The organism is Sphingomonas sp. 320_CC (genome assembly GCF_059691795.1).
This window is the reverse complement of the sequence record NZ_JCAWAE010000001.1, coordinates 914,533-971,413: the sequence shown is the minus strand read 5'-3', so window position 1 is coordinate 971,413 and position 56,881 is coordinate 914,533. Positions and strand designations below refer to the sequence as shown.

Genomic DNA, 56,881 nt, shown 5'->3' with positions numbered 1-56,881 from the left:
TCGAGACTGCGACCGGCCTATCCGTGGCCCGAGACGTCCGTGCCATGCTCCGACCGGTCATACGACATGCCGCGTGATGCGGATGTGACGGCCCCGCCCCTACTTGGCCTGGGGGCGGAACCGTCGCCATCGTATCATGCGGGCAGAGGAGCCTCGGGCGAGACCAGCCCGGCCAACCGCAGTTCGTTCCAGAATGCGGAAGGGATCGGCGCTTCGGCCAAGGCGAGGTTCTGGGCGCTTCGGCCCGGGCGGCTGGCGCCCGGAATGATCGCGGCGACCGCCGGGTGGGCCAGACAGAACTGCAGGGCCGCAGCACGCAGATCCACCCCATGCCGTTCGGCCATCGCCTTGAGGCCGTCGACGCGCTCCTGCATCTCCGGAGTAGCCTTCTGGTACTCGTAGTGCTCGCCGCCCGCCAGGATACCGGAGTTGTACGGTCCCCCGACCACGATACCCGCTCCGCGGCGTTCGGCCTCGGGCATGAGCTTGGCGAGCGCGTCAGCGTGATCGAGAAGAGTGTATCGTCCAGCCAGGAGGAAGCCGTCCGGATCCGCCCGTTCGAGTGCGATCACGCACGGCTCGACGCGGTTCACTCCGAGGCCCCAGCCTCCGATCACCCCTTCGTCCCGCAGTCGGGTCAAAGCAGCGCCCGCACCTTCGAGTGCACCGTCCAGAACCTCGACCCAACGATCACCGTGGAAGTCCTTGGCTGCGTCGTGGATCCAGACGTAGTCGATGCGATCGGTCCGGAGCCGTTCGAGGCTTTCTTCGATCCCGCGAAGAGCGCCGTCGTACGAATAGTCGTACACCACCTTGTTCTTCCGTCCGAACTCGAACAGGCCTCCCTTCTCGCCGAGATCCGCCTTGCCGACCTCCATTTCGTCCAGGATGCGCCGTCCGACCTTGGTGCTCAGGAGATACTCGTGGCGGGGACGCCCCTCGAGAGCGATCCCGGTCCGGATCTCGGAAAGCCCTGCACCGTACATCGGAGCGGTATCGAAATAACGGATGCCTGCGTCCCAGGCGTCGGCGACGGTCGCGATCGCCTCCTCCTCGGGGATGGCACGGAACATGTTGCCGAGCGGTGCGCCGCCGAAACCTTGTCGCAGCGGGATGGAGATCGTCATCGGTCATACCTTTCGTGGATGGGGACGAGGCAGGAAGACCTCATCGCGGCCAATTCGCCGGCTCGGTAGTCATATGCATCGCCCCAGGCGTCGTGATTAGAGCATGCGCACTCCCATCACCTGCGACGCCGGTTCACAGATCGTCTAGCGGCGTTCGCTGCAGCGGTTTTGTACGATCCCGCTGCAAATACGCGAAAACGGCTCTGACCTCCTGCGACGAGAGAGATGTCGCGAGGGTTCGATCAGCATCCGTTCGTACGGACGAGCAAGAGTAGCGCGGCCGCCCAGGGCAAGGACCCGTGGTTCGGCCGATCTCAGAAGACGCTGCCTGCGTTCGACCCACGACCTCGTTCGCCGGGCGCTGCGGCGATCGCCAAGACGTAGGTGTCTCGGCCGAGCCGCGGTCAGATGTCGCTTAGTCCGGGTAGTTCTACATCCGAGCGACCGAGTTCGACGAACTGGTCCAGCAGCCAGGATGCGGCAGGTCCCGGGGGAGCGTCGCGGCGCCACACCCCGGCGAAACGGTAGGTCCCGCCGAGATGATCCGGCATGCGCAGCCGGACCAGGGTTCCCGCCATAAGGTCGGCTTCGACCATGCCCAGCGGCATGTTGCCCCAACCGATCCCTTCGCGGAGCAGAGAGTGCTTCGCGCCGAGATCTGCGAGCCGCCAGGTCCGTGCGCTCAGTACCGAGAAGTCCCTCCCCTGGGTAAGGGGAGACCGGTCCGTCAGTACGAGCTGTATGTGACCTCGGCCGCTGCCCAATTGAGGAGTCGTCATTCGGGCAAGCGGATGGTCGGGAGCAGCCACCGGTACCATGGTGACGGAACCGGCTGGAAGCCGGTCCAGTTCGTCCACCCCTGCTGCCAGGGGTCCGGAGATGCCGAGGACCGCGCTGCGATCGAGAACCAGGGAAGCCACCGCGCCCAGTGCTTCGACGTGAAGGCGCAGGCTGACGGTCGGGAATTCCACGTTGAATGCTCGGAGCACCGAACCGAGCCGCGACGCCGGCAGCATCACGTCGACGGCGAGGTTCACCTCGGCTTCGAGTCCGTCGAGCAGTCCCTTGACCTTCGCCCGCAGCCCGTCGAAGCCCTGACCGATCGTTCGAGCCTCCGCCAGAACGGCACGCCCCGCGTCCGTCAGCTTCGGCTTGCGTGTGCCTTCGCGATCGAAGAGCAGCACGCCCAGTTGCGCCTCAAGGTTCGCTATGCCGTAGCTGACCACCGACACGGCTCGGTTCAGATGCCGCGCAGCCCCCGCGAAGCTACCCTGATCGACGACCGCCAGAAACGTACGAAGCTGCTCGTAGGTAGGGTTGCCAGGGTTCGACATATCAACTTTCCTGTATGATCCGTGCGACATTATCGCCCTGATCAGAAAAGTCGATGCTCCCTATCTCCGGTTCTCAGCGCGGATCGATCGTCCTCGCTACACAAGGAGACATTCGATGATCGACGTTCGACCATTTGCGAAACTCGGCGGCGCCAACCACGGCTGGCTGGACGCCAAGCATCACTTCAGCTTCGCGAGCTATTACGATCCCGACCGCATGGACTGGGGTTCGCTGCGGGTTTGGAACGATGACGCGATCGCGCCGAAGGCGGGGTTTCCACCTCATCCGCACCGCGACATGGAGATCATCACCTACGTCCGCGAAGGCGCTATCACGCACGAGGACAACCTCGGGAACAAGGGAAGGACCGAAGCGGGCGACGTCCAGGTCATGTCTGCAGGGACGGGCATCGCCCATTCAGAATACAACGACGAGGACGTGACGACGAAGATCTTCCAGATCTGGATCGAACCCAGCCGTAGAGGCGAGAAGCCCGCCTGGGGAGCCAAGCCATTTCCGAAGGGCGCCCGCTCCGGCCAGTTCGTCGTCCTTGCAAGCGGCTTCGACAACGACGCGGACGTACTGCCCATCCGTACCGACGCCAGGGTCGTGGGCGCTACGCTGAAGGCCGGCGAAACGGCCGAATATACGCTCGGTGCGAACCGCCGCGGCTACCTCGTTCCTGCATCCGGCGCGGTCGAGGTAAACGGCCAGCGGGTCAACGAACGCGACGGCGCAGCGATCAAGGACGAGGAAACGCTTCGCGTCATGGCGATCATGGACAGCGAAGTCGTCCTGGTCGACGCGGCGTGAACCGTCGCCGCCGATCGGAAACGATCGGCGGCGCTCCGTTGCGCAATCTGGCCGACGCCAGCTTCAGGTCCAGAATACCGCGGTAGGGGTGGTGCCAGCCGTGAGACATCGGATCGCGGGCGCCACGGCCCTACCGGCATCGACCGGCTCAGCCGCTTGGCGTCACCAAGATCGCGGCGGTCAGCATCCGGCGTGCGTATCATGGCGCTGCGGTCCCTCTGGATGGCAAGCCGGCGGGATGGCTTCGACAGAGGCGGGCAACGCGCGCTTCGGCCAACTCGTCCGTCGATTCGACAATCACGGCGCGACGGTCCGGTCCATTTCCCCTGAGGTCATACAAGCCTGAAGGAAAAACGAGATGAAGTCCCTACTAGCCGCATCGACGATGCTCATCGGTACCCTGCTGCCGTTGTCAGCGGCGGTAGCCGAACCGGCCCGCCCGGCCGCATCCGCAGAAGCCACTCCCGCCGCGTCGGAGGTCACCGTGGTACTCGTGCACGGTGCATGGGCAGATGGATCGAGCTGGTCGAAGGTCATTCCCCTTCTGCAAGCCAAGGGCATCAAGGTGCTCGGCGTTCAGAACCCGCTGACGTCGCTCGCCGACGACGTCATCGCCACGAAGCGCGTCCTGGCCGATGCGACTGGCCCCGTCGTCCTCGTCGGACACAGCTGGGCCGGCACGGTCATCACTGAGGCGGGCACCGACCCCAAGGTCAAGGCTCTGGTCTACGTGGCGGCCTTCGCCAACAAGGAAGGCCAGTCCGGCGGCGATCTCGTGGCCGCCTATCCGAAGACGCCCGCTCTCGGGACCGTCTGGGACGACGGTCACGGCTTCCTGCGTCAGACCGAGCAGGGCATGCTCGACAACTTTGCCGCAGATCTGCCGCGGGCCGAAGCGCGGACGATGTTCGTTACCCAAGGCGCGCTCGCGGCCAGCACCTTCGGGGACAAGGTCACCGTTCCCGCGTGGCGCACGGTCCCGTCGTGGTTCGTCGTCTCGGCGAACGACCGGGTCATCGCGCCTCAGATGGAGCGTGATCTCGCCGCCGAGATGAAGGCCAAGACGACCGTGCTTCAGTCGAGCCACGTCTCGCTTCTCTCGCATCCGAAGGAAGTCGCCGCCGTCATCGAGGACGCGGTCGCATTCGTGACGAAGGGCACAGCGAAGTGATTGCCCGGGTGTCTGACCGCACGATCGGGATCATCCCGCTCCTTGCGGCGCTCCTAACGCCGGCGATGGTGGTCACGCCGGTCACCCCCGCCTTCGCGTCCGCCGCGGCCGTGGGCGGACAGGCACCCGGCTACTACAGGATGCACATCGGCCGCTTCGAGGTGACCGCCCTTCTCGACGGGACGCATCCGTTCCCGGCTGAGAAGCTGGCGGTCGGTGCGAAGCCCGGACAGGTCAACCAGCTGCTCGGCAGACAGGACCTCAGTTCGCCGTTCGAAGGGATGATCAACGCGTTCCTGGTCAACATGGGCGACAAGCTCGTCCTGATCGATACAGGCGCCGGCAATCTCTACGGCAAGGACGGCGGCGGCCTCGTTGCTGCCATCAGGGCGGCCGGCTACACGCCCGACGAGGTCGACGACATCTTCATCACCCATCTGCACGAGGACCACGCTGGGGGCCTCATGATCGACGGCAAGCCGGTCTTCGCCAACGCGATCGTCCACGTGTCGAAGCTCGACTCGGACTTCTGGCTCGACAACGCCAACCAAGCCAAGGTCGGCGCACTTCTCAAGCCGTTTTTCCCGGCCATCCAGAAGGTCGTCGCGCCGTACATCGCCGCCGGCCGCTTCAAGCCATACGCCGACGAGACGGCGCTGCTTCCCGGCCTAACGCCCATCGCGGCGCCGGGACATACTCCGGGGCACCATTACTATCTTCTCGAAGACGGTGGTCAGGCGATGCTGTTCTGGGGCGACACCGTCCACATGCTGCCGGTCCAGGTTCCCGATCCGAAGATCGCGATCGAGTACGACTGGAACGTCCCGCTTGCGATCAAGGCTCGCGAGCACGCGCTTGCACTAGCGTCCAGCAAGGGTTGGTGGGTGGCCGGCGCGCACATATCCTTCCCTGGGATCGGCCATGTCCGGACAGCAGGCGGAAGCGCGGGCGAATACCGGTGGATACCGGCCAACTACACCTTGAACCGCTGAGAAGCGTTGCCGGCGTCCGTGTCCGAGGCAGGACCAACAGCCGGCTGGCGGCCGAGAGAGGATCCCGATGAACACGGAAACCATCAGACTGCTTGAGACGATTCGCCAGTTGTTGGCGGACACGCTGACCCAGGCGGACGCGATCGGCGAGCACGTTATCGCGGCCAATGTCTCGATGGCTCTCGAACTCACGGCGGCGCGTCTCGGTGGCAAGCCCTTCTGATGCGGACGCGGGCATCCGCTTCCTACGTGGGATCGGACGCTCCGAACCGAAGATAGATAAGGACGTGACATGAAGAAGATCGGATTCCTATCGTTCGGCCACTGGTCGCCCTCGCTGCAGTCCGCGACGCGCTCGGCGGGCGACACGCTTCTCCAGTCCATCGATCTCGCGGTGGCTGCCGAGGATCTCGGCGCCGACGGTGCCTACTTCAGGGTCCATCATTTCGCCCAACAGCTCGCCTCGCCCTTTCCCCTGCTGGCGGCGGTCGGCGCTAGGACGAAGAGTATCGAGATCGGCACCGGCGTGATCGACATGCGGTACGAGAACCCCTTCTATATGATCGAGGACGCCGGCGCGGCCGATCTCATCAGCGGTGGCCGGCTGCAGATTGGTATCAGCCGGGGATCGCCGGAGCAGGTCGTCGAGGGCTGGCGCCACTTCGGCTATGCTCCCACGGAAGGACAGACCGATGCGGACATGGGCCGCGCTCATGCGGAGGTTTTCCTCGATCTCCTGAAGGGCGAGGGCTTCGCGCAGCCGAACCCTCGTCCAATGTTTCCCAATCCGCCGGGTCTGCTTCGTCTTGAGCCGCACGCCGACGGTCTGCGCAGGCGCATCTGGTGGGGCTCGGCCTCGAACGCGACCGCGCTTTGGGCAGCGGAGCAGGGAATGAACCTCCAGAGCTCCACGCTCAAGGCCGACGAGACCGGAGAGCCGTTCCATGTCCAACAGGCCGATCAAATCCGCCGCTACCGACGCGCATGGGACGAAGCCGGACATGCATGGCAGCCGCGCGTCTCGGTATCGCGGTCCATCTTCCCCCTCATGGACGACAGGGACCGGTCTTACTTTGGACAGGGGGACGCCGGCGACCAGAGAGGCGTCATCGACGACATGCGCGCCATCTTCGGGCGCTCCTACGCGGCGGCTCCCGACGCGCTCATCGAGGAGTTGCGCGCGGACGAGGCGATCGCCGAGGCCGACACGCTCTTGCTGACTGTGCCCAATCAACTGGGCGTGGACTACTGCGCCCACGTGATCGAGGCGGTCCTGCACGACGTCGCGCCAGCGCTCGGATGGCGTTGAGCGAGGCCGGAACCGCCGGCACCAGTTCGAACCGATAGAGACGTTAGGATCATCCGTGGCAAAGCTATTCCAACCCCTGTCCGTCGGCGGACTTCGTCTGCCGAACAGGATCGTGATCGCACCGATGTGCCAGTATTCGGCGGTAGATGGCCAGATGACCGATTGGCACACCATCCATCTCGGAGGGCTCGCCCTTTCGGGCGCGGGCCTGCTCACGATCGAAGCCACGGCCATCGAGCCTGCGGGACGGATAAGCTACGCCGACGTCGGACTTTGGGACGATGCCACCGAGGCCGCTATGGCGCGCACGCTTGAGAGCGTTCGCAAGTGGTCGGACATGCCCATCTCAATCCAGTTGTCCCACGCCGGGCGGAAGGCTTCGACGGAAGTGCCCTGGAAGGGCGGCGGGCAGATTCCGGCCGACCGGATCAATGGCTGGCAGACGCTGGCGCCGTCGCCGTTGCCTCTGGATGATCGGAGGGATGCTCCGGTCGAACTTGATCACAGGGCCATGAGGCGAATCCTCGGCGGGTTCGTCGACGCGGCACGGCGGGCTGCGAGGCTGGGACTGGACGCGGTCCAGCTCCATGCGGCGCACGGCTACCTGCTGCATCAGTTCCTCTCTCCGTTGTCCAACCACCGCACTGATGAATACGGTGGCGACCTAGCCAACCGGATGAAATTCCCCCTCGACGTCTTCGATGCCGTGCGAGACGCGTTTCCGAGCGACAGGCCGGTAACCGTGCGCATCTCCGGCTCGGACTGGGTCGAAGGGGGTTGGGACATCGAGCAGACCGTCGCTTTCGCCAAGGCGCTGGAGAGGCGGGGATGCGACGCAGTCCACATATCGAGCGGCGGGCTCGATCCTGGCCAGCAGATCCCCCTCGGACCGAACTACCAGGTGCCGTTCGCACGAGCCGTTAAGGAAGCCGTCGTATCGATGCCCGTGGTCGCCGTGGGTCTGATCACCGAGTTCGAACAAGCGGAAGCGATCATCGGAACCGGTGACGCGGACATGGTCGCGCTGGCACGTGCGATGCTCTACGATCCGCGCTGGCCATGGCACGCGGCGGCCCATCTGGGCGCGAGCGTGAAGGCGCCCGATCAGTATCTTCGGTGCCAGCCGCGCCGATACCGCGATCTCTTCCAGACGGCGGGGGAGGCCGACCCGAAACCCTGAAGCCGGCGGCTCGCATCTGAAGCGACTGCGCGCCTGAGGTACGCACTTTTGGAGCCGCCGATCTCGAAGGCGCCACGGAGTAGGCAGGTTCGTCAGCCGTATCGTTCCTCGGCCCAAGGATCGCCACGGTTGTGATAGCCCCTCGTCTCCCAATACCCGGGCTCATCCTCGGTCACGTAGCGTATGGAACGAAGCCATTTGGCGCTCTTCCAGAGATAGAGATGGGGAACGACCGCGCGAACCGGCCCGCCGTGTTCACGCGTGAGCAGGTCACCGGCCCAGGAATGCGCGAGCATCGCCTGATGGTGAGCGAAGTCGGCTAGCGCGAGGTTCGTCGTGTAGCCGTCACTCGAGCCGAGCACGACGTGGGTGCGGTCCGAAAGCGGCGGGTAGGCTGCAAGCAGGTCGGTGGTCGCGATGCCGTCCCAATCGTTGTCGTACCGCGACCATGCCGTGACGCAATGGATGTCCGAACGGATGGCGGTCTGGGGAAGGTCCAGGAAGTCGTGCCACGTCAGGCTCACCCCGCCCTTCGAACTGCCCTCGATGCTGAGCGTCCATTCCTCATGTCGGATGGCGGGTTCCACGCCGAGATCGAGCACGGGCCATTTCGTCGTCAGGTGCTGCCCCGGCGGCAGTCGTTCGACGCGCTGCGCCGGCGTCGGCGGCTTCGAAGACGTATGCGCCTTCGCGCGATCGATCTTGCGAAGGGTGAACCCGCTTTCCGGCGGCGTGGCTTCGGGTTCGTCTTCCATGCAACCTCCGTGCTGCCGGCAGGTAGCCTCCGCTTGCACGAAACCGACGCCGTATGTGCAGACCTGACGCAATGCGACCCCCGCGGGTTGCCGTGTCCGGTCGTGGTCCTAAGTCTCGACCCGACCTGCATGAGGAGTCAACAATGCGTCTGCCCCCAATAGCTCCGTCGGATCTCACCGATGCGCAACGGCCCCTGTTCGATCAGATGGCCGCTGGCGTGTCGGCGAAGTTCCAAGACTTCACGACGACGCGCGACGACGGCGCCATGCTCGGCCCATGGAACGCTTGGCTTCACGATCCCGAACTCGGCGCTGCATTCTGGGGATCGACGCAGGCCTTGACCAAGGCGAAGCGCATTCCCGACGCCGCGCGGCAGGTGGCGATCATCGCGACAGGCGCGCATTTCGGCGCCGCGTATGAGATCTACGCCCATTCCGCCGTCGCGCGGGCCAAGCATGCGATGACGGATCGCCGCATCGCGGCGCTTGCTGCAGGCGAACGTCCAGACGATCTCGACGACGACGAGGCGACCGCGCACGACGTTGCGAAGGGGTTGCTCCGCGGCGGCCCCCTTCCCGCTCCACTCTACGAACGCGCCCTCGCCCGCTTCGGTCAAGCCGGAACGAACGAGTTGATCTACCTGGTCGGTCACTACTGCTTCGTATCGATGACCTTGAACGGCTTCGACGTCCCGGTGCCGCAGGACTAGGGCCGGCCGCAGCTAAGAATGCCCACGGTGGAACGGATCGGATGCCGCTTTCGGGACCCGGGCAAAGATTAGGTTCGGATCATCCAAGCCTCCGGTAGGCTGACGCCGTACCCTCATTGCACGCCTCCCCGAAGGCCGCCGTGGGATCGTTGCATCGCGCAGCGGGCGTCGGCCGTTGATGTTGAAGGCTAGGCCGCGCTGTCGAGCGTGGCTTGGATCATCCTGATCAATTAAGGCGTGCGTCCTGCTCAGCCGCAATTGATCGCGGTGTCGGCAACTTTACGGGTCGCGTTACGAGCGAGGTGGGGAACCCGCACCTCGCTCGTGCACGACCTGCCGCGTCAACCGGTGCGGAGGAGGTACTTGTGCATCCCGGACAGGACGAGCGCCCCGTCCTGATTGTGGATCGTGACGTTCGTCGTCACCTCGCCCTTGCCGTCCAGCGGCTTGAGATCGACGATCTCGAGTGCTGAGTAGAGGGTGTCCCCGGCGTGGACCTCGACGAGGAACTTCGCCGAAAGCTCGGTGAAGGCGATGAATATCGCGCCGAAGTTGTGGGGCAGAAGCGTCGCTCCGGGTGCCGTGAACGCGAGGACCTGCAGACCGTGCACGACGGGTGCGGGATGACCGTAGCGTTTCGCGTAGCCGACGTCGTAATGGATCGGATGGTTGTCGCAGGAGACCGCCTGGAAGGCGGACGCATGCGCGTCCGTCAAAGTCCGGCTCGGTGCGCGGAATATCTCGCCTACCTTCAGGTCGTCGAAGGAGCGGGCCGGAACGATCTGCCAGTCGGTGGCGTCGAATGTGAAGCTCATTGTCTATCCTCAGCTTGGCTTGATCATGTCGCGAGCGTAGTCGAGGCCGATGCCGTACCCGCCGCCGTGATCGACGACGATCGAACGGGCGGTCTCGTAGGTCTCGTGCCGCGTCCAGTCCCGTTGCATCTCCAGCAGGAACTGCAGCCAGGACGTCATGATCGCCCCCGCCTGCTGCATCCGGACAAGCGCCGCCTCGTGGCTCGCAGTGGTCAGTCCGCCGCACGCATCCGCAACCACGTGGACGCGGCGTCCTTCCGCCAAGGCTGAAAGGACCGGAAAGCTCACGCATGCCTCGGTCAGAAGACCGGCGACTACGAGGACCTTACGGCCTGTCGCCTCGATCGCCGATCGTACTGCCTGGTCCTCCCAGAGGTTCATGTTCCGTCGCTCGATCGGCGTGACGTCGGGCAGCACGGCGCGCAGCGGCGGCATGAGCGGCCCGCTGTACACTTTCGACGCCGACGTGCTCGCAACGACGGGAATGTCGAATGCTACGGCAGTCCGGGCGAGTGCGACGGCGTTGCTCCGAAGAACCTGTCGGTCCGCCGAACCTGCGGCGAAGGCGAGCCCGGCCTGTTCGTCTACCAAGACCACCGCGCAGTCCGCGGGGGTCAGGAGTGCATTGTCCGCCATGATCCGTCTCCATGTTGATGACGAGACAATGGCCGATCAGGAACCGGCGTTCTTGGCGTTGCTCCGCGCGATTTGGACCTGGCGGACATCGGCTGCATCGAACGGCGCCGAAGCGACCGGCTCTGTTGAAAATGATCTTCCGCCGGCAGCAGGAGCGCAGGTAACCGATCGACCGTCATGATGAAACGCCCGCCCTGCCGGCGAATGCTCCTGCACCAATGCGCTGCCACCCCCCTTTCGGGGGTACCGACTTCACCCCGTCCGGGGCTGATGCTCCTGTCGCGAAGCGCGTATAATTACGCAATGGCAACGAACGCATCTGATCTCGCGTCGGTTCGATCGTCGGGCGATGGTCCACCCGTCCGCTGGTCGCACCTTGCGCGCGCCGGACTGCCGGTTGCTCTGACCGCCGTCATCTTCGCGCTGGACGCGCTCACGACCCTGCCCGGCGCGATTGCAACGCTCTACGTGATGACGCTCTTGATGGTGGGCACGGAAGCCGTCGGTCGCCGCACCATCATCACATGGTCCGTGGCATGCGCGGTGCTGACGCTGCTCGCCTTCGCGATCGTCCACGGGCGCGCGCCGGAGATGACGGCAGCGTCCAGGCTCGTCATCAGCCTGCTGGCCAACGCAGTGACCACGATCCTGCTGCTCAGAGGCAAAGCTGTCTATGCCGCAATGGAGATCAGCGAGTCACGCTACAGGTCAATCTTCAACGAGCTCGCCATCGGGATCTGGGAACACGACTTCACGACCGTGCAGGCCACGCTTTCGGAACTGCGCTCGCGTGGCGTCGTCGATCTTCGCCGCTACATCGCCGACAACCCGTCGTTCGTCGCCGAAGCGCGCCGGATGGTGCGGATAACCGACGTGAACGCAACCGCCATGACGATGATGGGGGTGCAGTCCCCAACCGAGTTCTTCTCGCATCTGAGCGACTTCCTGCCGGAGACGGACGATACGTTCGCGGAGTGCCTGATCGCGATCGATGAGCGCCGCGCGCTGTTCATAGCCGAGACGATGGTTCAGCCGCGACGCGGCGATCCGATTGACGTGATCGTGATGTTCAGCCTGTCGGGCACTGGGCCTCTTGCCCGCGTTCCCGGCAGCGTTCTTGACGTCAGCCAACGGAAGCGGCTGGAGACGCAGATGGCCCGGACCCGTGCCGATCTCGCCCGGGTCCAGCGGGCGAGCGCACTCGGCGCGATGACTGCGTCCATCGCTCACGAGATCAATCAGCCGCTCGCCGCCATCAGCGGATATACCGATGCAGCGTGCCGTTGGCTCCGTCGCGACCCGCCCGCCATCGACGAGGTCGATGCCGCGTTGAAGGGCTTGGTTGCAGCGGTCGATCATGCGGGACAGGTCGTTCAGCGGGTCCGTGCGCTGGTCGGGAACGCGCGGACGGAGACTCAGCCCGTCGATCTGAACGACGTAATCCGCGAGGCCGCCTCGTTGTTCGAACGGGGCGCGACCGAGGGTTCCGCCAGGATCGTCCTGGAACCCGAAGCTGATCCGGCGGTCTGTGAGGCGGACCCCATCCTGCTCAAGCAGCTGCTCGTGAACCTCGTCACCAACGCCATACAGGCGATGCATCTGATGCGTGCCGCCGACCGCGTGGTGACGCTCTGCGTGCGGCGTACGGCGACGCACGCGATCATTGCGGTAGAGGACAACGGGCCGGGCTGGGACATCGACCGGGACAGCGCGTTCCAGACCTTCTACACGACTAAGGCCGAGGGAATGGGCCTGGGTCTTTCGATCTGCAAGGCGACCATGGAGAGCCTCGACGGGGCGATCGAACTCGGTACCACCGATCAGGGCGGGGCATCCGTGCTGCTGAAATTTCCGATAGGTCGAAGCGCTAGCGGCGGATCGCCTTTTCCACCGCGGCTATCAGTAGTTTCGAGTCCAGAGGTTTCTCGAGAAGAGCCGCAAATCCGAGTTTCTCGCATCTAGACGCAAGGGTGGGATCCGCATGGGCCGTCATCAGGATGATCCTGGGAGGACGATCGTGGCTCGCCAGTTCGGCAGCGACGGCAAGGCCCGAACGGCCCGGCATCTGCAGGTCGGTGAGCACGCAATCGACCACGACGCCCGAGGATAGAAAGGCGTCGCCGCAATCGAACACGTGGGTCCGATGGCCCATCGATCTAAGAAGGCTCGAGACGGCTCCTCGGACCAGATCGTTGTCATCCACGACCGCAATATTGGCATGGTGCAACGGCGTACCTCTCATGCGCCCGAATGGGGCGACGATGCCTACTAACCAGTGGTCCGGCAAAAGTAAGCCTATACAAGCGTCTATGTCAGGATAGCTTACCTAGCCGCGCCGTAGGAACTGGCACCGCTCTCGACCCCTGTCTTCGAAAGGACTTCGGCTAGCCGAACAAGATCCGCGACGGTCCGGACGCCCATCTTCTTCATGACGTTCGCCCTGTGCATCTTCACCGTGATCTCGGCTATGCCCAGCTCACCCCCGACCTGCTTGTTGAGCAGACCGCGAACCACGCCGGCCATGACTTCGGTCTCCCTCGGGGTCAGTGAATCGTGCCGGGTTCTCACGGCTGCCGTATCCTCCGCAGCGGAAATCTGATCGCGGCCTCGCGCCAGGGCGGCGTTCACCGCATCGAGGATGTCCTGGTCCCGCACGGGTTTGGCCAGGAAGTCGACGGCTCCCGCCTTCATCGCCTTGACGCTCATGGGGATGTCCCCGTGCCCCGTCATGAAGATGATCGGAATGTCGGCGCCCCTCGACGCAAGCGTCTCCTGGAACTCGAACCCGCCGATGCCCGGCATTCTGACGTCCACCACCAGACAGCAGAGCGTTTTTGGAAGCGGTGCGTTGAGGACCTCCGCTGCACTGCCGTAGCAGATGGTCTTCAATCCCACCGATCGGAACAGGCTGTCCAAGGCTCCGCGGACGAGCTCGTCGTCATCGACGATGATGACCAGTGCTTCGGTCGTGTCGTACATCTCGCGGGCTCCTTTCCTATGTGATGAGAACGGGTGCGGATAACGCAAAATCGGGACCAATCCTACAAGCCCCGCCTCGCGTGCCCTGCGAAGAGAGGACGGAACGGGGCGCAATGGTCGCGCGTCGCGAGGAGCGCTTCATGCCGTACGTAACCGCCAAGGATGGTACCGAACTCTATTACAAGGACTGGGGCACTGGTCCAGCAATCTTCTTCAGCCATGGCTGGCCCCTGAGCGCCGACATGTGGGAGCAGCAGATGATGTACTTCGCATCGAACGGCTTCCGTGTCCTGGCCCACGACCGTCGCGGATTCGGACGGTCAAGCCAGCCTTGGACAGGATACGACTACGACACGTTCGCCGACGACATCGCCCTGATCCTGCAGACCACGGTCGTCCAGGACGTCACGATGGTCGGCTTCTCGATGGGTGGCGGCGACGTTGCGCGCTACATCTCGAAGTACCGCGGCGCCCGCGTCGCTAAGGCATGCCTTACGTCCTCGGTCACTCCCTACTTCATAAAGGCCGACGACAACCCGGACGGCGCGCCCAAGGCCATCTTCGACGGCATCCGCGAAGGCCTGATCAAGGACCGTCCGCAGTTCATCGACGACTTCTCGACGCTGTTCTACGGAACCAACAAGCATCCGGATGCCGTGTCGGAAGGCATTCTCAAGCAGACGCTTCAGATCGCGCTCACCGCATCGATCAAGGCGACATACGACTGCGTAACGGCGTTTTCCGAAACCGACTTCCGTGCCGACATGGCGGCTTTCACGATGCCGACCCTGATCATACACGGCGAGGAGGACCAGACCGTTCCCATCGGGATGTCGGGGGAGGCGGCGCACAAGCTGATCCCGCATTCGGAGTTCAAGCGGTACGCGGGCGCACCTCACGCCCTCACTATGACCCATCGAGACCAGTACAATGCCGATCTGATGGCTTTTCTGAAGAGCTGACGGTTCAGAAAACCTGACCGTGCGGTGGGTGACTCGATCGCTCACCGCTTCGGACGCGGGTGACTCGAGCCGTAGTCTCGTCGATCAGCCTAGCGCGTTCCCCCACGCCACCTGTCCTGACCCATCCAATGCCCTCCTACCTCCGCGCGCAGCCTGCGAAATCAAGGAGCGGCGGGCCCGCCTCGTTCCGAGCCCCGCATATCGTTTCCGTCGAGGAGGCAGAGGTATCGACCCTGTTCATGGTCAGGCTCATCTCGACCTCGTGCTGCGCGAGAGCCCGTTCGGCATGCTCCCGAAGAACCCGACCCTTCCGAAGGTATTGCGCGGGAATCGCCAAGAAACGGCGCATGATTCCATGATCCATGTGCGCGAAGGCGGAATGGCTGATCCTGTCGAGGCCTTCCGAAGTCGAAGCGTTCACCCGGAGTTGTCGAAGTATGGCGAAATCGAAAAACGAGCCTCCTGTGCCGATCAACCGTTCCATCGGATCCTGGCGGGGGACGCGGATCGAAATCGTTGGGGATCACGTAGCCAACATCCCGGCGATGCTCTCCATTGCGGGGATGTTCGCTCGTGAGGCGGACGGTATGTCGATCACGGGAGGGCTGGCGCATTTGGACGACGCGTTGGGCGGCGCCGTGCGCCGTATGCGGTCCGACGGCATCTTCGAAGGCCGGCTCGGCGAAACCATGGTGTTGTCCACACCGCCCCTCCCCGTCAGAGCGGACGCGATACTGATGATCGGGTTGGGCGACCCGGCCGATTGGACGCCGGAGGTAATGCGATCCGTCGTTGCCGTGGCGGCACGAAGAGCCATGCAGCTTGCCGTGTCCAGCGTCGCTTTTGCGCCGAGTCTTCATGACAGCGGGCTGCGCGGCCGTATCGTGGTGGGGGCCGAACCGGCCATGATGACGGGGCTGTGCGGCGAAATCGAGGTCGCGGGAGGCAAGCCACCCGAACAATGGGTCTTCTGTGCCCACCCTGCTCACTTCGAGGTCACGGCGCGCGATTTCGCGCTGGCGTTCAACGACCTGTCGGCGCCATGCTGACGACCGTGACGACATCCAAGATAATCCGCGTCCTGGTCGTCGACGACCATCCCTTTCTTCGTGAGGGCGTGCATGCGGTCGTCTCGACGCAGGCGGACCTGTGCGTCGTGGCCGAGGCCTGCAACGGAACTGGGGCGGTCGAGCAATACCGCGCACACCTTCCCGACGTCGTGCTCATGGACCTGCAGATGCCCGGTATGAGCGGACTCGAAGCGATCGTCGCGATCAGGTCCGAGTGGCCTGACGCGCGAATAGTAGTTCTCACCACCTATTCGGGCGATGCGCAGGCGTTGCGTGCTTTGAGGGCTGGCGCCTCCGGCTACATCCTCAAGAGCAGCCTGCGGAAGGAACTGCTGGATACCATCCGCTCGGTATACGCTGGCGGCAAGCACCTCGACACGGCCGTGGCGACCGACATAGCCATGCACGTCATCGCGGACGCGCTGACCGATCGGGAAATTAGCGTTTTGGAGTTGGCTGCCGCAGGTAACTCGAATCGATCCATAGGGAATCGGCTCAACCTCGCGGAGGAGACGGTGAAGGGGCACATGAAGGCAATCTTCATGAAGCTCTCGGCAGCGGATCGCACGCATGCCGTCGCCATCGCAGCCCGCCGGGGAATAATCGACCTCTGACGGGGGTTTTCCCGCTGGACCACCTATATCTTGGTCTAGTCTTCACCGACCTTGGTGGTGGGGGACCGAACCTCACGTCCGATACCGTCGGCACGCCCCCTCCCCGTACGATGCAGCATCAACAATCGGGGACCACCGATCATGCTGCAACAATCGATGCTCAACCATTCCTCGCTGCCCCCTCGGGTTTCGCCGCCCATGCTGACGGATCTGATCGCCGGGGCTCGGCGGTCCCTCGAGGCCGATCCGATCCTGGCTCGCGACTATCTGGACCGCATCGCGGCCCTGTTCTCGAAGACCGTCGACCCCTTCGAGGCCGTGCTGATACCCGCGCTGCCGGTCGTCGCCGGCGTCGAGGCGGCCAAGGGCGGCCTCACTCCTTGGCAGATCGCCCGAGTTCGGGAGCACATCGACGAGAAGCTGGAACAGACCGTTCTTGTCGAAGCCCTGGCTTCGGTGGCTCGCCTGAGCTCGGGACACTTCTGTCGTGCGTTCAAGGTCAGCATAGGCGAGACGCCGCACGCGTTCCTGATCCGCCAGCGCATCCGCCGTGCCCAGACGCTGATGCTGCGGACGACCGACAACCTCAGCCAGATCGCCTGTGCGTGCGGCCTGACCGATCAGGCTCACCTCACCAGGTTGTTTCGACGGATCGTCGGGGAGACGCCACTCGTGTGGCGTCGCTCATGGCGCGAGGGCTGAATTCCACATATGGTTTGCAGAGGAACTGCGCGAGCGCTGTTCCTTGGCGGCCGTAGCCCACCAGAGGACATCGTCGGCGAAGCCTGCGAAGTTGTGATCCAGGGCGTCACCGGCCTGGCCCACCGGATCGGCCTCCGGATCAAGCGTCGAGGCGATCGGTCCCACGGCTACGCTGCGTGGCACGACGACCATCCCCAGTTCGGCCAGCGTCGGATGCCAGGCGCATCCGGCCCGCACCCCGCCGAAGCGTCCGGTCGAGTATGTCGCGAGCGCAGCCGGTTTCCGGAGCCACTCGTCCTGGAAGTGGTCGACCAGGTTCTTCAGTCCCGCCTGCATTCCCCAGTTGTATTCGCCCGCCACGAAGAGGAACGCGTCGGCCGCTGCGAGCTTCTTCGACAGCGCCTCCATCGCCGGAGGGGCGGCGCCTGGAGCGAACTCGTCATACGTCCTGTCGAGCATCGGAAGCCCCACTTCGCGGGCGTCCACGAGTTCGGCGTCGACGCCCCGCTTGCGGAACTGCCGGATGCTGTAGTCTGCCAGCCTTATGCCCATGCGATCGGCTCGATAGGAGCCATAGAGGACGAGTAGCCGGAGCGTCACGACGGTCGCCATCCGTGCGGTGCCGATGTCGAGGCGCAGAAGTCGACGCGGTCTGAGAGGACGGGTTCGAAGCGGTGGCGGGTCGGCATCATTCGAACCTGAAGCTGGCCGGCGGATCGCTTGCCGGAAAAGTTTCGAGTTCCGCCTCTTCGATTGCGTCCTCCACGGGATCGATGTCGGACGGGGGTGCGTTCGCTTCGGGCTCGCAAGGGTTCATGGGGATTTCCTTTCGGTATCACCATGTTCCGTCTCTCCAGACCGGTATTGCATCCTCTGCGCGTGGTTTGCACGGAATGGCCGAAGGCGGGCGCGGTGCCCAGTCTGCACCGGCCGCAGATCCGAGGTGGAAGCGCAAGTGCTTCCCTCGGTTCCGGTCACGTGAAAAGACTTCGAGGACCATCTTACCGCACGTTCGACCAAATTGGTTCGCCGGGTGCAAGCGGCGCAACGAACCCGGAGCTATCAGACGGTCAGCGCCAATCCCTGCCCAGTCCGAGATCGAGGCCCGGTTCGACGGCGCGCACGCACTGCCGCGAAGGAGATTGAGATGCGAGGGTTTCAGGCCGTTCCACAACTCGACGACCACGAGTGGTCGGCGGTCGCGTACGCCTTGGACGACGCCTACGGCATTGGTCTGCCGCGAGCGCTTTCGAGCGAGAGAGCCGGACTGCTAGGTCGGATCGCATCGATGCTGTTTGGATGGCGGGAACGTCCAGCAATCTCCGATCCGCGCAGCGACGCGGTGAGGCGTTTCGTATGGGCGAGCCGGCTCCGCAGTCCGGAGGCAGCGCAGTTCATGCCCGCGCTTTCAGACCTGGGCTTCAGCCTTGCACAGATCGACGCTCTCGCGCTGCTTTCGCACTGACGTGGAGGCCGCGGTCTCGGGTAAGCAGCGCGTCGCCCGTCGGTCATGACGACTGGCCGCTATCCTGGACATCTTCGTAGTACGACCAACAATGAATGAGACGAAGGCCGGACCGGTGCGTGCAAACTGTACCGTTCGAGCGCGGGATGTGCCTAGCCCTCTCGGGCTGGTCTGCGAAGTTCTTGAAGCGAAGATGTCCGGTATCGTTTCGTCAGATGAACAATGAACAGCGGTTCGTCATTTCGATGCGATCGTTCGAACAGCGCATGTTTCCTACAAGATGTCACGGTCATTATCGAGCAACCTGCGTCGGACTGCATCACTACCGCGAGTGACGAACATGCGCACCATCCTCGCTTTCCAACCGACTGCGACCTCCAGCCATTCGGGGCCGCCAAGATCGCGCACTCGAGAGGACAGCGCCGTGCTGACGGAGAACCTTAGACTGACGATGGCGACGGCCGGCCACGATCTCAGACAGCCGCTCCAGATCATCCTGGGGGCCGTTGAGAGGCTCGGCAAGTTGGCGAGCGACGACACCGACCGGATGTGGCTGAATGCCGCCCGCCATCAAGTCTCGCGACTGTCCGACGGACTGGAGGATCTCACCGACGCTGCCCGCCGGCCGCGGGACGATCGCCCGAGCCCTGAACTGCAGACCGTCAGGGTGGGAAGTCTGCTTTCCAAGGTCGCGGCCGAGTTCGCTCCGGCCGCTGCCGATCGAGGCCTCAGGCTGTGCTTCGTCGACTGTGCGGCGATCATCACGACCGACCCTGAACTGCTCGTCTGCGCGCTCCGGAATCTCGTGTCGAACGGCTTGAAGTATACCCGCCGCGGAGGCGTGGTCATCGGGTGCAGGCGCCGACGCGGACTTCTGTTCATCGACGTCGTCGACAGCGGAATGGGCATCTCGTCGGACGACTGCCGCCACATCTTCGACGCATACCGCCAAGTCGATGCGCGGGCGGACGGCATCGGGCTGGGTCTCTACCTGGTGCACACCAACTGCATTGCGCTCGGCCATCACCTCGACTGCGAGTCCGTCCCCGGTCGAGGATCCCGGTTCAGCATCCGGGTCGGTGCGGTTTCCGCATCGAACGAATAGCGATCGACGTCCAACCGTCCTTATCGCGTCAGGATCATCCAAGACCGTCGCGGTCAGCCGCGGCAAACCCCTCTCACGGATCTCGATGACGTCACTTGTCAGATCCATCGAACGAAAACGCTCAGATTATACAGATGCCGGCGATGACGTGGGCGAAGTAGATCGGGGTTCACCAGCCAGATCCATCGGGAGACAATCATGACAATCACCGCAACGGCAACTCCGGGCAAGTCGCTCATCTCGCCGACCGATCACGTCCTCGTCCTGATCGACTTCCAGTCGCAGATGGCATTCGCGACCAAGTCGATCTCGACCGAGCTTCTGCGCAACAACGCAGCGCTGATCAGCCGCGGAGCGAAGTCGTTCGACGTGCCGACGATCCTGACGACGGTCGCCGTCGACAGCTTCTCGGGGCCGATGTTCGATGAGATCAAGGAGGCGTTTCCAGGCCAGGCGATGCTCGACCGCACCTCGATGAACACCTGGGAGGACCAGGGCGTGATCGACGAGGTCAACCGCATCGGCAAGGAGCGGATCGTTTTCGCAGGCCTCTGGACGAGCGTCTGCATCGTCGGCCCCATCGCCTCCGCGATCGATCAGGGCTTCGACTGCTACTTCATCGCCGATGCCTGCGGCGACATCTCGGTCGAAGCGCATGACCGCGCGGTGCAGCGCATGATCCAGCTCGGCGCCAAGCCGATGACCTCGCTCCAGTACCTGCTCGAACTGCAGCGCGACTGGGCTCGGACGGAGACCTACGACTCCACGACCGGCATCGCGAAGAAGTGGGGCGGCGCCTACGGGCTCGGCGTCACCTACGCGAAGACGATGTTCGGTGCGTCAGAAGGCGCCCACGCCTGAGGTCTTTCCCGGCCTTCAACCCAAATCCACGGAGACGCTTCATGACCTACGTAACCACCCAGGACGGCGCCGAGATCTTCTACAAGGATTGGGGTCCGAAGGATGCCCAGCCGATCATGTTCCATCACGGCTGGCCGCTGTCATCGGACGACTGGGACACGCAGATGCTGTTCTTCCTCGACAACGGCTTCCGCGTCGTCGCTCATGACCGCCGCGGTCATGGCCGCTCGAGCCAGATCGGTACGGGCCACGACATGGACCACTACGCCGCGGACGCGGCCGCCGTGGTCGAGCACCTCGATCTGACCAACATCGTGCACATCGGTCACTCGACGGGCGGCGGCGAAGTTGCGCGCTACGTCGCCAAGTATGGCCAGCCCCAGGGGCGCGTCGCGAAGATGGTGCTGGTGAGTTCCGTCCCGCCGATCATGGTCAAGACCGACAGCAACCCGGACGGTCTGCCAATCGAAGTGCTCGACGGCATTCGCGCCGGCCTGGCCGCCAGCCGCACCAAGCTGTTCCTCGATTTCGCGAGTGGCCCGTTCTACGGCTTCAACCGTCCGGCCGCGAAGGTCGAGCAGTCGGTGATCGACAACTGGTGGCGTCAGGGCATGATGGGCAGCACTCAGGCTCACTATCTCGGCATCAAGGCGTTTTCCGAGACGGACCAGACCGAGGACCTCAAGGCGATCACCGTACCTTCGCTGGTGCTGCAGGGCGATGACGACCAGGTCGTTCCCTACAAGAACGCCTCGGTGAAGCAGGCCGAACTGCTGCCGAACGCGACGCTCAAGATCTATCCGGGCTTCAGTCACGGCATGCTGACCGTCGATGCCGATACGATCAACCCAGACCTGCTCGCCTTCGTGCGCAGCTGACTCCACGACGTCGAGGAGACCCTTCATGAAGCCCTATCTCATTTCGCTCGCCGCGGGCCTGCTGATCGGCGCCATCTACAGCCTCCTCGACGTCAAGTCGCCGGCACCGCCGATGATCGCCCTGGTCGGTCTGCTCGGCATCCTGCTCGGTGAGCAGGTGATGCCGATCGCCCGGCGGGTGATCGACGGACAGCCGATCAGGACGGCGATCGCCCGCACCTGTTCGGGCACCGTGCTCGGACGGTTGCCGGGCGATCCGGCCGCACCGCCCCCACGCGACGTCGCATGACGCCCACGCGCCGCGAGACGCTGGCAGGCGGCGCTGCGGCGATGGCACTGCTCGCGACACCTGCCGCCGCCATTAACCGGAGAAAATCCATGTCCGACATGATCATCGTCAATGCCAAGGTGACGACCCTCGACCGCGAGAACCCGGAGGCTCAGGCGATCGCCATCCGCGACGGCAAGTTCCTGATGGTAGGCAGTGAACAGGAGGTGCGCGCCGCCGCACCGGGCGCTGACGTCATCGACGCAAAGGGCCGCCGCATCATTCCCGGGCTGATCGACAGCCACATGCACGTCATCCGCGGTGGCCTCAACTACAACATGGAACTCCGCTGGGACGGTGTGCCAAGCCTCGCCGACGCGATGGCGATGCTCAAGCGCCAGGTCGACAACACGCCCGCCCCGCAATGGGTGCGCGTCGTCGGCGGCTTCACCGAGCACCAGTTCGCCGAGAAGCGTCTGCCGACGATCGCCGAACTGAACGCGGTCGCGCCCGATACGCCGGTGTTCATCCTCCACCTCTACGATCGTGCGTTGCTGAACGCAGCGGCGCTGCGCGTCGTCGGCTACGGCAAGGACACGCCCAACCCTCCAGGTGGCGAGATCGTCCGCGATGCGGCGGGCAACCCGACCGGCCTGCTGCTCGCGCACCCCAATGCGACGATCCTGTATTCGACGCTCGCCAAGGGGCCGAAGCTGCCACCGGAGTATCAGCTCAACTCCACCCGCCACTTCATGCGCGAGATGAACTCGCTCGGCGTCACCGGCGTGATCGATGCAGGCGGTGGCTTCCAGAACTATCCCGACGACTATGAGATCATCGAAAAGCTGCACGCTGACGACCAGCTGACGCTGCGGATCAGCTACAACCTCTTCACCCAGAAGCCGAAGGAAGAGCTCTCCGACTTCCAGGGCTGGGTGAAGCAGGTCACGCCCGGCCAGGGCGACGACAAGTACCGGCACAACGGCGCCGGCGAGATGCTCGTGTATTCCGCTGCCGACTTCGAGGACTTCCGCGTCGAGCGTCCCGACATGCCGGCGAACATGGAAGGCGATCTCGAACCCGTCATCCGCCTGCTTGCCGAGCACAAGTGGCCGTGGCGCCTGCATGCGACCTACGACCAGACGATCGGCCGAGCACTCGACGTGTACGAGAAGGTGGCGAAGGACATCCCGTTCGACGGGATCAACTGGTTCTTCGACCATGCCGAGACGATCACCGACCGCAACATCGATCGGATCGCAGCGCTCGGCGGCGGCATCGCGGTCCAGCACCGCATGGCGTATCAGGGCGAGTATTTCGTCGAACGCTATGGCGCGAAGGCTGCCGAGCGGACGCCGCCGATCGCCAAGATGCTCGCCGCCGGGATCCATGTCGGCGCTGGCACCGACGCCACGCGCGTCGCGAGCTACAATCCTTGGGTATCGCTGAACTGGCTGGTGACCGGCAGGACCGTCGGCGGCCTCGGCCTCTACCCCGGTGCCAACCGCGTCAGCCGCGAGAAGGCGCTGGCGATGTGGACGCACGAGAACACCTGGTTCTCGAACGAGGTCGGCAAGAAGGGCCGGATCAAGGCCGGACAACTCGCCGATCTCGCGGTGCTGTCGGACGACTATCTGACCGTTCCTGAGACCGACATCCCGCATCTGCGGTCCGTCCTGACGCTGCTCGGCGGCAGGGTGGTGTTCGGCGAAGGCGACTACGCCCCGCTTGCGCCCTCGCTGCCGAAACCGATGCCCGACTGGTCGCCGGTCGCAACGTTCGGTGGCTACCACCGCACGCCCGAAGCCTCCGCGAAGCTGGCCGCTGCGTGCGGTTGCGCAAGCGGATGCTCGGTCCACGGCCACGACCATGCCGCTGCCCTCGGCCGCGACGTCCCCGTGGCGGACGTCCAGAGTTTCTGGGGTTCGTTTGGCTGTGGCTGCTGGGCGGTCTGATCACGAGAATAGGAGAAGAATAATGAAGCGTCTGAACCTGTTCATTGCCATCGCCCTGCTGGGATCGGTGCCATCGGCGCCAGTCCTGGCAAGGGAAGCGGCACCGTCAGCCGACTATTCGGTCGGGCCTCAATACGACACCACGCACATCTACGTGGCACCGGAGGATTTCGACCGCTTCGTTGCCAGCGTAATCGCGACCTTCGGCGGCACGGCCACCAAGCAGGGCGTGTTCAAGGTTACGCCGACCGCAAGCGAGACCATGTCGCAGCTGGTGCTGACGCCCGCGGGATCGCTTTCGGTCTTCGGGTTCAAGACGCCCATCCCCTACCCGTTCGGCGCGGAGCGGAACGGGTATCTCGTCAACAACATGGACGCGGCAGTCGCGGCGGCTACAAAGCACGGCGCGGTGAGGATGGTCACGACCTTCCCCGACCCCATCGGCCGTGACGCGGTCGTGCAGTGGCCGGGCGGCGTCGCTATGCAGATCTACTGGCACACCGCGAAACCGAACTATCCGGCGCTGACCACGGTCCCCGAGAACCGCGTCTATCTGACGGCCGACGTCGCGGACACCTTCGTCAAGCATTGGCTAGCCTTCTCGAAGGGCCGGATCACCACCGACACGAAGGCAGCGCCTGGGGTCGAGATCGGACAGCCGGGAAAGACCTACCGTCGCATCGCGATCACGTCCGGCTATGGCCGGATGACGGTTGCGGTGTCCGACGGGCAGATCGGCTGGCCCTATGGTCGCGAGACGACCGGCTACGAGGTGTCCGATATTCAGGCGACTCTCGCGAAGGCCACGGCAGCAGGCGTCGAGACGCTGGTAGCTCCCCAGACCTCCGGTGGCCGGCAGTCGGCCATGGTGCGCTTTCCAGGCGGATACATCGCCGAGATCCACGCGCCGGCGGGTCAGTGAGATCATGACCCCGTCCGCTGAACCCCGCTTCGTCGATGCGATACTCGAGTGGCGCTGGACGGGCTTCGTCGCCCGGCTGGCATTGGTCGGGGCCTATCTCCTGGGCGGGGTGGTCAAGGCGACCGACTGGTCCGCCGCGGTCGCCGAGCAGGCGCATTTTGGAATGGTGCCGCCCGCCTTCTGGGCGGCGTTGACGATCGTCGTCGAGATCATAGGCCCGCTTCTCATCCTGTCGGGGCGCTTCGTCTGGCTCGGCGCCGGAATGCTGGGTGCCTTTACGCTGTTCGCCGCATTCACGGCGAACGCCTTCTGGTCGATGCCGATGGGTCAGGAGCGCTTCATGGCGACCAACGCGTTCTTCGAGCATCTCGGACTCATCGGGGGGTTCGTGCTCGCGGCCATCGTGGCAGAGCGCGACAACCGTCGTGCGTAGGCTCGCCCTCCTCGCACTTGCGCTCGCCGGTCGAGCGGAGGCGCAATCGACGGAGGCCTGGCAGCCACCGACGCTCACGATCACCCGGTATGACGAGGACTGGAGCGCGGATGCGGACGCAAATGAACGGGCCAAGAGCTGGACGGGTCGGTTCAAGTACATCCCGATCTCAACCGACACGTATCTGACGACGGGCATCGAACTGCGCGCGCGTGACGAAGCGTATCGCGACAACCTCTGGGGAGGCGGTCCCGCACCCGACGACGGCTACCTGTGGCTCCGCGCGATGCCGTACGCCGATCTCCATGTCGGTCGCGTACGCGGCTTCGTGCAGCCGATCGCCGCCTATGCGGTGGGTGTATCGCCGTCCGCCAGCCCGATCGACCAGACACGCGTCGACCTCCTGCAGGGCTTCGTCGACGTTCGACTGGGCGCCGCTGCGACCAATGCGATGGACGAGACCGGCGTGACGCTGCGCGCTGGTCGCCAGATGATCTCACTCGGCACCGAGCGTCTGATCGGGACGCGCTACGGACCGAACGTCCCGCTCGCGTTCGACGGGCTCCGATCGCTCATATCCCTGAACGGCGCGACCGTCAGCCTGCTGGCAGTTCGTCCCGTTCAGCCCGGCAGCGGAACGCTCGATGATCGGCGGTCGCGGACCAAGTCGCTATGGGCGGCCTATGCCACCATAGGCGGCGGCGACACCGGGCTCGACCTCTACTACATCGGCTATCGCAACACGGCCGCGGTCTTCGGTCCCCGTGCAGGACGCGAGGTGCGCCACAGCATCGGCGCTCGGTCGTTCGGCAAGGCCGCGGACTGGCACTGGAACATCGAGGGCATCGCCCAGTTCGGCCGGTTCGCCGGGGGACCGATCGCGGCGTGGACGCTCGGCACCGAGGTCGGACATAGCTTCCCGGACGCGCCGCTGGCCCCCGACGCGGTCCTGCGGTTCAACGTGGTGAGCGGCGACCGTCACCGCGGCGACGATAGCCTCGGCACGTTCAACGCGCTGTTCCCCAAGGGCAAGTATTTCGGCGAGCTGTCCCCGGTCGGCCCCACCAACATCGTCAGCGTCAATCCGCGTGTCGGAATGACGCTGACGAAGACGGTTTCGGCCAGCCTCGCCGGCGCGGCGTACTGGCGCTACTCGCTCAGCGACGGCGTGTACGACATCCCCGGCAACCTAATCCGCGCACCAGGCACGTCGCGCGCCCGGTTCATCGGCAAGGAGGTCGAGGCGACGCTCGCCTGGCAGGCGACGCCGGAACTCGAACTGTCGACCTCGCTGTCGGCATTTCCACCCGGCCAATTCATTCGCAACACCGGGTCCGCCAGGACGATCACGATGCTGGGGCTGGAAAGCAACTTCCGGTTCTAAGCGACGCCACCTCACGCGACTCTGAATGGAGACGACCATGACCGTTACCGCCGCCGCGCCGTTCGATCCGCGCATACCGCTTCTGCTGCTCCTCTCGACGACTACGGGCCTCGTCGACGCGGCGAGCGTCCTTGGTCTCGGAAAGGTCTTCACCGCGAACATGACGGGCAACGTCGTGTTCCTCGGGTTCGCCGCGGCTGGCGCGCCGGGCTTCAAGGTTCTTCCGCTTCTCGCCGCGATCGCGAGCTTCCTGGTCGGGGCGATCATCGCCGGACGCATGGGCAGATCGCATATCGGACGGACAGAACGGCGCTGGCTCGTCGTCTCCGCAACGATTGAAGCCGTCCTGCTCTGGGCTGCGGCAATCGTGGCAATAGACTTCGACGTCGCCACGCAGATGCCTGAAGCGAAGTTGTTCGCGATCATAGCCCTGACCGGCGTCCCCATGGGATACCGCAACGGCACGATTCGGCAGCTGAAGGTCGCGGATCTGACGACGACGGTGCTGACGATGACGCTGACCGGTCTTGGAGCCGACTCCACTGCCGCCGGCGGCGCGAACGTCAACTGGAAGCGGCGAGTTGCCGCCGTCATCGCGATTTTCCTCGGGGCGGCGATCGGCGCGTGGCTTCTGTTCCATTTCGGTCTCGTCGCGCCGTTAGCTGTTGCTGGGGCGGTGATCCTGCTCGCGACGATCGGCTGCGCGCTTCACCCCGATTCGGCCCGCAAGGTAGCGGCATGACAGTCCGTCCAAGCGTCGACGATCTCGGTTGGATGATCGGGCAGATGGCCAGCGAACTGACTGGCGTCCACGTCGACGAGATCCTGCGCGAGATGAGACCGGGTCGGCAGGTTCCCGGGGGCGGATCGACCAGCCCTGATTGGACATTCGATGTCGATGCCGTGGCCAGCGAGGTCGGAGCTGCCATCAGCCGGGCGATGCGTGAGTTCGGGACATCCTACCCGCGCTCAGCCGAACGTGAAGTCTAGCCACTCGGAAACACGATCGTCCGGAACGGCAATGGAGGGCGTTTCCCGCTTGCGTTCCGCGAACCAGAATGACGCGGCAGGGGGGTCACTGCCGCGGAGCGGACCACAGTCGGTGAGACGTACGTGCAACGCTAATCCGATGAACGCCATCGCGGGGAAAGCAATTGGGAAAGGATTAGGGACCAGGCTGCCCAACCGTGTGATCTGGCTAGGATGCAACACTGGCCGAGCCGTTTTTTTCGTGCGGCGTACGCTAGTCTGGCATCGTCTATATGCATCGAGGATCGCGGTGAGTAACCAGCCGGAGAACAAAGGCCTTCCCGCGTAGCCGGAAGCGCAGGCACATTTGGGGAAAATTCTGGCCATGACCGATTCGGCGTTTCGGTTCCTGCTCTCGCACGACGGACATCCCTACCGGCCGTCGCGGTGCTTTGTCGTCGCCGACCCGACGATCAACAGCCGTAAGCAATGGAAGGTCCAACTGGATCCTCCCGTTGATGCGGCGTGGGTCTATGAGATCGACGACGTCAAGGACTGGATGCTGCATGGCAAGCCGAAGCGCCAGATCATCTTCGACCGTAAGGATCCCAAGACGCCGTTCCGGGACCTAGAGCGCGACCAGATATTTCGCGAGTATCTTCGCGCAATCCTCGAGCGGATCCCCGAGACCTACCAGTCGCGGCGCATATACGCGCTGATGCCATCCATTTCCGACGACGAGACGCGGGTTCGCTACAAGGATGCGATCGAGGCGGCGATTCCCGGCGCCATAATATTTCCCGAGCCCGAGATGGTCGCGGAATACTTCCGTCTGATTAAACGCAATCTCGAGCTTGAGGCCGGTCAGAACAACGTCATACTCGTAGTTGACGTCGGCGCCTCGACGGCAAACATGACCCTTATCGTAAGCCGACGCGACCGCACGATCCTGGACGTGGACGCGAAGGGGGCGCAGCGTGACCTAAGGCTTCGAGCGTTGCGCGGAGACAGCGACGACCACGCCGGACGTTGGGTCGACAAGCGCCTGGCCACGATGCTCGATGTCGATGGAACTCCTGGGGTGCTCCGGCAGATCGAGGACGCCAAGGTCCAGGCGAGCCTGCACGGCAGCGGAACTGAACATGGCGTGTTTCTTTCGATCGACAAGGCGATGCTCTCGGCGGTGTCCACCGAACTGTGGCTGGAGTTGCGGCCACTTTTCGAGAGGCTGTGCGAGCGTCTCTACGAGAATCAGGTATCCTCGGAGAGCGCCCGTCAGCGCAGCAAGGAGCGCTTGATCGAGCGCGGCGTCAAAACGCCGGCTGATGCCCATCGCCTTATCGACACCATCCTGCTCGCAGGCGGCACCAGTTTGCTGCCAGGGTTCGAGGACGCGATGATGGCGACTCTGTTTCCTGGCGACCACCGCCCGACCGTGCTGCGCGTCGGGGAGTCCTTTGCCATCGCCGCGGCCGCAGGCGGCCTCGCGCATATCCTTCACAACTACTCCCCGCCGCGGCTTCGCGAACCTGACGGTGACGGCGACGAACTGTTCGCCGCACAACTAGAGACCACCCTGCCGCATGCGCTGTTGCTGGGGATCAAGCAGGATGCCGGGCGCGAGCAATATGTCACGCTGCTCGATCCCAATGATCCTTTTGTCGACGATGGCGGCATCCGCGAGATCGAGGACCTTCCGCCCCTAGTCAAGGGGACCGAACCGAAGTCGCGCCTCGTGCCCGCTCCGACGGCAGGGGTGGACGCTCGTCGAGGCCGCAAATTCAAGACGATGCGGATCGACGAGGCGCCGCCACGCTTCTCAATCGATTGGGATCCTGAACAGGAGCGGGCATCGGTGTCGTCGAACCATGCAGGCCCGACAAGCCATCTCTGGATCGACCTCCGTAGAATGAGGAAGCGGCAGGAGGATAGACTTCAGTCCTTCACGGACCCGTTGCCGGCGGACGCGCTTGCGGTGGACGGAGCCGACGACATCATCTTAGACCTCGGGATGTCGAAGGTAGTCGCGGTGACTGCCGAACGCGGCTGGATATCAACTCGGGAACTCGAGCGTATCGTGCGCGAAGGGCCCGCAGCGCCTGCCGTCATATCGCCTGGAGACGCCGCCAACGAAATGAGACTGCCCTCGAGCGGGACCTCGGACGATGAGGAAACCGAGTTCTTGGAAGAGGATGGCCCGCATCGTAGCGAACGGGACGTCGAACCAGAAACTGTTGATTCAGACGGGGTCGCAGAGCCGGGCGATCGCAATGGCGCGGCGGATCGGGAGGATTTGGCCGCGCGCGCCGATGCCGATGCGATCGCGCCCGCGCCCGCGCCCGCGCCCGAGCAGAGCAAAATTCCTCAGGCCCAGATCGTCGAACGGCCTGCTGGCTGGGACGAACGTGTCCTAGATGCCGAATTCTCGGACGCACTGACGATCCTGCGAGACAGGCTTCACCAACGGGCCCCCGCATTGCAGTTCGACGACGTCGTCGTTGCCCTGCTGGCGCTGAGCGTTCGGCCAATCGTGCTTCTTGCCGGTCCCCCTGGCTGCGGCAAGTCGACGCTCGTACGCCTGATGTCGCGAATGTTAGGTAAGCGTCTGGGTCACAGCTTCCACGACGTCGCAGTTCAGGCGCACTGGACCAACGACGACGCGCTCTTCGGAGACAAGGGAATGTTGCGTGCCCTCGATGAGCAGCCGAACGCAGCGCACCTCATATTGCTCGACGAATTCAACCTCACGCGTCCCGAATATTATCTTTCGCGGCTTTTTCATGCCTTCGATAGCGGAAGTGGTGAAATATCCGTCGGGCGCCGACTCCCATCGTGCCGGGTCTTCGGCACGCTCAACATCGACGAGTCATCGCGCCCGCCCTCGCCCAAGGTCGTTGATCGCTGCTTCTTACTCGAACTCTCACAGGTCAACTACAACAGTGACGACCCGTTCGACCTTCCGATGCTGGACGACCTGCCACTGCTTCCGGGACTTCCGGAAATCGTGCAGACCGGCGTCGTTGCAGATGAGCGGATAGAGAGCGTCCTTGGCGCATTGCACATTGCCGTACACGGCAATGATCTTCGCCACGATCTTCTCCCGTCCCGCCGCGTGCTATCGGATATCCGGGCGATGCTTGGCCTGCACCATCGGCTCGACCTCCAAGGGCGCAGCCTACTTGACCGTAGTGATCTGGTCGATCGGCTGATCTCAAGTCGCATCCTAGTGAAACTGTCAGGCGCTTACGACCAGCTTGCGCCTGCGTTAGCCGCCCTCGAGGCGGTGGTGGCAGACGTCGAGGAACTCCCGCGGACCCAGCGGCGTCTCAAGCTGGCGCGCCAGCAGGCGAAATTGGGATTCGTGTCGCCTTGGCAGTGACCGCGACTGTCATCGAGGCTGTCCGGGTCTGGGAGGAGGACGGGACCTCCATCGAACACCCGTGGGACGCCGACACCTGGTACCCGATCCGGGACGACCAACCCTACCTCGACATCAGAACGTCGGGACAAGGCGTTCAGGCACCCCGAGGGCCCAAGATCAGCACGCTTCCAGACGCCTGCGATGAAGGGCGTCAATGGCAGCGTTGGGACTTGTCCGAGGAACTGTCGCGGAAGCGGCGCTTCGGGGAGATCAGCGTAAAGCTGAACTTGCCCAGAGACTGCTCGCTTCGGTGCTACGTCATCCCAGCTGCACTTTTTACCTTTCGCGATGTCATCACGATGGTGGAGGACGTGGAAGCGGAAATGGGGTTCGCTGCAGCATGGGACTTCGGAACAGACCGGCCCGGTCGCTCCTGGAGTCGGTCGCGGCCACAGGCGCGATCCTCCCCGCCGGCCGAGCTTCTCGACAAGGTGGACGAGGAGATCGGTGCTGCGAACTCGATCCGTCGAGATCCCTTCACAGAGCTTGCGCCTGCCTCGCGGCAAGGGACGCCACTGGCCGAGAATGCAATCGTTTCCCAATGGGCGATTCGAAGGTCATCGCAGATGCGTGACCTCGAGGAACTCCTGTCGGCAAGGTTGGAGGCCGCGACGAGGCGGCAGGCCCTGCACAATCCTGAGAAACGCCAGGAGAACATCGACGCGGAGGTGGCTCGCCTCAATGCGTTGATCAAACGTTCAAGCAGATCAAGGACGATTGTTGCCCGTTTCGTGAGCGAGATTGAGCTCGCCACGCAGATCTATCCTAGTCCTCTCCTCCAGCGCGACCATCGACTGCGACTGTTGATCAAAGCCTTTGCACCGAAAGCCTCCGAGGCGATTGCCGACAGCGAGTCCGTCCGGTCATCTTATCCGCCGCTGGTTCTCAACCATCTGTGGGAGCTCTGGGGCATCGTGTGGATCGCAAGGCAACTCAGGTCGCTCGGGTTTGACGGGCGGTGCTCCGTTGAGGCGGTAGAGACCGTGACGCGGTGCGCCTGGCGGCTCTCGCGCGATGACGTGACGGTGGAGCTAGATTTCGAGGCTGAGCCCGTGCTGGTGGAATATGATCGCTTGCCACCGCTCCAGGAACGCAAGGTGCCCGCGCTGGAATGGGCGGCGCGCCACCAGCCGCTTGACGAAGACCGGCCGTTCCTAGGCATGGAGGCGAAATGCTCGCCCGACTATCTGATCAGGGTCTCAACGCCGACCAGGAAGACGCTCCTCGTCGGAGATGCCTGCCTGTCGAGTCCGCTACATCACGGCGGAAACGGGGAGAAGCTGGGGTCTAAACCCTATACGGTGGAGCGCTATAGACGGACGATTGCCTGGGTAAGTGGGGACCAGGTCACCAGGTGCCATCCGATGGGCGGTTTCGTACTGTTTCCCCCTCCCTCAGAGGCGTGGTGCGAATTCACGACCCTACCCGGCGCCAGCGATTGCATGCTTTTGTGTCCAGGCCCTCACGACGACAGCGAGGCGAAGCGTCGGTTGTGGATACTCCTCGAAACGATCGCTCCTGGGATCGCCACCGCTGCGATTGCGGAAGATGCGCTGGGCGGCGATGATCAGGATCCGGCGTAACAACTGTCGATCGTACGAGCGCGAGCACCGCCAGGAGCTCTTCCGTTCTTCGGGCGATCACCATTGCAAGCCGCTAAGGCTGCGGCAACGCCTTTCCGTCGTCGCCCAGACGCTCGATCGTCGTCTTCCCGTCGGGAGCCACGATCGCATCCAGACGCCGCTTCCCAGCCGGGTCGATCAGCACGACCCCCGATCCACCAAGGTTGTTGAGGAACAGGTAGGCCGAAGCGCCGCCCTTCCGGTCGAACTTCACGTGCGCGCCCTTGTCGTCAATCTCCAACGCCGCGACCGGGCCTCCGGCGACCGGATTGGAGAGCTTGACCGCAGGCCGACCGTCCACGTCCAAAGCGACGCTGACTCCCGTCTCTCCGTCCGCGCGAAGGAGCACGATCGTCGGCGTACCGTCCTTGGCGGAGATCAGGATGCGCGGTTTTCCCTGCGCGTCCACGATGCGTATCTCCTGGGACGTGATCGGCGGTGGCGGCAAATCAGTCATGTTCGTTCCTTCGCGATGTAGAGTGTTGGGGGATCAGGATGGCCTGCGGACCGTACGGATCCATACGGCGGACGCGATCGAAGCCACGGCAGCGGCGATCCAGGCGCCGTCCTTCCAGAAGTGGACGAACACCGAACCTGCGATGCAACCGAGAAGAAAGCCTGCCAGAACCGGCCAGGTGTCGTGCCACTGCTTCCTGGCGGCGTCGTAGTCCGACGGGCGGTACATGACGATCGAGACCAGCGAGAGCGTGCACGCGACGATGTTGCCGGTCATCACGGCCGTGGTCGGAGAGGGCTTGGTGCTAAGATGGAGCAGGGCGTTCTGGGAGGCCATCGCCGCCACGGCAAGCATCGCGACGATTCCAGCGTCCGCGGCGAGCGGCGCGAGCGAAGGTCGAGCCGTGAACGCGACGAGCGCGGCGAACGTGAGGAAAACCGACTGGAGGATCAGGAAGACATCCTGGATCTTGCTAGCTTCCATCCGCCTGCGCCGGACGATGATCGCGAGAACGGCGGCCACGATTATGAACATCGGAACGGCGAGCACCTGTGTCGGATGCATGGGCCGTCCGTTGAGAGCGTCCGCCGCCATCACGACCAGATTTCCGGTTATGTGCGCCGTGAAGAGTCCGCCCAGCGTCAACCAGCTCGTGACATCGACGATGCCGGCGACGAAGCCAAGGCAGGCAGGCAGGCTCTGCGGCGTCATCGGAAGATCCGACGGCTGCGAAGCCGCGATCAGAGCGTCGCTCATCGAGCCGCGCTCGGCCAGAACGTGTCGTAGAGATGCTTGGGGATGACGATGCAGACCGTCATCGCCGCCACGATCAAAAGCGCGGTCAGGCCGTCGGCCACCACGCCCTCCAGTATCGGGACGGCTGCCGCGTGATCGGCGAACTGGAGCGACGTCAGTCCGCCCATCATTCGAAATACGAACACCCCCGGCATCAGCGATACAATGGACGCGAAGCCAATGCCCGCGAACGGGATCCGATGGCGCCGGGCGACGGGCACCAGCAGTGTCCCCGCGACCAGACCGGCGAGGCCGGCACCTCCGGCAGGTCCGACGTGCAGTTCGCTCATCGCAAGCCACCGCACGCCGTCGACGGCCATCGCGGTCGCGATCGGCCAACCGAGAAGACGCAGGGGCATCGAGAAGAAGACGCTGTAGCACGAGGCCGCCACGCCGGCCGCGAGAACGACCGGCCATAAAGCGACCGCCCGCCCCACCGGTGCCGCCGGAAGCGACACGTCGCAGACGCTGAGGCCGACCAGGAGTCCCGCGCTAATCGACAGCAGGATGAGCGCAGCGAAGAGCAGGCGCGAAGCCCCGAGCGGCAGACGACCGGCGAGCAGATCGAGCGTCCCGTTCAGCAGATGGGGGCCGGGCACGATCACCATGCAGGGACATACGGCTATCAGCCTGAGGTCCGAACTGATGTTGAGGCGCACCCCCAGGGCGCCGATCAATCCTGCGAGGAGAGCTGCCAGGAACGCCTGCGCGAAGGCGCTTGCCCCGTATCGCGAGGACAGGCGCCGGACATATCCACCGGCGCCGGCGCTGACGAACATGAGCACGACCGCGGGAAGGTGTTCGACGCCGAACGTGACCGACAACGCGACTGCTCCGGTCGCGCACGCCAATGCGAACAGGTGATTTGACGAGGGCGGCATCGCTCCGACGGTCTTCAGCCTAGCCCGCACCTCCGTAATCGGTAGATGTTCAGCGATCGCCGCGTCGATGACCCTGCTGGTGGCCAGGACGCGGTTCATGCCGACGCTCGACGGAGTGACGTCCAGCAGCGCGATCGGGCGACCGGCTGCGCCAGGTCCCTCGCGGAGCAAAACCTCGCCCCATCGCGGCATGACGGCGATATCGGCGTCGTAGTGCCGAACGAGCCGCTTGACCGATCTGACCGTCTCGTCGGTCTGCTGTCCGTTGCCGTGAAGGTTGATCACGGCATCCCCGATCAGCCCCACGACATCATGATCCTGCAACGCCGACATACAACAAACCCCTGATACCGCTGCCAACGTCAATAGTTCTTTTGTCAGAGACTCACCATACGCTCAGACTTAATTGTTCGGTTTATCCAAGTTCTGGATATCCTATACATAGGAGCTCCGTAACTACTCGTTACTAGAGGCGTTGTTGTCGCTAAGAGATCGCTGACTAACGACGCGATACGTTCACAGATACGATTGAACGTGACTGCCGGCCACGCTCCGTGGGGCAGCCCTTGTCCGGATGCGATCATCTCGAAGCATGAAAAGGAACAGACCAGTGACCAATTCAACCGCAGAGAAGAAGCCTCAGACGTCGGAAACGCCTTCCATAAAGGATATCCCGATCGGGCTGGACGCGTCGGGCGAACGCAAGGAATTCGATTCCATGGGGACGGTCATGGTTCCTGCGGACCGTTACTGGGGTGCACAGACCCAGCGCTCGCTGCAGCACTTCTCCATCGGCAACGACAAGATGCCCAAGGAGGTCTACCATGCGTACGGGTACGTGAAGAAAGCGGCCGCGCTTGTGAACGCGAAGGCCGGAAGGCTGGAGCAATGGCGTGCGGATGCGATCATCCGCGCAGCCGACGAGACGATCGCGGGCGCTCTGGACGACGACTACCCGCTCTACGTGTGGCAGACCGGGTCCGGCACGCAGTCGAACATGAACGTCAACGAGGTCCTCTCCAACCGCGCGATCCAGTTGCTCGGTGGCGAACTCGGGACCCAGACGCCCGTGCATCCCAACGATCACGTCAACATGGGACAGTCGTCGAACGACACGTTCCCGACGGCCATGCACATCGCGACCGTGCTCGAACTCGACGAGATCCTGCTTCCCCAGGCGGAGAAGTTCGCGATCGCCATCGAGGCCAAGAGCGACGAGTGGATGGACGTGGTCAAGACGGGCCGCACCCACCTTCAGGACGCCGTACCCCTGACCGTCGGGCAGGAATGGTCGGGCTACGCGACGCAGGTCCGCGATGCGATCGCCGCAGTCCGGGCGTCGATGGGCGGTCTCTACAAGCTGGCGGCAGGTGGCACCGCCGTTGGAACCGGTCTGAACTCGCCGAAGGGCTTCTCGATCGAGATCGCCGAAGCGATCGCCGAGCTCACCCACAAGCCGTTCATCACGGCACCTAACAAGTTCGCCGCACAGGGTTCCCTCGATGCGATGGTCGCGACCATGGCGACGCTCCGCGGTCTGGCCGTCTCCCTTATGAAGATCGCAAACGACATGCGCTGGTTGGCGTCCGGCCCCCGCTGCGGTCTGGGCGAACTGCTGCTGCCTCAGAACGAGCCAGGGTCCTCGATCATGCCGGGCAAGGTCAACCCGACACAGTGCGAGGCCATGGTCATGGTCTGCATCCAGGTCATCGGCGAGGACAATGCGGTCGCGTTCGCAGGCAGTCAGGGCAACTTCGAGCTGAATGCGATGCGTCCGATCATCATCAACAACGTCCTCCACTCCGCCCGTATCCTCGGTGACATGTGCGAGAAGATGCGCACCTACTCGATCGAAGGCACGACCCTGAACCGTGAGCGGATCGACGCGTCCGTGAACGAGTCCCTCATGCTGGTGACGGCTCTCTCGCCGGTGATTGGCTACGACAACGCAGCCCACATCGCCGAAGCTGCCAACGCGGACGGATCGACCTTGAAGGAGGCGGCGCTGAAATCGGGCAAGGTCGACGAGACGACATTCGACCGGGTGGTCGATCCAGGCAAGCTCGTCGGAGAAGGCGTCGGCGGCGCCTGATCACTTACGGCGTTGCGTCCGGATGCCTGGAGTTCGGGGCATCCGGACGGAGCCAAAGGACGTCGGCATTCACTCGCCGTCATAATCGTGAACGAACGACGCGGCTTGCCCGACGCGACAAGTCCCCTTCCCCAAGCTGGTACGACATTCGCGCGGCCCAGCACGCCCCACCCCGTCGGGCGAGCGCTCGACATCTCAGCATTTCGGAGATACCCATGTACTGTACCGTCGCAGACCTGTTCGCGGAGACTCTTCACCTCGCGGGCGTGAAGCGGATATACGGCGTCGTCGGCGATAGCCTTAACGGTTTGACGGACAGCCTTCGGCGGCAGGGCAAGATCGAATGGGTCCATGTCCGCAACGAGGAGGCCGCCGCGTTCGCAGCAGGCGCCGAGGCACAGTTGACCGGCCGGCTCGCGGTCTGCGCCGGGTCCTGTGGCCCGGGCAACATGCATCTCATCAACGGTCTGTACGACTGCAACCGCACCCGCGTACCCGTTTTGGCGATCGCCGCTCAGGTGCCCAGTGCCGAGATCGGCTCGAACTACTTCCAGGAAACCCGGCCGGAGGGGCTCTTCCGCGAGTGCAGCGTCTACTGCGAGACCATCTCGAACGCCGACCAGATGCCCCGTACGCTGGATACGGCGATACGGGCGGCCGTAGGACATCGCGGCGTCTCGGTGGTGTCGATCCCGGGCGACGTCGGACTTCATCCCGTTGTCGGACGACGTGCCCGCTCGGACCGGGCGCTGCTGCCGTCGGCCGCGACCGTGGTTCCGCAGGCCGCCGACATCGACGCCTTGGCCGCCATGCTGAACAACGCCGACCGCGTCACGATCCTCGCGGGGCGCGGATGTCGTACGGCGCATCCACAGCTGCTGAAGATCGCCGAGGCGCTGCAGGCTCCGATCGTGCATGCGCTCGGCGGAAAGGAGTTCGTCGAATACGACAATCCGTTCGACGTCGGAATGACCGGACTGATCGGCTTCTCGTCCGGCTACGACGCGATGAAGGCGTGCGACATGCTGCTCATGCTCGGCACTGACTTTCCGTACCGGCAGTTCTACCCAGAAGACGCTCTGGTCGCCCAGATCGACCTCCGGCCCGAGAACCTCGGACGCCGGACGGGGATTGATCTGGGTCTCATCGGCGACATCGGTCCGACGATCGACGCCCTGCTTCCCCATATCGCCGGCGAGCGCGACGGATCGTTCCTCCGAGCTGCCCGAAAGGATTACGCGAAGGCGCGCGAGGCGCTGGAGGAACTCGCCGACGGCAAGGCGGGAAGCGGCGTGGTCCACCCTCAGCACGTCGCCCGCATCCTGAGCGAACTGGCCGCCGACGACGCCGTGTTTTCCTGCGACGTCGGAACGCCGACGGTCTGGGCGGCGCGGTATCTCGAGATGAACGGCCGCCGCCGTCTGATCGGATCGTTCAACCACGGATCGATGGCGAACGCCCTGCCGCAGGCAATCGGCGCGCAGTCCGCGTATCCTGGCCGTCAGGTCATAACTCTGTCGGGCGACGGCGGCCTGGCGATGCTGATGGGAGAGCTTCTCACGCTCCGGCAGCAAGCGCTTCCAGTCAAGGTGGTGGTCTTCAACAACGGAACGCTGGGTTTCGTCGAGTTGGAGATGAAAGCCGCCGGGCTGATCGAGACCGGCGTCGCTCTCGACAATCCGGACTTCGCCGCGATGGCGCGGACGATAGGGTTGCACGGTGTCCGGGTGACCGACCCTGGTGAACTGGAAGCCGCAATCAAGGAGGTCCTGGCGCATCCGGGCCCTGCCTTGCTCGACGTCGTCACCGCGCGTACGGAGCTCGTGGTACCGCCCAAGATCGATCTGGAACAGATGAAGGGGTTCACGCTCTACATGGCGAAGGCCATCATCAGCGGCCGCGGCGACGAGGTCGTCGAATTGGCGAAGACGAACTCGGGGTTGCTGAAACGCTTCATCTGAAGACGGGGGACGCCGCGGTCACAACCGCGCCGTCCCGCCCTCCAGCGGTTCTGCAGCGTCTTCAGTGCATCTCGACGTCGGCGGCCGTGAGCAGGATCGGTGGCTCGCCTCCAAGACGCTTCACGAACTCGAGACGAGCGATCCGGTGTATGTCGGCCTCGAATTCGACGAAGATCTCCATGGCGGTCTCGGCGTCCACGACTTCGTAGTCGTTGTTCAACATCTGGGCGAGCGCCGCGCTCGTCATCAGGAACTCGACCTCGCCAAGGTCCGTCGTACCGACGAAGCCGACGCTTTCTCTATCGGCCACCCAGTAGCTGTTGCCGGGTTCGAAACGGATGACCGGACGTGACATGACGGATCCCTCGAAGTCATAGCGGGCGGCACCACCGAAGCTAGCCGCTACGACCGCCTTGGCAAGGTTGGATACGAACGACCGTGAGCATTCGCATCGAAGAGCCTCGTACTATGCGGCGCGCACATCCGACCGGTCGATGCCCTGGTCGTTCGCTGCATTGCCGCCTGACAGAAGGGCCGCAGGGGCGAGGCGCGATACCTGGCGTCGATAGGCGATGATCATCGAAATTAAGGTAAACATTGCAGTTCCAACGTGAATGCCGCGATGCAGCAAAATACGTTTATCACGCGCCTTCCGTCCGATCGCAAACGCACGTCTGGGATATGCGATTGCATTAAACGAAATCGCCGTTGGATTCAGAACGAGCATTAGAACGGGGTCGTTCGTTCGGGGTCATACCGATCGTTCGCCTCGTCGTGAAGGTCGCCCAGGGGCACACATCGCTACGAACGCTTGACCGGTGTTCCCTTACTATCCTGTCGCGTGAGCCCTTACCGAAGGTGCCCTTTCTCGTGTTTGAGTACGTTTCGCTCGACGAGGGTGGGAGCGGTGGAACCGCCCCCCGGAACTCTCGGATGGTCAATTGTGCTTGATGCTCAGGCCTTCGAAGCCGACCGAACTCCCACCGCCTGTGTCCTGCGTGTAGTTGCCCGCCTTGAAGTAGAGCTTGCTGCTATCGAAGCTCGCGTCGAGGTACGTGGTCTGGGAACTGCCGTTGACCGTAACCTTCAGGAGGCCACCCTTTTCCAGGGTGATAGAATAGCTGAACCACTGCTTCAGCGGGATGCCCGACACGATCGTCAGACGCGTTCTGGGACTGCCGGATGCCGTCGTGTTCTGCTTCATCACGTCGGCGTGAATCGTGCCGTTCGTATAGTGCAGTTCGACAGGCGGCCGCGGCGTAGTCGCTTCCTGATGGATCTGCCCGATGACGATGTCTCCGCTCGCCGGCAGGTCGTAGATGTTGACCCTCGCGGCCTGAGCGGCACAGCCGTCGTCGACGTTCCAGGTGCGGTTCTCCTTCAGCTCGGATCGGGGATACTTCGAGTTCGGCGTAGTCGCCAGTCCGCTGGTTGGCACCCGCATCACGATCCTGGCTGCCGTCTGCCTTTCGAAGAACTGGCTCGAATAGCTCGACAACTGGCTGCCGGAGATGGTGTCCGGCTTGCCGTCCCCGTTGGCATCTACCGGAAGCTGGAGCGTGCCGTAGGAGGAGGTGCTGGTGGACGTCGGTATCGCTATCGAACATTCCGCGTAGGCTGCGGGTCCGAAGATCGCGGCTGCCGTGAGAACGGCGACGCTCAGCATTCGATGTGTCGATCTTGTCATGTCTTACCCTCCTGTTTGCCGCGGTCCGTCCTAGGCCGGCGCATACGCCGTCCAATCGCCCGCAGCGTCAGCATCCTCACGAAGGACGGATCGGACGTTTCGCCCGTTGTGCTCGTCACCTTCGACTCGGAGACGTTCGTTGACGTCGGCGGCATTCAATCACGAGTCGGACAAGAGGTCAATTAGTTGTATGACAACATTGAAGCGGATGTTGCGCTGTCGCCGCTCGCGGCGAATTGCATCATGAAGATCCGTCCGGCGGACCGCGCCGTAGACTGCATCTCCCGCCGATCCATCATGGACGGTCTTTGCGTGGTGCGATCCTCCCGAACACGTCCAGGCGCATGGTCCCGGTACGCCTTCCCCCACGATCGTCCGTGTCAGACACGGACGTGAGCCAGTCGTGGCGAAAGCAGGTGGATGACGAGCAGACCGAGAACGTACACGCTCCCTGCGACTGCGAAGATCGCCGCATAGCTTCCGGTCGTCTGCAGGATGTACCCGACGAACTTCGCCATCATCATTCCTCCGATCGCGCCGGCGGTTCCGCCTATGCCGACCACGGAGCCCACCGCGCCCTTCGGAAACATGTCGGACGGCAGGGTGTAGAGGTTGGCCGACCAGGCCTGATGCGCGGCAGTGGCCAGACCGAGAATCGCGACGGCGCCCCAGAGGCTTGCGACGTACTGGACGAAGAAGATCGGCATGACCGCGATGGCGCAGGCGAGCATCGTGAGCTTGCGCGCCCGGTTCGCGGTCATGCCGCGGCTCATCAACTTCGACGACGTCCATCCCCCGGCGACGCTGCCGAAATCGGATATGAGGTAGATCGCCACCAGCGGCGGACCGAAGCTGACGAGGTCCAGGCCGTATCGCTTCTGGAGGAAGTCGGGCGTCCAGAAAAGGAAGAGCCACCAGATGGGGTCGGTCAGAAACTTGCCCAGCGCGAACGCCCACGTCTCCCGGTAGCGCAGCAGTCGTCCCCAACCGATCTTCTCGACCGGATGAACCGGATCGCTCTCGATGTGTGCCAACTCCGCAGGGGTAAGGCTCTTCACTTCGCGAGGCCGCCGATACAGCGCTATCCATGCGACCAGCCAGACGAGGCTGGCCGCGCCGGTGACGATGAACGCCATGCGCCAGCCATACGCGAGCGTGATGGCGGGGACCACGAGCGGCGTGATGACCGCGCCGATGTTCGCGCCGGCGTTGAACACGCCCGTGGCGAACGCCCGCTCTCGCGCGGGAAACCACTCCGAAACCGCTTTGATGCCTGACGGGAAGTTGCCGCTCTCGCCGACTCCGAGGATCGCGCGTGCGATCGAGAACTGCGTCGCCGTGTTCACGAAGCCGCACAGGGTGTGCCCCACGGTCCAGATCACGAAGGCGATGGAATAGCCGATGCGGGCGCCGGCTACGTCGACGATCCTCCCGAAGCTCAGATACCCGATCGCATAGGCGGCCTGGAACCAGAAGATGACGTCCGCATAGGTCGTCTCGGACCAGCCGAGATCGGCGGAGATCGTCGACTTCAGCACGCCGATCATCTGCCGGTCGACGTAGTTGATAGCCGTTGCGGCAAAGAGCAGGCTGCAGATCAGCCATCGATAGCGACCCATCCGCGATACGGCGTCCTCTGGTCTGACGAGCTCGCTCATGACCTGGGGCCCTGGTCATGATCAGGGACCGCCGGCGTCGCCGCTACGATCCTGCATTCCAGCCGTTCGGAGCCGAACCAGGCCTCGATGGCGTCGCCGACCGCCACCCGATGGACGCCGGTAACCGCTCCTGTGGATATCCATTGCCCTTTCGAAAGCCCGACTCCTCGCGCCGCGGCAAGCTCCGCCAGGAAGCGGACTGCGCCCCACGGGCCGTCTAGCATCGTGGCCGTGGTCGCGGAGCCGACCTCCGCACCGTTGATCAGCAGCTTCACCGGAACCGCGTCCAGATCGAGGGACTGCCAGCCTTCGAACTCGGGACCGACGAGCAGCCCGTGGTTGTTGCCGAAGTCCGAAGCGGTGACCGCGGGACCGAGTTCGTTAATGGAGGTCAGCGGTGAACTTGCGATCTCGATGCCGATCGCGACGGAGTCGACGAGGGATCGTGCATCCTCCATCGTCCATTCGTGCTTGTCGGGATCGGGAGACGAACCCAGTCGAAGAAGGAACTCGGCTTCGACCGCAGCGAACCCTTCTTCGATGACCGGCATCGCCGCTGCCGAGCCGTGCGCGGCGTCGACGATGGACGACGTGAAGATCGGACCCGCAAGTCTGTTCGCCCCGAACCTGCTGTCGAAGGGGGCGTTTATGCGTCCGAGCTTCCAACCGCCGACCGGTTCGTCGTGCAGTTCGATCGCGCGATCTTGGACGGTGTACGCCTCCTCGAGCGAGCCGGGGGCTTCGCCCGGATACGCGTCGAAGCCGGACGCAGACCGTCTCGCTTCCACGAAGCTCCGTGCGATGCGCTCGTGCCGAGCCGCGACCTCTTCCATTTTCACTGTCTTCTCCTTGAACATGGTGCCGCTAGCGCGCCGCGAGGCGCACGAAGGCCGGATCCGTAAGGTACGGCATGCGGGAAGCCTGCCTCTCCCGGGGCGGCTCAACGTACATGGACGTCGCCGCCGTTCGTCCAGAGCACGGGTTGCCTGATCGGGAAGTTCCGGACGATCTCGGGGTCCGTCGGGTCGGCCGGCAGCGTACGCCAGAGCGAGATCCAGTCAGGACAATCAAGGGCGAGCCCGCCGAACAGCAGACTGGGCTGGCGCACCGGCAAGGCATCGAAATGCTCGACGTCCGCGGGATATGGCCAGCGTGCCTTTTTCCGAATGAAGGGCACCATGAAGCCGATCGCATCGGCGACCGAGCCCCCGCCTGGTCCGGCAGCGGTCCACAGCTTCCTCGAACCCGGCGAAAGGATCTGGCAGGCGGTCGCGAGAACGTCGAGGTTGAAGAGCGAGTAGCTGTAGGGCTTGGTGCGGGACAGTTCGAGCGGCTGCCGCCCCCCCGCGGCTATCTGGTTCGGAACAATCACCGTCCGAAGCCGGGTTCTGAGTCCAGCCAGCGCGTCTTCGTCGGAGAGCAAATCCGCGAACGCGGCGCACTGGAGTAGCCAGCACGTGCCGTGGTTGTTCTTCTGATCCCGTTCCTCGATGCCGGCCGCCGAAGTCGTCAGCCATCCGAGATAGCTTCGGAACCAGGCGTCGACGCCTGCCCTGAACCTCGCGTCGAAACCTGGCGCACGCAGGTTGCTCAGCAATTTTGCGGCATGCGCGACCTCGACGATCTGTAGAGTGTCGATAATGCCGATCGCCCGGCCGGTGTCGCGCCCGATGATGGCCTGGGCATGCGCGAGATCGGGAGACATCCGGGTTTCCGGCGCCACGAACCAGGCGTTCAGATGCTCTGCTGCGGCCCGCGCGTACCGGCTCTCCCCCGTCAGACGCCATGCCGCCGCGAGTGCCGGCATGCGGACGCCGAACGCTATGAGCGCGTCGCGGTGCCCGTCGAACTTTCCTGGGTTGGAGAAGCCGTCCCGCCTCACATAGGGACCGCCCGCATGCGAAAGATCCGGCCACCAATAGTCCGCTTCGGAGTAGTAGTCGTGCACGCCGCCCGGGCTGCGAGGTGCCGGGATCGAGGTTATCGTGCGGGGAGCCTCTCGCAGATACGCGTCGGCGGCGCGTACCACGCGGTCATGTTCGATGCGTTGCAGATCCAATCTTTGGGCGCACGCCGGCTTAGGGACGATCAACGCCGCGGATGCCGCGATCATGAATGAGCGGCGATCGATCACGGCGTGACGACGCCAAGGAATGCCTGCACAGCCTGCCGGCGCTGATCGGTCCAAGGCTCAACGAGCGACTGGGGCATAGGACCGGTATTCCAGTGCGGCCGGATAGCCGTCGACGGTGCGCGGATAGCTTCCCGGTCCCCAAGCCCAGGAAGCTCTCGTGAGAAGGCCGTCCAGTTCCTTGGGTTCGAGGCGCAACTCCTTGTACGGCCACTTCTCTGGCTGACCGCGGTAGGACGCGAGGAAGTCCGTCGCCTTCCGGAGACCGCGCCCCTTGGCGTCCTTGTAACCCCACAGGTCCTTTCCGAGGCACCCGGCCATCTCCGCCACGTCGAATGCGGGCGTCAGGGCGTAGATCGAATAATGGAAGCTCCGCGTCCGAGCGGTCTCGGCCGGCAGGCGGCCGTCGACGTCCATCTGCGCGGAGATGCGACGAGCGGGAAACTGGTCGATAACCCTGCGCGCCACGTCGGGGCGGCGGGCGAACAACGCGTACTGGGTTATCTGGCTGTCGAACCAGATCCCGTGGTTGTTCCTGGCCGCCTGCTCCGCCCGGCCATTGGGACTGGTGAGCATCCAGTCGACGTAGCGACCGAACCATCCCTCGAGCGCCTTCTGCTCGTCCGTCGTGATCGCCTTTGACGGGGCGAGCAGGCCGACGGCATCGACGACGGACTGGAATGCGCTCGTATCGAGGACCCCTTCGGCTCTTCCGTCCTCCCGGCCGCGCACCGCCTGGGCGAAGTTCGCGTTCGGGTTCATCGCGGTGGCCGGATCGAGAAACCACGTCCGGATGAGCAGCGCGGCCTTCTTCGCGTATCGGATGTCGTCGCTGTAGTAGTAGGCCAGAGCGAGCACGCGGACGTCGCCGCTCAGTAGGCCGATCGCGGTCCTGTCGTAGCTGTTCGTTTCGCGCGCCGGGTTGATCACGCCGTCGCGACGGACATAGGGTCCATTCGGGTTCGCTGGATCGGGCCACCAATAGGGCGCGATGCTGAGATAGTCGTGCCGGTCTCCGGACGGCGGCAGCGTCGTCTTGTCGGTGACCGCTCCCGGACGACGGAGCAGCGCTGCGTCGGCCTGCTTCAGGAGTTGCCGGTAGGCCGCGGATACCGTCGGATCGGTGTCGCGGACTGCCTTTATCGCGATCAGCTCGTCGGGCTTCAGGAAGAAGGTCCGACGACCGCTGAATGCAGGCGCGTATCCTTCCACGCCGCTACAGGTCGGCCGGATTGGTTGGAGCGTCGGCGAAAAGGCCGCCGCCGCGCACGAGAGCGCAGCGGCGGTAGACGCCAGAACCGGGGAGAGGACGGTTCGGACAGATCGCATCACATGCGAACCCTGAAGCCGACGAAGTACTGTGTCCCGCTGTTGGAGACCTCGGCGATGCTGTCTTCGCCGCCCTTGTAGAAGACGTCCTTGGTACCGGTGAGGTTCAACGCTTGAGCCTTCAACTGGACGTTGTCGGTCAGGTTGTACTGGGCCGACAGGTTCAGGAAATCTGATCCGCGAACCGAACGGTTCGTCCCGCCGTTCGGCTTGTAGTAGTCGGACCGATACCGGTACGAGGCACGGATCGAGAAGCCGTACTTCTCATAGTACACCGAGCCGCTCGCCGTCCATTTCGACAGGCCGATGAGATTGGCCGGATCGAGATACGGCGCGAGCGTGGACGTGTCGGGATATTCGAAGTTCGCAAACGCCCGGTTGGCGGACGCCTGGATGCCGAACCCATCGAGCGGCGAAGGCAGCCATGTGAAGGCGTGGCTGCCCTGCACTTCGACGCCGTACAGATTGCGCGTCTTAGGATCGTTCGCCGGCGCGGTCGGATTGATCGTCAGATCGACGGTCTGCCGGGGGCCGCCGTTCGTGATCGTCGTGACCGTGATGGGCGTCGGGATCGACTGGTTCGCACCGATCACGGCTCCCTCAACCCATTTGTAGTACCCTGCCACCGACAGCAGAGTATCCTTGGAGGCGTAGAGCTCGAGTGAGATGTCGGCGTTCCACGCCCGCAGCGGCTTCAGGTTCGGATTGCCGGTGGTCGCATTGAAGATGATGTTGTTGACGCCGGTTCCGGTCGACGGATTCAGGTTGATGCCGGCGCCGAAGCTCTCGATTCCGGATCGCGAGATCGCCCGGTATCCCGCCAGTCGCAGCTTCAACTGGTTGGAGAGTTCGAAGGCTAGGTTCGAACTGGGCAGGAAATAGTTGTACTTACCCTTGGCCGTGTTCGACGTGAGCGCGCCCGTCGGATCAACTGCGACGGTGTAGTTGTCGGACCCCGTGTCGACGGTGACCAGGTAGGCCTGACGGAACCCCTTCGAGACGATGTCGGTCTTGATCCACCGCAGTCCGACGTTTCCGCTGAACGGGATCGAACCCAGATCGGACTTGAAGCTGGCCATCGCGTAAGCTGCGTAGATCCGCTCTCGGACGTCGATGTCGCTCGGATCGCGACCATCGGCCGGGTACGGCAGCGCGTCATCGCTACCGGTGAATGTCCGGAAGAGGCATTCGTTGTCGAACGTCGCCCACTGGTTCAGGTTGGTCTCGCCGCTGAAATAGGACCGGGTGGTGAACGGAGCCCTGCAGTTCTGGTTCGCGGCCGTGATGAGTTGGGCCGGCGTCTGCCCGTTGACCGGGACCAGCGTCGCGAGATCGCTGTTGCGTGCATTGTCGTTGGTGCGCTGGTGGTTGGATATGCGCCCGCCGACCTTGATCTGGTTGAAGAACCCATCGAAGTCCCTTGAGACGTCGGCCCGACCTGCCCAGATCTTGTCACGCCGGTCGGTGACGAACCGGTTCCGGGCATAGACGGACGTCGCGGTCGCCGAAAGGAAGCTGGCGGGATCCGTCACGTCGAAACCGTTTCCGAAGGTCACGTCGGGCACGACATTGTCGCCGACGTAGGTCAGGGTGTACGGCACCCGTGTCGTCGAGCGCATCCGGGTCTGCCGCTGCGTCTCCGTCCGCTGGGAGTCGGAATAGGATCCGTCGACGGAGAAGGTCCAGCGGTCGGGGCGCCAGATCAGGTTGAGACCGCCGCCGTAGTACTTCTCGCTCCGTTCCCGACGCTCGAGCTGGTCCTCGATGTTCGAGTTGCCGCTGTAGCTGATCAATGCGCCCTTCGAGTAGCCGTTCGTCCCGTCTCCGATGATCAGCGGCTTCACGCCGCGCAGACCTTCGGCGATCGCGAGCACGTTGCGCTTCTCCAGGCTGGCGCGGTTTGAAAACTGTCCATCGATCGCGACCTCGAACGTCGAGGTTGGCCGCCACTGCAAGGCGCCGATCACGGCGTCCCGAACCTCGGCAGTCTGCTGAGTGCGGAAACTACGCGAGGAGTTCGCGAAGTAGACCGGCCCGACCGTCTCGCCGACTGCGACCGGCGTCTGCCCCGTTGCCGGCGCCACGGACCGGGGTCCCGCCGCCAATGTGCAGTTCACGCCCGCCCCGGCCGCCACGAGCGCGCCGGCCGTCCCGGTGATCAGGGACGGGTTGTTCGCCGAGGTGTTGCACGCCTGGAACGTCGCGTTGGCGTTGTAGTAGTCTTCGGGTGCCGTCGTATCCTGGCGCTGGTAGCCGATGCTGATGCCTATGTCGCCGATGCCGGTCTTGAACTGATCGGTGTACGAGATGTTGGCGCGGTAGCCGAGGCCGTCGTCCTGGTAGACGTCGTCGGACTTCGGCTGGAAGTCGGCGCGGATCTCGGCCTGGAGACGACGCTTGCCGTAGTCGAGCGGCTTCAAGGAGCGCAGTTCGATGATGCCGCCGACGCCGCCTTCAAGGAAGTCGGCCTGCTGGGTCTTGTAGACGAGGACGCCGTTGACGAGCTCGGACGGGAACTGCTGGAACGCAACCGAACGATCGCCGCCCGCGGTGGAGACTTCGCGCCCGTTGAAGGTCGCGAAGCTGAGCGTGGGCCCGAGTCCGCGAACGGAGATCTCGTTGGCGTTGCCCTTGAAGCGGTCGGCCGATACGCCTGCCAGCCGCTCGAGCGTGTCGCCCACCGAATTGTCCGGCGTGGAGCCGATCTCGTCGCTGACGAGGCCGTCGACGACGACGCTCGAATTGCGCTTCAGCTCGATCGAGGTTCTCTGCGTCGCCCTTGCGCCGGTCACGACGATGTCGCCGGCCGAGACGTCTGCCTCCGCCGCGGCCCGCGCTATCGGGTCGGTCATTGGATCAGCGATGTCGGACGTCTGCTCCCGCGTCGGGTCCAGCGCACCGCCCTCGGGCTGAACGGGGTTGCTTTGCACGGAGGGGGACGCCGCGCTGCTACCGGCCGGCGTGGACTGCACCGTTGCCGGGTCCTGTGAAGGCGCGTTCTGAGCGGCTCCGAGAGCGGCGGTGGACAGCACCGACCAGGCGGTCGTCATCAGGAGCGCGGAGTAGGCGCACCTATGGATACGTGATTGCTTCATTCGAAGTTCCTCCCTGTTCCCGCCGCACCTCGTCGAGGCTGCGTGGCCCGGTTGTTACCGGTGTCATGCGACTCAACTAACACATGCAAGAGGGGTGTCAATAGTTGTATGACAACGTCCAGTTCAGTTCTGTGGAAGCTGTGGGCACTGCCATCATCACGTCGCACTCGACCAACGACCGGAAAGCGCCGGTCGTGGACCGGTACGGCTGTTTGGCCACCTGTTGCGCCGCGCAGTTGCCGTAACCTCTTGTTTCCAAACGTTTCACCTCGCCCGTGCCGAACGTGACGGTTCCGGCAGACCGAGTGACCGGACGCGAGGAGAAGCTCGCGAACGCCATTTCGATCTTGGCGATCTTCGCAGCCCCCTTCACCGAGAGCGAGTCGGTCCGCGTGATGCTCCCGGGAGTGAGCCGGTACTTCGTGACGATCGTCGCACGAGGGTCCGCGGTTGCGTCCGCCCCGCCCATCCTGTCGAGAGCGTCCTGCCGCCAAGTCACATCCGTCACGGGCCCGCGCTTCGTGACGCGGACGTCCTTGAACCAGGCCAACGGCATGAGCACGCTGCCGTCGGTCAGAGTGATCCTGGGCAGAAGGAGCGGATAGTCCGCGTCCGCCGATCCCTGCAGCATGCCTGGAGAGAACGGCACCGGAAAGTACGGGTTGTGCATATGCTGCCCTTCCGCCCCGTTTATAATCGGAAGGCCGATCACCCTATCTCCGTCGCGGATGGTCACGACCGCCCGGTCGTGCTCACCGCGGGCAAACCAGGTGGTCGTGGATTTCGGAAGGGTCTTAAGCCAGCGCTCGTAGCCCGCGTCCGGAGCGCGTCCGCGGTATCCGAGATCGCTCCAGATGGCGTCGGTGTAGATGTACTGTCGCGCGAGGCTGAGGTTCTCGCCGAATATGCGATGCTTGCCGCGGTATGCATCGGTCCTCCGCCCCTGATCCCAGAGATCGACCGACCCGGTGGCCGGATTGACCCAGAAGTCCATGTACCTGGCTGCGATGCGCGACGAGAACGCATAGGCCATCTGTTCCTCGGTCGGCGTCAGCACCTTCAGCCGTGCCGCCGCGGTGAGTACCTCGAGGAACGCAGTCTCGCCGTACGTGCCGATGCTGCGGCCGTACTCCCAGCCCTCGCCCCTCATGTTGAAGCGCGGCAGCATGAGGTCGACGGAACGGCGCAGCCATCCCTTCACCTCCGGGGTCGGCTCCATGCCCGTTTCGACGAGACGCTGCGCGATCTCCCCGATTAGAAGGACGCTGTACCGGTCGAAACGTCCCTTGCCTTCCGTCTCGTCCGCGAAGCCGTACTCGCCCGAGTAGCGGCGATAGTGGTCGAGCGTACGCTCCAGCAGTCGATCACTTCCCTTCTCGTCCTCCCAGCCCATGAGGAAGCGGAGTCGTGCTATCGAAAACGCCACCCCGTAGTAGTTGTTGGGAAGGTCGATCAGCGAAAGGTCCGGCCGGACGAACCTGTGCCAGTCGAGTCTCGCCTTGAGGAGCGCCAGCGTCGCCGGCGACACGGCCTCTTCCAGTAGTCCGGCCTGCTTCAGGCGGTGGAGGGCGGATACGTAGTAGTAGATGCCCCATGTGTCGCTCGGATCGCCGACGGTGAGGTCCGCGATCGTCGCGAAGTCCTTGAGACGCTGAGGAAGGCGGGGGTCGCCCTTCGGCAGGTCCAGCACCCTGTACGACATGGCCGCGGCGATCTTGCCAGGCAGGAACTTGTCGCCGCTCTTAAAGACCTCGACGCCGCCCAGCCTCATGTTCCGCTTGTCGCGCAGCAACTGGGCCAGCAGCGCCTCCATCTGCGGCATCAGCCGCCGTTCCACCGTATCGTGCATGGCGGGAGCGGTGGCGTACGTCGGACCGTGTGGACGTGCGGTCCAGTCCGAAGCCGAAGCGCCCCGCTCGGACGCGCCGGCGGTGAGCAGCGGGAGAGCGAGCAGGACGCGGAGATTGCGTAGGGTCATCTAGCGGCTCCATGTCTGGAAAGATCGTATAGGGCTGTCCCTGCAAGAACGTAGGCCCCAGCGCCGTAGAACTGGGTGTCCGACGCCGCGACGCTGTCCGGGCGGTCGCTGACCTGCTGTACCCAGCCGAGCATGCCGTCGGGTTGGACGCTGCGTTCCAGTGCCGCCCACCCACGGATTGCGGCCGGCCGATAGGTCTGCGCATCGAGGATCCCGACGTCGATGCCCCAGGCGAACGCGTAGGTGAAGAACGCGGTGCCGCTCGTCTCGGGCGGGGTGTCCTTTCCGTTGTCGAGCAGTGACGGCGCCCAGAAGCCGTCGGGCTTCTGAAGTCCGACGATCCGTGAGGCCATGTCACGGAACAGGCCGACGTAGTACGCTCTGTGCGGATCGGTTTTGGGAAGTTCGTCTATGATCCGGACGAGACCTGCCATCACCCATCCGTTGCCACGGCTCCAGAAGAGCTTGCGACCCTTCACGTCACGCCGCTCGAAGAAGCGGCTGTCACGGAAGAACAGCCGGTCCTTGCGGTCGTAGAGATAGTCGGTGGTCGCACGGAACTCCTCATGCGCGAAACGGGCGTACCGCGGGTCATGGGTTGCCCGGGAGAACTGCAGCAGCGTCGGCGGCGCCATGAACAGCGCATCGGCCCAGCACCACCGCTGAGTGCAGATCGGATCGCCGTGTCCGCTGGGGTTGGGCTGGAACACGAGATCACCGACCGGCCGGTTGGCGAGGACCGCGTCGAAATAGGCCTTCGTGGGAACGACCGCCGCGCTTCCTGCTCCATGTGCAGCCGCCCAGATCCACGCCTGCGCGATCAGCTGGTCATCGGCGTGGAAGGCCTTGTCGCCGAGCCGCCAGTGCTGAGCGCGTCCGAGGTCAACGATCGCCCGGGCATATGCAGGATCGCGTGACCGATCGGCCAGTTCCGTCAGCGCGACCCAGAAGGTCGCCTGCTGCCAGTCCCGGGGATCACGTACGCTGCGCGATGCTGCCGGCATGTACTCGAACGTATTCCTGTGATTGAGTTGCCACGTCGCCACCCGCTCGGTCGACTTCAGGATGGCGGCAGGAGCGGGCAGCTGAGGAGCGGGCAACGCTTGGGCCGTCATGGCCACGGCAGCGGAAAGGATCGCGTTCAGCAGCATGTCTCACCTCGGCTGGGTTGACTGGATCTCGAGGAATGGACTGAGCGCATTTCGTCGCTGGTGGCCTGGGCGAACGGCACCGCCCCCCAGCCGGAATTCCCGCCGGTAAGGGAAGCGAGCGACATGGTTGGGTTCGTCCAGCCACGACCGGTCGCACTCGCGATGACCGTCCGGACGACCGGTACGACCTTCCTTCTCGCCGACGTTTCTTCGAACAGGGCTGCGAAGCGTCTACCGATCACAGCGCCCGCTTGCCGGACGGTCGTCGTCGGCCAGCCTTGGAGATATGCCAGCTCTCGGTCGCAGCCAACGGGATGCGCCATCGCCACGGCTTCGCGTGTCAGAACGCATGCGGCGTCCGCAGGGAAAGTACCCCTCAAAATCCATCTCCTCAGATCAGGCTGTTGCCTTGACACCGGTAGCATTCCTCTTTCCTTTGAGTTGCGATGTCAATAAGGTTGTCACACAACTGTGGCAGCCGGGGGAGGCAGCGTGTCGAAGAATAGTACCGAGCGTCCGATCGTGCCGGCACCGAGGACGCGGCTTCCATGCGTGGATGAACCATCCGTGTTGCGGCACAGGACGGACTGCGTCGCGGTTATGAGCGCACGATGATCATGTCCGCGACGACGTTTCAGGCCCGTACGGACCGCTCAGACGAGGTCGCTGGCGGTGGTGGTCGCGGAGAGCGGATCGTAAGGACGCCTGTTAAAGGTGTCGACGCGGAGCGCGACGTGGGGAAACGTCTTGTTCCGACCCTGGACGCGCCACGAGCGACCGTGAACCCGAAGGACGGTGCGCGTTGGCGGATGTAGCTTTGGCCACGATCGGCTCCGGTTCTCGTGAGCCGGGTGGATCCGTCCGTGGGAGCAGCCCCACGATCAACGACGTCGCCAGAGTGGCAGGCGTATCGAAGAAGACGGTCAGCCGGGTCATCAACGACTCCCCGCTCCTTCGGGTCGAGACGCGGCAGCGGGTCGAGCTGGCCATAGCCGAACTGGGATTCGTGCCGAACCTACAGGCCCGGGGCCTGGCCATGGGACACAACTCCCTCATCGGGCTCATCCATGACAATCCCAACTCGCAGATGGTGCTGGGAGTGCAGCAGGGCATACTCGAGGCGATCAGGGATACCGACTTCGCGCTCGTCGTACGGCCGGTGGATCGCGGATCGCCGGGAATGATGGACGACGTTCGTCGCTTCCTCGAGCGGCAGCGCCTCTTCGGCGTGATGCTCCTGCCGCCCATCTCCGAGAACGACCTGCTGGCGCGACAATGCGCCGAGCTAGGATGCCGGTACGTCCGGATGGGATCGGCGCGCCTCGACGCAGACGCCCACTGCGTCTCGTCGAACGATGCCGAAGCCGTCGCGGCTGCTACGCGCCATCTGATCGTGCGTGGACACAGGCGGATAGGACTTGTCGCCGGTCCGCACGGATTCCGGTCCGCCAAGGAACGTCGCGCAGGGTTCGAAGCGGCACTGAACGAAGCGAACGTGGCTCTCCCTCGCAGCCTGATCGCGCAGGGAGACTATCGTTTCGATTCCGGCGTCATTGCGGGAAGCCGCCTGCTCGATCAGGTTCCGCCCCCGACCGCGATCTTCGCCTGCAACGACGAGATGGCAGCGGGCGTTCTACACGCTGCGCGTCAGCGAGACCTTGCGGTCCCGCGTGATCTCTCCATCATCGGGTTCGATGACACTCCCATAGCAGCGCACGTCTGGCCCCCGCTGACCACGGTTCGTTGGCCCATACAGGCGATGGGCCAGGCCGCGGCACGCAAGCTGCTCGACGGATCATCGGATGCGCCTGCGCCTCCGTCGGTGTTCCCGTCCAAACTCATTGTGCGCGGCTCCGTCGCGGATCTGGAAGTCGGACCATGACCGCCACCCGTCCCCCTTTGCCTCGCACGCCTGCGCGAGGGCCACAGACCACTCGTTTCCACAGCCGCCGCTGCCCCAGCGACCAGAACCATCGGAGCATTCCAATGTACGATCGTACCTACTACGCCACGCACCCCGACATGATGGAATGCGTCTCCAACGACGAACTGCGCGACCGCTATCTGATCCAGGGCCTGTTCCGCGACGGCGAATGCGTGCTGAACTACACGCATGCCGAGCGTTTCGTCATCGGCGGCGTCGCGGTCGCGACCGGTAGCGTGAAGCTGCCCGACCAGACCGAGCCGGCGTCTGCGGCAGGCCACCCGTTCCTGGAGCGCCGCGAAATGGCTGTCGTCAACGTCGGCAAGGTATCCGGCACCGTCACCGTCGACGGCGAGACCTTCACGCTGGGCAACAAAGACTGCCTTTACGTGACGATGGGCGCGAAGGACGTGCAGTTCGCCGGCGACGGCACGCGCTTCTATCTGGCGTCGTGCCCCGCGCACAAGGCGTTCACGACCCGCGTCATCTCGGTCCGAGATGCGACGACGCTGGAGCGCGGCAGCCTTGAGGAGTCGAACGAGCGGACGATCCATCAGATGGTCATTCCGGGCATCTGCGAAAGCGCTCAGCTCGTCATGGGCCTCACCGTGCTGAAGCCGGGTTCGGTGTGGAACACAATGCCGCCGCACATCCACGAGCGTCGCAGCGAGATCTACTTCTACTTCGAGCTCGACGATCTCGAGAAGGACCGCGTGTTCCACTACATGGGCGAGGGCGAAGCGACCCGCCACATCGTAATGGGTAACGAGGAGGCGGTGATCAGCCCCCCCTGGTCGATCCACATGGGTTCGGGAACCAAGGCGTACGCGTTCATCTGGGCGATGGCGGGCGAGAACCAGGACTACACGGACATGAACGTCCTCGACATCTGTCAGCTGGCTTGAAGGCGATGGCAAGCCTCTTCGATCTCAGCGGCAAGGTCGCGATCGTAACCGGCGCCAACACGGGCATAGGTCAGGCGATCGCCTTGGCCCTCGCCTCATCCGGTGCAGACGTCGCCTGCGTCGGACGCACGCCCGCCCAGGATACCGCGGATCGGATCAAGGCGATGGGGCGCAGGGCGGAGATCATCTCCGCCGACCTCTCGACGATCGACCCGGTCGAACGCATCGTCGACGAGACCGCGGCGAAACTGGGCGGGGTCGACATCCTGGTGAACAACGCCGGCATCATCCGGCGAGCGGATGCGGTAGACTTCACGGAAGCGGACTGGGATGCGGTGATCGATACCAATCTGAAATCCGTGTTCTTCCTAAGTCAGGCGGCTGGGCGGCACATGATCGCCCGCGGCAGCGGCAAGATCATCAACATCGCCTCGATGCTCACGTTCCAAGGCGGGGTGCGCGTCCCGAGCTACACGGCCTCGAAGAGCGGGATCGGCGGCCTAACCAAGCTCCTGGCGAACGAGTGGGCGAGCAAAGGGATCAACGTCAACGCGATAGCACCCGGCTACATCGCGACGGCCAACACCGCAGCGCTCCAAGCGGACGAGGCGCGAAACAGATCCATCCTCGAACGGATTCCGGCCGGTCGTTGGGGTGATGCGTCCGATCTGGGCGGCGCGGCCGTCTTCCTCTCCAGTCGCGCAGCGGACTACGTCCAGGGACACGTTCTGGCCGTCGACGGCGGATGGCTCGCACGCTGATGGCCATCGGCTCCCGACGTCTTCTCGCCTTCGGCGAGACCATGCTTCGCATGTCGCCTCCGGGCCGCGAACTGCTGATGCAGACCCCCAGCCTCGACGTCTGGGTCGCTGGCGCCGAAGCCAACGTCGCGACTGCGCTTGCACGGCTGGGGCACGACGTCGGCTTCGCCAGCCGCGTGCCCGACAACGATCTGGGCCGATCGGCGGTGACGACGCTGCGCGGGCACGGCGTCGACACTGCAGGCATGAAGCTAGGCGGCGATCGAATGGGACTGTACTTCGTCACGTCCGGTGCCGGCATGCGGGCCACCGAGGTGATCTACGACAGGTCGAGGTCCTCGTTCGCAGAGGCGTCGGTCGACACCTGGAACTGGGACGAACTTCTCTCCGGCATCGATTGGCTTCATCTGTCCGGCATCACGCCGGCGCTGGGGTCGGGCCCCGCAGCGAACGCGCTTGCCGCCGTCAAGGCGGCGAGCGGGCATGGCGTGCGGATCTCCTTCGACGGCAACTACCGCGCGAAGCTCTGGGAAAGTTGGGATTCCGATCCCCAAGCCATCCTGTGCGAACTGGTCGCTCATGCCGATCTGATGTTCGGAAACCACCGCGACATCGCGCTGCTGCTGGGTCGCGAGTTCTCGGGGGATGCGGAACATCGCCGTCGCGAGGCAGCCGAGGCGGCATTCTCGCGGTTCCCGAGGCTAAGTATCATCGCGTCTACCGCTCGGGTCGTCGAGACGGTCGACCATCACCGGTTGTCTGCACGGATCGACATGCGGGACGGCCATTCCCAGACCGAGGAGGTGGTTCTTTCGGGGATCGTCGACCGCATTGGAGGCGGTGACGCCTTCGCGGCTGGCGTCCTTCACGGAATTCTGGGCGGCTCGGACATGCAGATGGCCGCAAGAACCGGTCTTGCACTTGCTGCACTGAAGCACTCGCTTCCCGGCGACGCGAGTCTGTTTCGCCAGACGGACCTCGATGCCTATCTCAAAGGGGGTTACGATGTTCGTCGCTAGAACGGCATGGGGCACGCGCGCATTCATGGGGCTCGTCCTGGCGCTGGTCGCCCTGCCGATCGCCATCGATGCGCAGGACAAGCCGAGAGACGAACGCAAGGCGCTTCCGCCAGCCGCCGATAGAAACTCCCGGGCAGCGGTCGTCTTCGCTCCGTACAGGTTCGGCGACATTCTCTGGGAGAACGACAGGACTGCCCATCGCATCTATGGACGCCCGCTCGAGAAGGCGGAACCGCCTTCGAGTTCGGGCATCGACGCATGGGGAAAGAACGTCCGGTGGCCGTTCATGGATCGTCAGCTCCGAACCGGCGACCAGCACGCGGATCACGGCGAGGGCATCGACTTCTACGGCGTACACAGCTTCCGCGGTGCCGGCGGTCTGGGCATCTGGTACGACAACAAGCTCTGGGTCTCGCGCAACTATTCGAGGTACCGGATACTGCAGAACGGGCCGGAAACGGCGTCCTTCAGCGTCGATTACGAGCGTTGGCCGGTGGACGTGGTGAGAAGCGTCTGGGAGACGAGGCGCTTCACGCTACCGGCCGGCACGAACTTCACGCGCATGGTGTCGACGCTGAAGTCCAACAAGCCGGGCGATCTCGTA

Annotated in this window: 53 protein-coding genes (1 of these 53 cut by a window edge); 32 read left to right on the top strand and 21 right to left on the bottom strand. The window is 64.1% G+C overall.

Annotation, left to right across the window (positions count from 1 at the left end; genetic code table 11):
- Positions 1–134: 134 nt before the first annotated feature.
- Together AC59GX_RS04450 and AC59GX_RS04445 are read right to left on the bottom strand one after the other, a co-directional pair.
- A complete protein-coding gene (locus AC59GX_RS04450; RefSeq protein ID WP_497301058.1) occupies positions 135–1,127 on the bottom strand; it encodes an aldo/keto reductase in 993 nt (330 codons plus the stop codon).
- 404 nt (positions 1,128–1,531) lie between these two features.
- Complete coding sequence (locus tag AC59GX_RS04445) at positions 1,532–2,461, bottom strand: LysR family transcriptional regulator (RefSeq protein WP_497301057.1); 930 nt, start codon at positions 2,459–2,461, stop codon at positions 1,532–1,534.
- A 115-nt stretch (positions 2,462–2,576) separates the two neighbouring features.
- Here AC59GX_RS04445 and AC59GX_RS04440 point away from each other — a divergent pair, with 115 nt between their 5' ends.
- The 6 genes from AC59GX_RS04440 to AC59GX_RS04415 all read left to right on the top strand — a co-directional run bounded on the left by AC59GX_RS04440 (position 2,577) and on the right by AC59GX_RS04415 (position 7,927).
- A complete protein-coding gene (locus AC59GX_RS04440; RefSeq protein WP_497301056.1) occupies positions 2,577–3,275 on the top strand; it encodes a pirin family protein in 699 nt (232 codons plus the stop codon).
- A 358-nt stretch (positions 3,276–3,633) separates the two neighbouring features.
- The gene (locus tag AC59GX_RS04435) at positions 3,634–4,446 is read left to right on the top strand and encodes an alpha/beta fold hydrolase (protein WP_497301055.1); all 813 of its coding nucleotides are present in this window, start codon (positions 3,634–3,636) and stop codon (positions 4,444–4,446) included.
- Positions 4,447–4,454: 8 nt separating this feature from the next.
- Positions 4,455–5,438, top strand: coding sequence for an MBL fold metallo-hydrolase (locus AC59GX_RS04430; protein ID WP_497301054.1), 984 nt, complete (start codon positions 4,455–4,457; stop codon positions 5,436–5,438).
- 67 nt (positions 5,439–5,505) lie between these two features.
- Complete coding sequence (locus AC59GX_RS04425) at positions 5,506–5,661, top strand: hypothetical protein (protein WP_497301053.1); 156 nt, start codon at positions 5,506–5,508, stop codon at positions 5,659–5,661.
- Positions 5,662–5,730: 69 nt separating this feature from the next.
- Positions 5,731–6,747 (top strand): LLM class flavin-dependent oxidoreductase, encoded by a 1,017-nt coding sequence (locus AC59GX_RS04420; protein ID WP_497301051.1) that lies wholly within the window; start codon positions 5,731–5,733, stop codon positions 6,745–6,747.
- A gap of 55 nt (positions 6,748–6,802) precedes the next feature.
- Positions 6,803–7,927 carry an NADH:flavin oxidoreductase/NADH oxidase gene (locus AC59GX_RS04415; protein WP_497301050.1) on the top strand — a complete coding sequence of 375 codons (1,125 nt, stop codon included), beginning with the start codon at positions 6,803–6,805 and terminating at the stop codon, positions 7,925–7,927.
- 92 nt (positions 7,928–8,019) lie between these two features.
- Here the strand turns inward: AC59GX_RS04415 and AC59GX_RS04410 are convergent, their stop codons facing one another.
- Positions 8,020–8,682: a sulfite oxidase-like oxidoreductase gene (locus AC59GX_RS04410; protein ID WP_497301049.1), complete on the bottom strand. Its 663-nt coding sequence runs from the start codon at positions 8,680–8,682 to the stop codon at positions 8,020–8,022.
- Positions 8,683–8,825: 143 nt separating this feature from the next.
- Here AC59GX_RS04410 and AC59GX_RS04405 point away from each other — a divergent pair, with 143 nt between their 5' ends.
- Entirely contained in the window at positions 8,826–9,392 is a 567-nt protein-coding gene (locus tag AC59GX_RS04405) for a carboxymuconolactone decarboxylase family protein (protein WP_497301047.1), read from the top strand.
- A gap of 341 nt (positions 9,393–9,733) precedes the next feature.
- On the opposite strand, the gene AC59GX_RS04400 is transcribed toward AC59GX_RS04405, so the two are convergent.
- Both AC59GX_RS04400 and AC59GX_RS04395 read right to left on the bottom strand, forming a co-directional pair.
- On the bottom strand, positions 9,734–10,207 hold the full coding sequence (locus tag AC59GX_RS04400) for a MaoC family dehydratase (protein ID WP_187503632.1): 474 nt from the start codon (positions 10,205–10,207) through the stop codon (positions 9,734–9,736).
- Positions 10,208–10,216: 9 nt separating this feature from the next.
- Entirely contained in the window at positions 10,217–10,843 is a 627-nt protein-coding gene (locus tag AC59GX_RS04395; RefSeq protein ID WP_497301045.1) for a hydrolase, read from the bottom strand.
- Between the two features lie 303 nt (positions 10,844–11,146).
- Between AC59GX_RS04395 and AC59GX_RS04390 the strand changes: the two genes are divergently transcribed.
- Positions 11,147–12,805, top strand: a complete 1,659-nt coding sequence (locus AC59GX_RS04390) for a sensor histidine kinase (protein WP_497301044.1) — start codon at positions 11,147–11,149, stop codon at positions 12,803–12,805.
- On the opposite strand, the gene AC59GX_RS04385 is transcribed toward AC59GX_RS04390, so the two are convergent.
- Positions 12,711–12,995 carry a response regulator gene (locus AC59GX_RS04385; RefSeq protein WP_497301342.1) on the bottom strand — a complete coding sequence of 95 codons (285 nt, stop codon included), beginning with the start codon at positions 12,993–12,995 and terminating at the stop codon, positions 12,711–12,713. The two genes, AC59GX_RS04390 and AC59GX_RS04385, sit on opposite strands and share 95 nt — an antisense overlap.
- 170 nt (positions 12,996–13,165) lie before the next feature.
- Entirely contained in the window at positions 13,166–13,822 is a 657-nt protein-coding gene (locus AC59GX_RS04380; protein WP_497301042.1) for a response regulator transcription factor, read from the bottom strand.
- Positions 13,823–13,962: 140 nt separating this feature from the next.
- On the opposite strand from AC59GX_RS04380, the gene AC59GX_RS04375 reads away from it, so the two are divergent.
- The 4 genes from AC59GX_RS04375 (at position 13,963) to AC59GX_RS04360 (ending at position 17,170) form a co-directional block, all read left to right on the top strand.
- The gene (locus AC59GX_RS04375) at positions 13,963–14,784 is read left to right on the top strand and encodes an alpha/beta fold hydrolase (RefSeq protein WP_497301041.1); all 822 of its coding nucleotides are present in this window, start codon (positions 13,963–13,965) and stop codon (positions 14,782–14,784) included.
- 437 nt (positions 14,785–15,221) lie between these two features.
- On the top strand, positions 15,222–15,833 hold the full coding sequence (locus AC59GX_RS04370) for a M17 family peptidase N-terminal domain-containing protein (protein ID WP_497301040.1): 612 nt from the start codon (positions 15,222–15,224) through the stop codon (positions 15,831–15,833).
- A 5-nt stretch (positions 15,834–15,838) separates the two neighbouring features.
- Positions 15,839–16,468 carry a response regulator transcription factor gene (locus AC59GX_RS04365; RefSeq protein WP_497301039.1) on the top strand — a complete coding sequence of 210 codons (630 nt, stop codon included), beginning with the start codon at positions 15,839–15,841 and terminating at the stop codon, positions 16,466–16,468.
- A gap of 141 nt (positions 16,469–16,609) precedes the next feature.
- Positions 16,610–17,170: a helix-turn-helix domain-containing protein gene (locus AC59GX_RS04360; protein WP_497301037.1), complete on the top strand. Its 561-nt coding sequence runs from the start codon at positions 16,610–16,612 to the stop codon at positions 17,168–17,170.
- Here AC59GX_RS04360 and AC59GX_RS04355 read toward each other — a convergent pair.
- The gene (locus AC59GX_RS04355) at positions 17,153–17,782 is read right to left on the bottom strand and encodes an NADPH-dependent FMN reductase (RefSeq protein WP_497301035.1); all 630 of its coding nucleotides are present in this window, start codon (positions 17,780–17,782) and stop codon (positions 17,153–17,155) included. The genes AC59GX_RS04360 and AC59GX_RS04355 overlap by 18 nt on opposite strands.
- 535 nt (positions 17,783–18,317) lie before the next feature.
- On the opposite strand from AC59GX_RS04355, the gene AC59GX_RS04350 reads away from it, so the two are divergent.
- The 13 genes from AC59GX_RS04350 to AC59GX_RS04290 all read left to right on the top strand — a co-directional run bounded on the left by AC59GX_RS04350 (position 18,318) and on the right by AC59GX_RS04290 (position 32,414).
- Positions 18,318–18,635 (top strand): hypothetical protein, encoded by a 318-nt coding sequence (locus AC59GX_RS04350; RefSeq protein ID WP_497301033.1) that lies wholly within the window; start codon positions 18,318–18,320, stop codon positions 18,633–18,635.
- Between the two features lie 424 nt (positions 18,636–19,059).
- Complete coding sequence (locus AC59GX_RS04345; protein WP_497301031.1) at positions 19,060–19,740, top strand: sensor histidine kinase; 681 nt, start codon at positions 19,060–19,062, stop codon at positions 19,738–19,740.
- A gap of 198 nt (positions 19,741–19,938) precedes the next feature.
- The gene (locus tag AC59GX_RS04340) at positions 19,939–20,601 is read left to right on the top strand and encodes a hydrolase (protein ID WP_187503644.1); all 663 of its coding nucleotides are present in this window, start codon (positions 19,939–19,941) and stop codon (positions 20,599–20,601) included.
- A 41-nt stretch (positions 20,602–20,642) separates the two neighbouring features.
- Positions 20,643–21,479, top strand: coding sequence for an alpha/beta fold hydrolase (locus AC59GX_RS04335; RefSeq protein WP_497301030.1), 837 nt, complete (start codon positions 20,643–20,645; stop codon positions 21,477–21,479).
- A 25-nt stretch (positions 21,480–21,504) separates the two neighbouring features.
- On the top strand, positions 21,505–21,768 hold the full coding sequence (locus tag AC59GX_RS04330; RefSeq protein WP_497301028.1) for a DUF1427 family protein: 264 nt from the start codon (positions 21,505–21,507) through the stop codon (positions 21,766–21,768).
- Positions 21,769–21,857: 89 nt separating this feature from the next.
- Complete coding sequence (locus tag AC59GX_RS04325) at positions 21,858–23,702, top strand: amidohydrolase (protein WP_497301340.1); 1,845 nt, start codon at positions 21,858–21,860, stop codon at positions 23,700–23,702.
- Positions 23,703–23,724: 22 nt separating this feature from the next.
- A complete protein-coding gene (locus tag AC59GX_RS04320) occupies positions 23,725–24,624 on the top strand; it encodes a VOC family protein (RefSeq protein ID WP_497301026.1) in 900 nt (299 codons plus the stop codon).
- A gap of 4 nt (positions 24,625–24,628) precedes the next feature.
- A complete protein-coding gene (locus tag AC59GX_RS04315; RefSeq protein ID WP_187503649.1) occupies positions 24,629–25,057 on the top strand; it encodes a DoxX family protein in 429 nt (142 codons plus the stop codon).
- Complete coding sequence (locus AC59GX_RS04310; RefSeq protein WP_497301024.1) at positions 25,050–26,441, top strand: alginate export family protein; 1,392 nt, start codon at positions 25,050–25,052, stop codon at positions 26,439–26,441. The genes AC59GX_RS04315 and AC59GX_RS04310 overlap by 8 nt, the downstream gene beginning before the upstream one ends.
- A 37-nt stretch (positions 26,442–26,478) precedes the next feature.
- Complete coding sequence (locus tag AC59GX_RS04305) at positions 26,479–27,183, top strand: YoaK family protein (protein ID WP_497301022.1); 705 nt, start codon at positions 26,479–26,481, stop codon at positions 27,181–27,183.
- Positions 27,180–27,431, top strand: coding sequence for a hypothetical protein (locus tag AC59GX_RS04300; RefSeq protein ID WP_497301021.1), 252 nt, complete (start codon positions 27,180–27,182; stop codon positions 27,429–27,431). Before AC59GX_RS04305 ends, AC59GX_RS04300 begins: the two co-directional genes overlap by 4 nt.
- Before the next feature lie 364 nt (positions 27,432–27,795).
- Entirely contained in the window at positions 27,796–30,789 is a 2,994-nt protein-coding gene (locus tag AC59GX_RS04295) for an AAA family ATPase (protein WP_497301020.1), read from the top strand.
- Positions 30,786–32,414, top strand: a complete 1,629-nt coding sequence (locus AC59GX_RS04290; protein ID WP_497301018.1) for a hypothetical protein — start codon at positions 30,786–30,788, stop codon at positions 32,412–32,414. Before AC59GX_RS04295 ends, AC59GX_RS04290 begins: the two co-directional genes overlap by 4 nt.
- 73 nt (positions 32,415–32,487) lie before the next feature.
- Here AC59GX_RS04290 and AC59GX_RS04285 read toward each other — a convergent pair whose 3' ends face one another.
- From AC59GX_RS04285 to AC59GX_RS04275, 3 genes are read right to left on the bottom strand one after another with little or no spacing between them, the layout of a single operon-like run.
- Complete coding sequence (locus AC59GX_RS04285) at positions 32,488–32,910, bottom strand: hypothetical protein (RefSeq protein ID WP_497301016.1); 423 nt, start codon at positions 32,908–32,910, stop codon at positions 32,488–32,490.
- Between the two features lie 33 nt (positions 32,911–32,943).
- Positions 32,944–33,666, bottom strand: coding sequence for a YoaK family protein (locus AC59GX_RS04280; protein WP_497301015.1), 723 nt, complete (start codon positions 33,664–33,666; stop codon positions 32,944–32,946).
- Positions 33,663–34,919 (bottom strand): threonine/serine exporter family protein, encoded by a 1,257-nt coding sequence (locus tag AC59GX_RS04275; RefSeq protein WP_497301014.1) that lies wholly within the window; start codon positions 34,917–34,919, stop codon positions 33,663–33,665. The genes AC59GX_RS04280 and AC59GX_RS04275 overlap by 4 nt, the downstream gene beginning before the upstream one ends.
- Before the next feature lie 349 nt (positions 34,920–35,268).
- On the opposite strand from AC59GX_RS04275, the gene fumC reads away from it, so the two are divergent.
- Together fumC and poxB are read left to right on the top strand one after the other, a co-directional pair.
- The gene (gene fumC / locus AC59GX_RS04270) at positions 35,269–36,678 is read left to right on the top strand and encodes a class II fumarate hydratase (RefSeq protein ID WP_497301338.1); all 1,410 of its coding nucleotides are present in this window, start codon (positions 35,269–35,271) and stop codon (positions 36,676–36,678) included.
- 215 nt (positions 36,679–36,893) lie between these two features.
- Positions 36,894–38,639: a ubiquinone-dependent pyruvate dehydrogenase gene (poxB, locus tag AC59GX_RS04265; protein ID WP_497301013.1), complete on the top strand. Its 1,746-nt coding sequence runs from the start codon at positions 36,894–36,896 to the stop codon at positions 38,637–38,639.
- 61 nt (positions 38,640–38,700) lie between these two features.
- Here poxB and AC59GX_RS04260 read toward each other — a convergent pair whose 3' ends face one another.
- The 10 genes from AC59GX_RS04260 to AC59GX_RS04215 form a co-directional block, all read right to left on the bottom strand.
- Positions 38,701–38,994 carry a hypothetical protein gene (locus tag AC59GX_RS04260; protein ID WP_497301012.1) on the bottom strand — a complete coding sequence of 98 codons (294 nt, stop codon included), beginning with the start codon at positions 38,992–38,994 and terminating at the stop codon, positions 38,701–38,703.
- Positions 38,995–39,105: 111 nt separating this feature from the next.
- Positions 39,106–39,366: a hypothetical protein gene (locus AC59GX_RS04255; RefSeq protein WP_497301011.1), complete on the bottom strand. Its 261-nt coding sequence runs from the start codon at positions 39,364–39,366 to the stop codon at positions 39,106–39,108.
- A gap of 210 nt (positions 39,367–39,576) precedes the next feature.
- The gene (locus AC59GX_RS04250) at positions 39,577–40,305 is read right to left on the bottom strand and encodes a polysaccharide lyase family 7 protein (RefSeq protein WP_497301009.1); all 729 of its coding nucleotides are present in this window, start codon (positions 40,303–40,305) and stop codon (positions 39,577–39,579) included.
- A gap of 401 nt (positions 40,306–40,706) precedes the next feature.
- Positions 40,707–41,984 (bottom strand): MFS transporter, encoded by a 1,278-nt coding sequence (locus AC59GX_RS04245; RefSeq protein ID WP_497301007.1) that lies wholly within the window; start codon positions 41,982–41,984, stop codon positions 40,707–40,709.
- Positions 41,981–42,817, bottom strand: coding sequence for a 2-keto-4-pentenoate hydratase (locus tag AC59GX_RS04240; protein ID WP_497301336.1), 837 nt, complete (start codon positions 42,815–42,817; stop codon positions 41,981–41,983). The genes AC59GX_RS04245 and AC59GX_RS04240 overlap by 4 nt, the downstream gene beginning before the upstream one ends.
- Before the next feature lie 107 nt (positions 42,818–42,924).
- Positions 42,925–44,118 (bottom strand): alginate lyase family protein, encoded by a 1,194-nt coding sequence (locus AC59GX_RS04235; protein WP_497301005.1) that lies wholly within the window; start codon positions 44,116–44,118, stop codon positions 42,925–42,927.
- A 57-nt stretch (positions 44,119–44,175) separates the two neighbouring features.
- Positions 44,176–45,444: an alginate lyase family protein gene (locus AC59GX_RS04230; RefSeq protein ID WP_497301003.1), complete on the bottom strand. Its 1,269-nt coding sequence runs from the start codon at positions 45,442–45,444 to the stop codon at positions 44,176–44,178.
- Positions 45,444–48,296, bottom strand: a complete 2,853-nt coding sequence (locus tag AC59GX_RS04225; protein ID WP_497301001.1) for a TonB-dependent receptor — start codon at positions 48,294–48,296, stop codon at positions 45,444–45,446. Before AC59GX_RS04225 ends, AC59GX_RS04230 begins: the two co-directional genes overlap by 1 nt.
- Positions 48,297–48,636: 340 nt before the next feature.
- The gene (locus tag AC59GX_RS04220) at positions 48,637–50,388 is read right to left on the bottom strand and encodes a hypothetical protein (RefSeq protein ID WP_497301000.1); all 1,752 of its coding nucleotides are present in this window, start codon (positions 50,386–50,388) and stop codon (positions 48,637–48,639) included.
- Positions 50,389–50,513: 125 nt separating this feature from the next.
- Positions 50,514–51,668: a glycoside hydrolase family 88/105 protein gene (locus AC59GX_RS04215; protein WP_497300998.1), complete on the bottom strand. Its 1,155-nt coding sequence runs from the start codon at positions 51,666–51,668 to the stop codon at positions 50,514–50,516.
- Positions 51,669–52,494: 826 nt separating this feature from the next.
- Between AC59GX_RS04215 and AC59GX_RS04210 the strand changes: the two genes are divergently transcribed.
- The 5 genes from AC59GX_RS04210 to AC59GX_RS04190 all read left to right on the top strand — a co-directional run.
- Positions 52,495–53,550: a LacI family DNA-binding transcriptional regulator gene (locus AC59GX_RS04210; RefSeq protein WP_497301334.1), complete on the top strand. Its 1,056-nt coding sequence runs from the start codon at positions 52,495–52,497 to the stop codon at positions 53,548–53,550.
- Between the two features lie 104 nt (positions 53,551–53,654).
- The gene (kduI, locus tag AC59GX_RS04205; protein WP_497300996.1) at positions 53,655–54,497 is read left to right on the top strand and encodes a 5-dehydro-4-deoxy-D-glucuronate isomerase; all 843 of its coding nucleotides are present in this window, start codon (positions 53,655–53,657) and stop codon (positions 54,495–54,497) included.
- Between the two features lie 5 nt (positions 54,498–54,502).
- Positions 54,503–55,258, top strand: coding sequence for a 2-dehydro-3-deoxy-D-gluconate 5-dehydrogenase KduD (gene kduD, locus AC59GX_RS04200; RefSeq protein WP_497300994.1), 756 nt, complete (start codon positions 54,503–54,505; stop codon positions 55,256–55,258).
- Positions 55,258–56,277 carry a PfkB family carbohydrate kinase gene (locus AC59GX_RS04195; RefSeq protein WP_497300993.1) on the top strand — a complete coding sequence of 340 codons (1,020 nt, stop codon included), beginning with the start codon at positions 55,258–55,260 and terminating at the stop codon, positions 56,275–56,277. Before kduD ends, AC59GX_RS04195 begins: the two co-directional genes overlap by 1 nt.
- Positions 56,264–56,881 carry the 5' portion of a DUF4861 family protein gene (locus AC59GX_RS04190; RefSeq protein ID WP_497300991.1) on the top strand. 321 nt of this gene lie beyond the right edge of the window, so 618 of the gene's 939 nt are visible here — the first part of the coding sequence; its start codon is at positions 56,264–56,266; the stop codon falls past the right edge of the window. The genes AC59GX_RS04195 and AC59GX_RS04190 overlap by 14 nt, the downstream gene beginning before the upstream one ends.

What these genes read in the sequence shown, in the direction of transcription:
- AC59GX_RS04450 (WP_497301058.1), bottom strand. Translation starts at nt 1,127, where the DNA reads ATGACGATCTCCATCCCGCTGCGACAAGGTTTCGGCGGCGCACCGCTC.
- AC59GX_RS04445 (WP_497301057.1), bottom strand. Translation starts at nt 2,461, where the DNA reads ATGTCGAACCCTGGCAACCCTACCTACGAGCAGCTTCGTACGTTTCTG.
- AC59GX_RS04440 (WP_497301056.1), top strand. Translation starts at nt 2,577, where the DNA reads ATGATCGACGTTCGACCATTTGCGAAACTCGGCGGCGCCAACCACGGC.
- AC59GX_RS04435 (WP_497301055.1), top strand. Translation starts at nt 3,634, where the DNA reads ATGAAGTCCCTACTAGCCGCATCGACGATGCTCATCGGTACCCTGCTG.
- AC59GX_RS04425 (WP_497301053.1), top strand. Translation starts at nt 5,506, where the DNA reads ATGAACACGGAAACCATCAGACTGCTTGAGACGATTCGCCAGTTGTTG.
- AC59GX_RS04420 (WP_497301051.1), top strand. Translation starts at nt 5,731, where the DNA reads ATGAAGAAGATCGGATTCCTATCGTTCGGCCACTGGTCGCCCTCGCTG.
- AC59GX_RS04410 (WP_497301049.1), bottom strand. Translation starts at nt 8,682, where the DNA reads ATGGAAGACGAACCCGAAGCCACGCCGCCGGAAAGCGGGTTCACCCTT.
- AC59GX_RS04405 (WP_497301047.1), top strand. Translation starts at nt 8,826, where the DNA reads ATGCGTCTGCCCCCAATAGCTCCGTCGGATCTCACCGATGCGCAACGG.
- AC59GX_RS04400 (WP_187503632.1), bottom strand. Translation starts at nt 10,207, where the DNA reads ATGAGCTTCACATTCGACGCCACCGACTGGCAGATCGTTCCGGCCCGC.
- AC59GX_RS04395 (WP_497301045.1), bottom strand. Translation starts at nt 10,843, where the DNA reads ATGGCGGACAATGCACTCCTGACCCCCGCGGACTGCGCGGTGGTCTTG.
- AC59GX_RS04390 (WP_497301044.1), top strand. Translation starts at nt 11,147, where the DNA reads ATGGCAACGAACGCATCTGATCTCGCGTCGGTTCGATCGTCGGGCGAT.
- AC59GX_RS04385 (WP_497301342.1), bottom strand. Translation starts at nt 12,995, where the DNA reads ATGGGCCATCGGACCCACGTGTTCGATTGCGGCGACGCCTTTCTATCC.
- AC59GX_RS04380 (WP_497301042.1), bottom strand. Translation starts at nt 13,822, where the DNA reads ATGTACGACACGACCGAAGCACTGGTCATCATCGTCGATGACGACGAG.
- AC59GX_RS04375 (WP_497301041.1), top strand. Translation starts at nt 13,963, where the DNA reads ATGCCGTACGTAACCGCCAAGGATGGTACCGAACTCTATTACAAGGAC.
- AC59GX_RS04370 (WP_497301040.1), top strand. Translation starts at nt 15,222, where the DNA reads ATGGCGAAATCGAAAAACGAGCCTCCTGTGCCGATCAACCGTTCCATC.
- AC59GX_RS04360 (WP_497301037.1), top strand. Translation starts at nt 16,610, where the DNA reads ATGCTGCAACAATCGATGCTCAACCATTCCTCGCTGCCCCCTCGGGTT.
- AC59GX_RS04355 (WP_497301035.1), bottom strand. Translation starts at nt 17,782, where the DNA reads ATGGCGACCGTCGTGACGCTCCGGCTACTCGTCCTCTATGGCTCCTAT.
- AC59GX_RS04350 (WP_497301033.1), top strand. Translation starts at nt 18,318, where the DNA reads ATGCGAGGGTTTCAGGCCGTTCCACAACTCGACGACCACGAGTGGTCG.
- AC59GX_RS04340 (WP_187503644.1), top strand. Translation starts at nt 19,939, where the DNA reads ATGACAATCACCGCAACGGCAACTCCGGGCAAGTCGCTCATCTCGCCG.
- AC59GX_RS04335 (WP_497301030.1), top strand. Translation starts at nt 20,643, where the DNA reads ATGACCTACGTAACCACCCAGGACGGCGCCGAGATCTTCTACAAGGAT.
- AC59GX_RS04330 (WP_497301028.1), top strand. Translation starts at nt 21,505, where the DNA reads ATGAAGCCCTATCTCATTTCGCTCGCCGCGGGCCTGCTGATCGGCGCC.
- AC59GX_RS04325 (WP_497301340.1), top strand. Translation starts at nt 21,858, where the DNA reads ATGTCCGACATGATCATCGTCAATGCCAAGGTGACGACCCTCGACCGC.
- AC59GX_RS04320 (WP_497301026.1), top strand. Translation starts at nt 23,725, where the DNA reads ATGAAGCGTCTGAACCTGTTCATTGCCATCGCCCTGCTGGGATCGGTG.
- AC59GX_RS04315 (WP_187503649.1), top strand. Translation starts at nt 24,629, where the DNA reads ATGACCCCGTCCGCTGAACCCCGCTTCGTCGATGCGATACTCGAGTGG.
- AC59GX_RS04305 (WP_497301022.1), top strand. Translation starts at nt 26,479, where the DNA reads ATGACCGTTACCGCCGCCGCGCCGTTCGATCCGCGCATACCGCTTCTG.
- AC59GX_RS04300 (WP_497301021.1), top strand. Translation starts at nt 27,180, where the DNA reads ATGACAGTCCGTCCAAGCGTCGACGATCTCGGTTGGATGATCGGGCAG.
- AC59GX_RS04295 (WP_497301020.1), top strand. Translation starts at nt 27,796, where the DNA reads ATGACCGATTCGGCGTTTCGGTTCCTGCTCTCGCACGACGGACATCCC.
- AC59GX_RS04285 (WP_497301016.1), bottom strand. Translation starts at nt 32,910, where the DNA reads ATGACTGATTTGCCGCCACCGCCGATCACGTCCCAGGAGATACGCATC.
- AC59GX_RS04280 (WP_497301015.1), bottom strand. Translation starts at nt 33,666, where the DNA reads ATGAGCGACGCTCTGATCGCGGCTTCGCAGCCGTCGGATCTTCCGATG.
- AC59GX_RS04275 (WP_497301014.1), bottom strand. Translation starts at nt 34,919, where the DNA reads ATGTCGGCGTTGCAGGATCATGATGTCGTGGGGCTGATCGGGGATGCC.
- poxB (WP_497301013.1), top strand. Translation starts at nt 36,894, where the DNA reads ATGTACTGTACCGTCGCAGACCTGTTCGCGGAGACTCTTCACCTCGCG.
- AC59GX_RS04260 (WP_497301012.1), bottom strand. Translation starts at nt 38,994, where the DNA reads ATGTCACGTCCGGTCATCCGTTTCGAACCCGGCAACAGCTACTGGGTG.
- AC59GX_RS04255 (WP_497301011.1), bottom strand. Translation starts at nt 39,366, where the DNA reads ATGCTCGTTCTGAATCCAACGGCGATTTCGTTTAATGCAATCGCATAT.
- AC59GX_RS04250 (WP_497301009.1), bottom strand. Translation starts at nt 40,305, where the DNA reads ATGCTGAGCGTCGCCGTTCTCACGGCAGCCGCGATCTTCGGACCCGCA.
- AC59GX_RS04245 (WP_497301007.1), bottom strand. Translation starts at nt 41,984, where the DNA reads ATGAGCGAGCTCGTCAGACCAGAGGACGCCGTATCGCGGATGGGTCGC.
- AC59GX_RS04240 (WP_497301336.1), bottom strand. Translation starts at nt 42,817, where the DNA reads ATGGAAGAGGTCGCGGCTCGGCACGAGCGCATCGCACGGAGCTTCGTG.
- AC59GX_RS04230 (WP_497301003.1), bottom strand. Translation starts at nt 45,444, where the DNA reads ATGCGATCTGTCCGAACCGTCCTCTCCCCGGTTCTGGCGTCTACCGCC.
- AC59GX_RS04225 (WP_497301001.1), bottom strand. Translation starts at nt 48,296, where the DNA reads ATGACCGACCCGATAGCGCGGGCCGCGGCGGAGGCAGACGTCTCGGCC.
- AC59GX_RS04220 (WP_497301000.1), bottom strand. Translation starts at nt 50,388, where the DNA reads ATGCACGATACGGTGGAACGGCGGCTGATGCCGCAGATGGAGGCGCTG.
- AC59GX_RS04215 (WP_497300998.1), bottom strand. Translation starts at nt 51,668, where the DNA reads ATGCTGCTGAACGCGATCCTTTCCGCTGCCGTGGCCATGACGGCCCAA.
- kduI (WP_497300996.1), top strand. Translation starts at nt 53,655, where the DNA reads ATGTACGATCGTACCTACTACGCCACGCACCCCGACATGATGGAATGC.
- kduD (WP_497300994.1), top strand. Translation starts at nt 54,503, where the DNA reads ATGGCAAGCCTCTTCGATCTCAGCGGCAAGGTCGCGATCGTAACCGGC.
- AC59GX_RS04195 (WP_497300993.1), top strand. Translation starts at nt 55,258, where the DNA reads ATGGCCATCGGCTCCCGACGTCTTCTCGCCTTCGGCGAGACCATGCTT.